Source organism: Roseibacterium elongatum DSM 19469, from assembly GCF_000590925.1.
GTDB classification, from domain to species: Bacteria; Pseudomonadota; Alphaproteobacteria; order Rhodobacterales; family Rhodobacteraceae; genus Roseibacterium; species Roseibacterium elongatum.
The window spans coordinates 678,994-720,000 of sequence record NZ_CP004372.1 but is presented as its reverse complement, the minus strand read 5'-3'; the positions used below and the strand labels follow the sequence as shown (position 1 = coordinate 720,000).

Here is a 41,007-nt window from a genome sequence, read left to right as displayed (position 1 = left end):
CTTTACTACAGCTTCACACTGGCATCAGGCACAACATGTGCAGGATAGGTGGTAGGCTTCGAAGCAGGGACGCCAGTCTCTGTGGAGCCTCCCTTGAGATACCACCCTTGTTCTGCTTGATGTCTAACCGCGGTCCGTTATCCGGATCCGGGACCCTGTGTGGCGGGTAGTTTGACTGGGGCGGTCGCCTCCTAAAGCGTAACGGAGGCGCGCGAAGGTTGGCTCAGAGCGGTCGGAAATCGCTCGTTGAGTGCAATGGCAGAAGCCAGCCTGACTGCGAGACTGACAAGTCGAGCAGAGTCGAAAGACGGCCATAGTGATCCGGTGGTCCCGAGTGGAAGGGCCATCGCTCAACGGATAAAAGGTACGCCGGGGATAACAGGCTGATGGTGCCCAAGAGTCCATATCGACGGCACCGTTTGGCACCTCGATGTCGGCTCATCTCATCCTGGGGCTGGAGCAGGTCCCAAGGGTACGGCTGTTCGCCGTTTAAAGAGGTACGTGAGCTGGGTTTAGAACGTCGTGAGACAGTTCGGTCCCTATCTGCCGTGGGTGTAGGATACTTGAGAGGAGTTGCCCCTAGTACGAGAGGACCGGGGTGAACGATCCACTGGTGGACCAGTTGTCATGCCAATGGCAGTGCTGGGTAGCTATGATCGGAAAGGATAACCGCTGAAGGCATCTAAGCGGGAAGCCCCCCTCAAAACAAGGTATCCCTGAGGACCGAGGTAGACCACCTCGTCGATAGGCCGGAGATGTAAGCGCAGCAATGCGTTCAGTTGACCGGTACTAATTGTCCAATAGGCTTGATTTGATCCAGTAGAAGCCAGGCTTCGTACTAGGACCAAAAAAGCATCACCAAACGTGTACTAGACTTGGATGGTTCGTTATCGCCTCACGCGCTCAAGTAGCGCGCTGGCGCGGTAGCGCACCAATCATGTGTTTCTTCCTCGGTTTGGTGGTCATAGCGTAAGCAAAACACCCGGCTCCATTCCGAACCCGGCCGTTAAGTGCTACTGCGCCAATGGTACTGCGTCTCAAGACGTGGGAGAGTAGGTCACCGCCAAACCTAGAAAGAAACACACACACGTATCTCTCAAACGATACCCAAAACCTTGGTCTTCCAAACTTGGACACGCCAAGGACCCGGCGCGGGGTGGAGCAGCCCGGTAGCTCGTCAGGCTCATAACCTGAAGGTCGTAGGTTCAAATCCTACCCCCGCAACCAAATTTCCTGTTTCGTATCAGGATATTAAGAAGCCGCCCGATGGGCGGCTTTCTTCGTTTCTGAGGGCGTGGGGGCAGTCTGGGGGCACCTCTTCCCAAACTCAGTCCCCGAACCCCCACAAGTCTCAACACCAGGCAGAGCGTGATGTTCTCAGATCGCAAGATCCTCGAGAGACTTGCCACACTCGAGCGCTGCCGTAACCCAGGCCGGACGGCGTCCACGGCCGCTCCAGGTGACTTCAGGGTTCTCAGGATGTCGGTATCTGGGCGCAGAGGGCGCAGAGGCCTTCCTGCGGCTTCCTGAGCTCTCTCCGAGCAGCTCAGCGAGCTCGAAACCATGTGACCTGAGACCCGACTTCCGTCCAACCTGCACGCGTTTCCAAACGCTCACACGCCGCCCTCCCGGGCGGCGTTTGCGTTTCCAACACCTGTGGAAGCACAGTGGAAGCAAGAGGGGCCGAAGTCCTTCATAGCGCTTCGAAAATCGGTGCCTGCGATGACCTTTGCTTCCAGTGCCGTTCGATGGGAATCATCGCATCGATAGCGGCCGGGTGTGAACAGGCACGCAACATTGACCCCCAAGCGCAGTGATTGGCGCCAACGGAATGCGCCGAGCGAAGTGGCCTGCTCGATCCGGTGACGGGTGCGGACGCCATCAGGCCTCAACTCAGCTTTTTCTTGACTCGGTCTGGAAGAGCCGAACAATCAGGTCCTGATCCAGCAGATTAGCATGAGAACGGTCGCTTTCGCCCACGGGAGGATTCCATGCAAAAGGTGAACCCAAAACTGGTCGCGTCGGCAGTCGCTATGGTTTTTGCGGCGTCCGCCTCGGCGCCCGCAGGCCCTTATGTTGTGCCGAAATCGGACCTGTCGGTCTGGCACGAAGCTGACCGAAACGGCCTCAACAGCGCTTGGCCGCAAGGGCATCTGTTGGCGGAGCCCTTTCGTCAGGGTGACGTGTCGGACCCGATCCTCGTTCAGCAGCTCGACCTCCTCGAACTGTCCGATCTGCAGACGAATCTGAATGCGCTGGGGTATGACGTGGGCGACCCCAACGGCCGACTGACGGGCCGGACCCAGCAGGCGATTTCGGATTTCCAGAGCGATATGGGTCTTCTGGTCACCGGGCTCCCCGACAGCATCACGATCGCCGCTGTCGATGCCGCCTTGGCCTCAAGGGGCGCGCAGCAACCTGTGGCGGGGGCGAGCGATGCCCTTGCGGCCCCGAGCTTTGACTGCGCGCGCGCGACGACGCCCACGGAAAATGCGATCTGCAACGATCCCGCGCTCGCTGCCCTCGATGTTGCGCTGGCCGAGTCGTATCGCCACGCACTTGCCGCGATCGCTGCCGACCAGCGGGATATTGTGCGGCAGTTGCAGCGCGAATGGCTCAATCTCCGAAACGGATGCGCCAGCGATGCCGGCTGTCTCGCGATGATGATGCGGGAGAGGATTGCGATCCTCGACGGGGTGTCAGGGCGAACGACGTCGGTCACGGCAGGCGAGGCAGGCAGCGCGGCCGCGCCCGGGACGACAGCCCCTGCACCCGGTCATACGGACGTCGCCGGCGGAGCCACGGGGCAGATCGCCGAGCCTCAGGTGGTCCCGTCTGGGGGCGCTGCCGTTCCGCTCGACCTCCCCGGTCTTGTGCGGGCCGACAGTCTGCCTGTCATCGCCCTTCAGATGAGCGGTTTTCGCGTCAGTGGTCTGCCCCGCGACTACCAAAACGTGCAGGTCGACGTCCTGCGTCGTTTGGTTCATGGATCGCTGATCGCCGAGGGCAACTTGGACCGCCTGACGCTGGACCCGGGTACGGCACTGTCGCCCGAAGAGACTGTTGCCATCGCCCGCGAGGTCCTGGGCGTTTTGCCGGATGAGATGGAGCGTTTTTTCACGATACTGTCGCGAGAAACGGACACCCGCCGTCGTGCCGTACTGGCCGGATCATTGTGGCAATACACCGGCGATCTGGACGAGTTTCAGATGCAGCGCCTTACCCTGGCGATCAATGAGCGCGCTGCGCAAAGGACGCGCGAGAGGGCGATCGCCGGGCCCGTCGATGTTCTCATGGTCTGCGCACCGCTTGGGGCTTATGACTTCGACACCGGGGGGTTCCCCATCGAGGCGCGGTTTTTTCAAGGCGATTGCGGCGAGGTGCCACTCAGCAACATGCTCGGGCAAGAGCGGGCGCGCCTCGTGTCCCAGCTCGGGCGCGTTCCAGCCTCGTTTGACCTTCCGCTTGAAGCGGCAGAAGCGTTTCGCACCGCCCTGGGTGATCGACAGCCGTATATCGCATTTCCCGCCCGTCTGACCGCAAACCTGACCGAGGACGCCCGCGCCCCGATCCTGATCTCAGCGGAGCGAATGGGCCCTTACCGCGTGGTGGCGGGGGGCGATTTCGGACGAACCCTCCATGTGCTGGACGACGCCGCACTTCCCCGGACCGCCGCAGAAGCGCTGGATGCGTCACTCGCTGATTTGTCGCGGCCTTGGACGCTGGAAACCCGCGCCGAGCAAGAGCGCATCCTGTCCGCTGCCCAGCCCGTTGCGTTCGGGGCGCTGTCAGCCTTGCCGTTGGGGGCCGCGGCCGATCCGCTCGCCTTCACCTTGCGAACCGATGTTCCGGCGCGGCGCGATGTGTCGGACCTGTCGGGGCTGAGTGGGATCGGCACAGCGTCGATGCAGCGTCTCGCCGCTGCGCTGGGGCAACCGACGGGGCATGTGGGCATGGTGCGGCTGGGCTCGCCCGATCCCTCTCGAAACGCTGTGTCCCACGCCATTATCGTTCTGCCGCGTCCCGCATCGAACTACGCGCTGTCTGACGGTTTCCCGGACAGTGTCGAAGATGGTACCGCCCGCCGCCATGTGCTGGAGCTTTCGGTGACCGAGGTTTTTCGCACCGACGTGCCAACCGGGACTGGCCTGGGATTGGCGGGGCAAGCGTTGATCCTTGTCGCTGAGCCCGCGCGCATCGCAATTACGCAAATCGTGCCGCGCTTTTCGACCGATGCCGTGCCGCCCGTGGAACCCGTCCTGTGGGAGGCCGCTTTCGAGGGCGCGTCAGGCGCGGCCACAGACGTGGCGCGGATGGCAGCTGTTGATCTTGCCCGTCCGTCAGATCTCGTTCATGCGGCTGCTGCTGCCGCCGGTATTCCGACGGAGGAAGCGATCTTCCATGTGCTGGGCGAACACTTTGCCGACGGCGATGTGTTTGCACGTCAAGACGCCGCTGCAGCACTCGGCGCCGAAGCGGAGGCACGTGCCCAGCCTGGCGAGCGGCTGGTTTTCGCGACCGAGTTACAGCTCAATTCTTTCGACCCCGGACGCGGCGGCTGGCAATGGTCATGGGGCGGCGTGCAGTTCCCGGAAGGTCTGAGCGCGACCGAGGCAGCGATCTATATCAACCCGACCTACCCTCTCGCCCCAGATGGCAACCGGATGGACAGGATCCCTATGGACGCCGATACCGCGCGCGCCCTGAGCGCAGAGCCGGGCCATCCCACATACCTCGCTCGGATACATATCGAGATGGACCCCGTCGCAATCGAGTTCAGCCGGATTGTTCCTGATCGTGTCACCGCGATAAACTTCCCTTATCGCGTCCACGAGATTGAGCTTCTGCGACCCGGGGCAAACCCGGGCATAGACAACCCGGAGGCTCGTATGGCGCGCATCGTCCTGGAGGCGCCCATGCCTGAGGAGGCACCGCAGCCCGGGACGTCTGGCGCCTTGCCAGAGGCGCCATCCTCCGGCCTCCGACTCCTTGGCCTCGGTCTTGGAGACTTGATGTCCGAGGCCGAGACCGTTCTCCGCGAACGCATGGGATCTGGCGAGATCTACTATCGCTCGCGCGAAGCGCAGGCGTCGATGGGACAGGTGCGGCAGGACCTGATGGACTGGGCACCCTACTATGCCGCGACCCTTTTCGTGTCACAGGACGAACGCGAGATGGTCGCCCTCTACCACGAGCCACCGCATATGGGCGAAGTCGTTTCGGCAATTTCACGCAGCCGGTTCTTCGGTGCGGGAGAGGGCCCGCTTCTCTCCGAAATAGGCCCACAGCTTGTTCAGGCCTTTGGAGAGCCCGCAGACCGGGTTGGCGATACGCTGATTGTCTGGAACGAGGGCGCGGGGACGCAGATCGAAGAGAACGGCATCATGGTCACCGACGCCGCGCAAGCAGCCTGCCTGAGATCGCTGACGGCGTCGGCAAGGCAGTCCGAGACCTTCTTTGCGCTCGAACAGAGCACGCGCGCCAACAACTGGACCCCGCCGGAATGGACCGTCTGGGTGGATGAGGCGGGAGAGCGATGGCTGCCCCCCATCGCCAACCCGGTCGACCTGTCGCAACTGATGGCAAGTGGCTTTTCGGAGTGCCGGGGCACACATCTATTCGTCTGGGTGGAGGGCGGCTCGGACGGGCGGTTGACGACATTGCGCTTCGCCTTGGTGAACCCGGTTTACACGGCAGAACTTGCCGAGCGCAACCGAATGAACCTGCAAGACGCTGAACCTGCCGGCGCCGGAGGCGGATTGCTCGACCTGTGATGCGTGCTTACGGGCAACGATTCCGTAGGCGACTCATGCGACCAACTCGAACGTTCATTGGGTCTCGGGCGATGCAGCGGCTGGCTTGATCCGGGGCCGTTCCGTCGACGGTCCGTGATGTTTTCGGTTTACGCGAGACGATGGAGGCGCCGGAAACATCGATATCACGGACGGCTACGGCACGCTCGCGATCAAGGGCGTCCATTTCTGCGTCAAACGCCCTGATGCCAAGCCCAGGCCGAAGACCTGCCACATCACGATCTCGCCCGGGCCACTTGACGGCGTCGGTGGCCCATTGCCGACGTGTTTGGGGTCATGGTCAACCGTGCCATCGCACTCAACAAGAACCCCGGCGCATTCGTTTTCCCGGCGGACGCGCTGAGGCTTCTCGGTGCGCCTTGAGGTTTGCTTGGCACGGGCCGCAAGGCATGGCATGCCGGTTGACAGGATTGGCGCAGCTCGCCATCATTCGTTATCGCGCGTAAAAGTTAGGAGCGATCCTGTGCGCCAGGAAAGAGTGAGAACCATGGAGGAACTCGCCTCGGTAAGCGGTATATCGCGGCCGACACTCTCGAAGTTCTTCAACGATCCTCGGTCCGTCCGAAAAACAACCCGGGCAAGGATCGAAGAGGCTTTGGAGCGGTACGACTACACGCCCAACGTCTACGCGATCAATCAGAACCGGCAGCTGACGCGAAATATTGGGATCGTGGTGCCATTTCTGGCAGACCCGTTCTTCGCCGAGGTGGCGCGCAACCTTGAGCTTTTGTGCAGTGGCGCGGGGTTCAACCCGATCCTTCTCAGCTCACATGGCGACCCCGATCGCGAGATCGCCAATCTGGAAAGCCTTCGCGGCATACGACCTGCAGGTGTCCTGCTGGCGCCACTTGGACGGCGGTCACATCGGGACGATCTCGAAGCGTTCTGCACCGAGGTGACGACCGTCCTGTTTGACTGCGACGTCGAAGGTGTCGGCGATGCCATGTTCGGCACGGATCATATGCAAAGCACTGGTTTGATGGTTGAATATCTGTGTCGAACGGGAGAGGCGCCGGCACTGTTCGAGATGGCGAACGCCCCGAACCCGAATGCCAACAAGCGCAGATCGGCCTATGAGCAGACCATGCGACGCCTGGGGCATGAGCCCCTGGTTCTGTCGGTTGACGGCACCGGCTGGGCCTTTGAGGAAATCGCGCATCGCCAGGCGGGCCGCCTTATCGCGGCGCGAAGCCTGCCGACCAACACCGTGTTCTGTAGCAATGATCGCCTCGCGATCGGGTTTCTGTCCGCCGCCTATGAAAAAGGGTTGCGGGTGGGTGTCGGCGACGGCTGCGCCATCCGCGTCGCGGGGCATGACGACCATCCGTTCTCGCGCTTCACCTGCCCGTCCCTCACAACCGTGTCGCAGGATTACGACAAGATTGCTGGAAACAGCCTCGATCGCTTGCTGGACATGATCGCGTCGGGGGAGCGGCCAGGAACGAAGGCCTCGACGCTGTTTGAGGCGTCTCTTGTTCTGCGGCGATCAGCCTAAAAATTGTCGCGCGTAAAAATTTAGATTGACGCGAATCTAGGCAGCGGCTAGTCCTCCTGCATCACATCCAAGCTCAGGGAGGATATCGGATGTCACTCAAGCGCGTTCTCGGCGCCACCACGGCGCTTACGCTCTGCACCGCAGCTGCCTTTGCCCAGGACACCACGATCACCATCGCCACAGTGAACAACGGCGACATGATCCGCATGCAGGGCTATACCGACCAGTTCACGGCCGAGACCGGCATCGCGGTCGAATGGGTGACCCTGGAAGAGAACGTGCTGCGCCAGCGCGTCACGACCGACATCACCACCAATGGCGGCCAGTTCGACATCATGACGATCGGCATGTACGAGGCGCCGATCTGGGGTGCCAATGGCTGGCTTGTTCCGCTCGACGGCCTGTCCGAGGACTACAATGTCGACGACATTCTGCCCGCCATGCGCGCGGGCCTCAGCCATGACGGCACGCTTTTTGCGGCCCCGTTCTACGGCGAGTCGTCGATGATTATGTACCGCACGGACCTGATGGAGGCCGCAGGTCTCGAAATGCCCGACGCCCCGACCTGGGAATTCATCCGCGAGGCCGCAGCCGCCATGGATGACCCCGAAAACGGCGTCAACGGCATCTGCCTGCGCGGCAAGCCCGGCTGGGGTGAAGGCGGCGCCTTCATCAACGTGACGGCCAACTCGTTCGGCGCACGGGTCGTGGACGAAAACTGGCAGGCACAGCTCGACAGCGAAGAATGGGCCAACGCGCTCAACTTCTACGTCAACCTGATGAACGATTACGGCCCCGACGGCTACGCCACCAACGGGTTCAACGAGAACCTCTCGCTGTTCCAGCAGGGCCTTTGCGGCATGTGGATCGATGCCACGGTTGCGGCGTCCTTCGTCACCAACCCCGACGACTCGGAAGTGGCCGACTCGGTCGGTTTCGCGCTTGCCCCGAACGCCGAGGGCGTGGATCGCCGCTCGAACTGGCTTTGGGCCTGGGCACTGGCCATCCCCGCCGGGACGCAGCAGTCCGACGCGGCGCTGCAGTTCATCGAGTGGGCCACCTCGGCCGACTACATCGAACTGGTCGCCGAGAACGAAGGCTGGGCCAACGTGCCTCCGGGTGCGCGCACCTCGCTTTATGAGAACCCGAACTATGCCGAGGTTCCGTTCGCGCAGATGACGCTCGACTCGATCCTCGCGGCCGACCCGAACAACCCGACGGTTGATCCGGTCCCCTACACGGGCATCCAGTTCATGGCGATCCCGGAATGGGCGGGTTTCTGGACCGAAGTGAGCCAGGAATTCTCGAATGCCTATGCCGGTCAGCAGACCGTCGAAGAGGCGCTGGCGCGCGCCCAGGACATCGTCAACGAAGCCATGGAAGCGGCTGGTTACCAGTAAGCTTCAGGCAACCCTCGGAAGGCGGCGCCAGCCGCCGCCTTCCGACCCCCCTGTTTCTGCTACAATCTACGAGACACGGTTCACCGGGCCTGCGCGCCTGAACGAAGAGGATTTGCATCATGGCAACCCAGTCTTCCCGAGCAGCGGCAAGGATCATGATGGCGCCGGCGGTCTTCCTACTCCTCGTCTGGATGCTCGTTCCGCTCTGCATGACGCTGTGGTTCTCGGTTCGCGACTATCGCCCTCTGCGCGGCGGCGACCTGGGCTATGTTGGCCTTGAGAACTTCGCTCGCTTCGTCTCGTCCTCATCGTTTTGGCCCGCCATCTTCACGACGCTTCTGATCGTCGGTGGTGTGCTTTTGGTTTCGATTGTCTTCGGCGTCTTGCTGGCGATGCTTCTGGATCAGCCGATGTGGGGGCAGGGCATTGTCCGGATCCTCGTGATCGCCCCGTTCTTTGTCATGCCCACCGTCTCGGCCCTGGTGTGGAAGAACATGTTCATGGATCCCACAAACGGCGTCTTCGCCCATATATGGAGGGCCTTTGGCGCGGATCCTGTCGTCTGGTTGACCGACGTTCCGATCCTGTCATTGGTCCTGATCATCTCGTGGCAGTGGCTGCCGTTCGCCACGCTGATCCTTCTGACAGCATTCCAGTCGCTCGACAGCGAACAACTGGAGGCCGCCGAGATGGACGGCGCAAGCCCGCTGGCGCGTTTTTTCTTCATCGCGCTGCCGCATCTGAGCCGCGCCATCACCATCGTGATCCTGATCCAGACGATCTTCCTTCTGGCGGTGTTCGCCGAGATTTTCGTCACCACCGGCGGCGCCTTCGGGACCCGGACGCTGACCTACCTGATCTACCAGCGGGTGCTGGAAAGCCAGAATGTCGGCCTGGGGTCGGCGGGCGGTGTCTACGCCATCATCCTCGCCAACATCGTTGCGCTGTTCCTGATGCGTATCGTCGGCAAGAACCTGGATCGCTGAGGAGGCACTGACCATGGCACGCGCCGTTTCGACACAACGCAAGGCCCTCAACACCGCGATCGCGTGGATCATCGGACTGCTGATCTTCTTCCCGATCCTCTGGACGATCCTGACCAGCTTCAAGACCGAGGCCGAGGCCATCGCCAACCCACCGGTCATCCTGTTCTTCGACTGGACGCTGGAAAACTACGGCGTGGTGCAGGAGCGTTCGAACTACATGCGGTTCCTGTGGAATTCGGTCATCATCGCGGGCGGCTCGACCCTGCTCGGCATCCTCATCGCCGTTCCGGCCGCCTGGTCCATGGCCTTCGTGCCGTCCAGACGGACCAAGGACATCCTGCTGTGGATGCTGTCGACCAAGATGCTGCCGGCGGTGGGCGTACTCTACCCGATCTACCTGCTCTGCATTCAGCTTGGCGTCCTCGACAACCGCGTGGCGCTGGTCGTCATCCTGATGCTGATCAACCTGCCGATCATCGTCTGGATGCTCTATACCTACTTCCGTGAAATCCCCGGCGAGATCCTCGAGGCCGCGCGGATGGACGGGGCCGGCCTGAAGGAAGAGCTTCTCTATGTCCTGACGCCGATGGCCATTCCCGGCATTGCGTCGACCATCTTGCTGAACTTCATCCTCGCATGGAACGAAGCGTTCTGGACGCTGAACCTGACCTCAGTCGACGCGGCGCCGCTGACGGCCTTCATCGCGAGCTATTCCTCACCCGAGGGTCTGTTCTTTGCCAAACTGAGCGCTGCCTCGACCATGGCCATCGCGCCGATCCTGATCCTTGGCTGGTTCAGCCAGAAACAACTCGTCCGGGGCCTGACCTTCGGCGCCGTGAAATAGGAGTGGCCAGAAATGGGACGTATCACGCTTGAAAACGTGCAGAAGAAGTTCGGCGAGGTCGAAGTCATCCCGCCGCTGAACCTCGAAATCAACGATGGCGAATTCGTCGTCTTCGTCGGCCCCTCGGGTTGCGGCAAGTCCACCCTCCTGCGCCTAATCGCGGGGCTGGAGGATGTGTCCTCAGGACAGATCAACATCGACGGCACCGACGCGACGAATGTGCCGCCCGCCAAGCGCAGCCTGGCCATGGTGTTTCAGTCCTACGCGCTCTACCCGCATATGACGGTGCGCAAGAACATCGCCTTTCCGATGCGCATGGCCGGTGTCGATCAAGCCGAGCAAAACCGCCGCATCGAAAATGCCGCCGCAGCGCTGAACCTGACCGACTATCTGGATCGTCGCCCCGGCCAGTTGTCAGGCGGTCAGCGTCAGAGGGTCGCGATTGGCCGCGCCATCGTGCGGGAACCGGCGGCGTTTCTTTTCGACGAACCGCTGTCGAACCTGGATGCGGCCCTTCGTGTCGGCATGCGCATGGAAATCGGCGAACTGCACAAGAAGCTTGCAACAACGATGATCTACGTGACGCATGATCAGGTCGAAGCCATGACAATGGCCGACAAGATCGTGGTTTTGCGCGCAGGTCACATCGAGCAGGTCGGATCGCCGCTCGAGCTTTACCGCGCACCGCGCAATACCTTCGTCGCGGGCTTTATCGGCTCTCCCAAGATGAACCTCATAGAAGGGGCTGCTGCGACGGAACATGGCGCAACGTCCATCGGGATCCGACCAGAGCATCTCGATGTCTCCACCACCGAGGGCAAATGGAAGGGGACCGTCGGCGTGGCCGAACATCTCGGGTCCGACACGTTCATCCACGTTCACGGCGTCGAAGGTTGCGACCCGATGACTGTCCGCGTGGGCGGCGAAATGGATGTCCGCCATGGCGACACCGTCTATCTGACGCCACAGGAGCAGAACCTGCACCGCTTCGATGCGCAGGGGCTGCGTATTGCATGACACGCCTGGCCGGCAAATCCGCCCTGATCACGGGCGCGGCCCGCGGCATCGGTCTGGCTTTTGCCCGTGCCTATGCCGCCGAGGGCGCGCGCGTCGCGCTTGCCGATATCGATATTGCGCGCGCCCGTGATGCGGCCGCTGCGATCGGCGATGCCGCCCGCGCGGTCGAACTCGATGTCACGAAGCAGGCAAGCATCGATGCAGCCTTGGCCGAGACCGTCACCGCCTTCGGGCAGATCGACATCCTCATCAACAACGCCGCTGTCTTCACCGCCGCGCCCATCACCGAGATCACACGCAAGGACTATGACCGCACCTTCGAGATCAACGTCTCAGGCACGCTCTTCATGATGCAGGCCGTGGCCCGTCACATGATCGAAGCAGGCGTGAAAGGCCGCATCATCAACATGGCAAGCCAGGCCGGGCGGCGCGGCGAGCCATTGGTCGCGGTCTACTGCGCGACCAAGGCCGCTGTGATCTCGCTCACGCAATCGGCTGGGCTGAACCTGATCCACCACGGAATCAATGTGAATGCCATTTCACCCGGCGTGGTCGACGGGGAGCATTGGGATGGTGTCGATGCGTTTTTCGCCAAGTACGAGAACAAGGCCCCCGGCCAGAAGAAGGCCGAGGTCGGCGCTGGTGTGCCATTCGGACGGATGGGCACACCGGAGGATCTGACCGGCATGGCCGTGTTCCTCGCCAGCGACGAGGCCCGCTACATCGTCGCACAAACCTACAACGTGGACGGCGGACAATGGATGAGCTGATGACAAAGACCCCTGTCCGACTGAGTTCCGAAAGCCTTCAAGACCTCCCGCAGGAGGTGTCGAAACCGGCCTATGCAAGGGAAGAGCTGACCCCTGGCATCGTCCATATCGGCGTCGGTAATTTTCACCGCGCCCATCAGGCCTGGTATCTGCACCGCCTGATGAATGGCGGCCTGGCGCGGGACTGGGCCATCATTGGCGCCGGCGTGCGACCGGGCGATGCGGTCATGCGCGAGAAGCTTCTGTCGCAGGACTGTCTGACGACGCTGATCGAGCTCCACCCTGATGCGACAAGCGCGGAGGTTTGCGGTGCGATGATCGGTTTCCTGCCGGTGGAGCCCGACAATGCGTCCTTGATCGCGCAAATGGCCGAGCCCGCGATCCGCATCGTGTCGCTGACCGTGACCGAGGGCGGTTATTTCGTGAACCCGGCCACGGGCGCGTTCGACCCCGCCCATCCGGATATCGCCCATGATGCGGAAAATCCGGCGCGCCCGTGCACCGCGTTCGGCGCGATTGTCGCGGCCCTGCGGATCAGGCGCGATACGGGTGCGGGCCCGTTCACGGTGCAAAGCTGCGACAACCTCTCCGGCAACGGCCACATCACGCGTGACACGGTGCTTGGCCTGGCAAGGCTCTCCGATCCGGCTTTGGCCGATTGGATCGCAGCGCACTGCACTTTTCCGAACTCCATGGTGGACTGCATCGTCCCTGCGACAGGTGCCGCAGAAATAGCCGCCGCCCGCGCCTTCGGGATCGAGGATGCCGCCCCCGTCACCCATGAGAACTATCGCCAATGGGTGATCGAGGACGCGTTCTGCGCCGGCCGCCCCGACTGGGATCGGGTCGGCGCGACGTTCACTGACGACGTTCATGATTATGAGACGATGAAGATCCGCATCCTAAATGCAGGCCATCAGGTTCTCGCCAATGCCGGAGAGCTTCTGGGGTTGGCGACCATCGCCGATTGCATGGCCGATGCCAGTGTCTCCGCCTTCTGGCGAAAGGTGGAGATGGAGGAGATCGTGCCGCATGTTGCCGCCGTACCCGGCATGACACCCGAGGCGTATGTCGACCTGATCGAAAGCCGGTTTTCCAATCCCGCAATCCGCGACACGACGCGCCGCGTGGCCTTCGACGGATCGTCCCGCCATGCAGGCTTCGTCCTGCCGATCATCCGGGATGGTCTGGCGGCTGGGTCCCCCATCTGCGGACTGGCACTGGTAGAGGCGCTATGGGCGCGCATGTGCCAGGGTACGCGCGAGGACGGATCGCGCATCGAGCCGAACGATCCCGCGTGGGACCGGCTAAAGCCCCGCGCAGAGGCCGCGCGCAACAGTCCGGGTGCGTGGCTAGACCAGGCGGAGATCTACGGAGACCTAGGAACGGAGGGCCGGTTTGCATCCGGGTTCGAGGCGTGGTCATCGCTGATTTGGGATAAGGGAACCCGAACTGCTCTCGAGACCTATGTCGCGACGGGTCGGCCGCTGTGATATCCTCTTTGCGATTGGTGGGTGTGGAGCGCGCCTAAGTGTATCTCGGACTGGATCTCGGGACATCGTCCGTCAAGGCATGCGTCATCGACGACGCCGGTGATGTTGCCGCCACCGCTTCCTCGCCTTTGTCGATGTCCCACCCCTTTTCCGGGGCCAGCGAGCAGACATGCGATGATTGGTGGGCTGCGATTTCCGCCGCCATCCGATCCATCGACGGGCATACGCGGGCCATGTTGCGTGCCATCGGCCTGTCCGGGCAGATGCACGGCGCGGTCCTTCTGGACGCAGAGAAAACCCCGATCCGCCCCGCGATCCTGTGGAATGACGGGCGTGCAGAGGCCGAATGCGCCGACATGGCCCGGCTGGAGCCCGAGATTGGGCATCTGTCCGGCGCCCCGCCGATGCCGGGCTTCACGGCGCCCAAACTCCTGTGGCTCTCGCGCTTCGAGCCGCGGACCCATGCGCGCATCGCCCATGTTCTCCTCCCGAAAGACTATGTCGGTTTCCGGCTCCACGGCGGTCTTGTGACCGACCCGTCCGATGCGGCCGGCACGGGCTGGTTCGATGAAGGCGCGCGATGCTGGTCGTCCCGCCTCTGCGAGATCAGCGCAAGCGACCTGGCCTGGCTGCCCGAGGTGCGACACGGGTCGGATGTCGCCGGCACCCTGATGCCGGAGGTTGCGCGCGAGTTGGGTCTGCCCGCGGGTATTCCCGTCGCGACCGGTGCAGGCGACGCGGCCGCCGGTGCGGTGGGCATCGGCGCAATCCACGACGGGGACGGGTTCATTTCGCTGGGGACGTCGGGCCAGCTTTTCGTCACCACGAACAGCTACCGGCCCGACCCCGAGAATTGCCTTCATGCCTATGCCCATTGCCTGCCCAAACGCTGGTTCCAGATGGCGGCGATGCTGAATGGCGCACGTCCGCTTGCCTGGTTCTCGACCCTCGTCGGGCGGACGGTCGAAGAGCTTCTCGCAGAGGCGGAAGTCGCTGCGCCGGGCCCGCTCTTCCTGCCCTATTTGACGGGTGAACGAACGCCCCACGGGGATGCATCCATCCGCGCGGGGTTCGCCTTCCTCGACGAGAGCACGACACAAGGCAGCCTCATGCGATCCGTGGTCGAGGCGGTGGCTTTCACCTTTGTCGATGCGGTCGATGCCTTCTCGGCCACCGGAACACGGCCCGACGCGCTCATGGCAATCGGGGGCGGGACGCGCAGCGACTTTCTCATGCAGATGATCGCCGATGCCACGGGCTGCCGTCTTGTCCGGACAAGGGGGGCAGAGGTCGGTCCCGCCTTTGGCGCCGCACGACTGGCGCAACTCTCGTTGCGGGAGGTGACCGAAGAGGTCCTGACGACGCCCCCAGTTGACCGAGCGTTCCGGCCCAACCGGGCCTCCGGGCTTTTCCACAGCGAACGGCTTGCTGCCTTCCGTGCGCTCTATCCAGCCTTGAAGGGCATTGACAGGTCCAGGCAGTGAAAGACCACGTGGACACGAGCCCCGGCGCCCCCATTTTTCGGTCAGCCGTGGAATGAGGCCTGAGATCCCAGTGGCGAGGGAGAGTGAACAAATGAAACTCGTAGTGGACCTGCAATCGGGAACTCGATAGCCGCTGGTCGAAACCAGGCGTCAACTACCAAGTCTATCCACTGTCCTTTGCTGGTGGCGAACACGTTTTTCAAGGCGGATGGCAGCAGTCGTGCGCCAATACAATCCAGCTGTGCTTACATCTGTCCGCAGCGTCTGTTCGGCACCCGTCGCGGTCCTTGCCTCCAGCGCACCAGGCCCAAGGCTCAAGCAAGAAAACTCTATTTGGGTCTCACCAGCGATGTAGACTCATTCGACACCTACATGTCGAATGTGGGGCATAGTTGCTGAGCTTCGATCACAATTTGAGGTCTCCGTGGATCAGAAGAGCCTTTTCGTAAGACCCGGCGGGTTGCGCCCGGATGCTCGGCTGTTTCGGGTGTTTCTTTGGCCGGGCGACCGGAACCTCGACAGCAACGGCGACAGCGATCCCGACAATCCCGCCGACCGCAGATGGACCAAGCTATACATGCGGGACCGGGAGGGGACCGAGGCGGCGTTCGAAATCTGGCCCGTAGCGCAGGATCCGCTGGTGCTGCAGGTTCTGGGTTCGCCACCGGAGATGGCGGCACGGGCCGCCATTTTCCTGGCCCTGGAAACCGGCGGGCACTGGTCGGCAGACCTTGCCGATGTCGGCCGCGATCCGATGGAACTGAAGGACCTGGTCGGCCCGGATTTCGACTTGACCGAGGCGCTCGATCGGGCCAACCGAAGCGTGTGGCGCAAGGCAACCCGCGAAAATCCCTATCCGAACCTCAAGGCATGATCTGCCACGGACGATTCATTGATCGCTACGGGTCGCGCAGGCCGGCGGCACACGGCCCGAGCACACACAGGTGACGCCGGGCGGGCAGTCACAGGGCTCGGCCTCGGCGAAGACACAACCCTCGCGCGTTTCGCAGGCCATTTGCGCCAGAAATACCCCGCCGGCGGTCCCGTAGCCACGAGCAGGCCCCCGATCGGCCGCCGTCTCATTGCGCGCGCAGCCGGGCCAGTTCCGGCGTGTCCGGCAGGCCCCGATGCAAGGGCACCAGAAGCCGCTCGGTATGGGTTGCGACGAGGCTGAACCACAGGTCGTGGGTCGGCTCGCCGCCCGCGTCAAAGGCAGGGCGGTTGGGCAGCACCATGCCGTAGCGCGCCAGGAAGGCATCGGCCGCGGCACGGGTCCGCGCGCCCATCTGGCCATCTGCCGGCCCCGGATCGAAGCCCAGGTCGATCAGGCGCGCCTGGATGCCGTGTACACGTTCCTCCATCAGGATGGGGCGGCGCGGGGTGCGGCTGCGAACCAGCAACCTGTCCAGCACCGGCCGGTCTTCGGCGGCAACAGCCTGCGCGACGTCGATCCGAACGGCTTCGGGCAAGGCGGTGCCCGGCGCCACGACTTCGGAGGTGATGCGCACCTCTTCCCCCTCGCGGTTGACATAGACACGGCGCTCCTGCCGTGCCGGGATCGACTGGCGCGCAATCAGGTGTTCGTCACCGCCCAGCAATAGCTGGTAGTGCCCCTCGGGCAGGGCGATAGCCGGGGCGCCGACGCGGGTTTCGGCAATCACCTGGCCGAGGTCGTCGCGTACTTCGATCTCCGGCACCAGCGCGGCGCGCAGGGCGGCCTGCAGACCGGCCTGCCCCTCCGCCGGGTAGAACGCCCCGCCCGTCACCTCGGCGACGCGGGCGAGGCCCGCCTGCACCTCGGGGTCGCCGATGTCGAAGCCGACGATGTTCACGCGAATGTCGATCCCCCGCGCCATCAGGTCGTTCGCCACACGCTCGGGGTTGAAAGGCGCGTCGACCTCGGCATCGCAGGTCTCCTCGCCATCGGTAATCAGGATGACCAGCCCGCGGTCGCCTGGCCCCAAATCCTGCGGCACCATTGCCAGGGACCGCCCGATTGGCGTTTGCCCGCGCGGGCTGGCCGCCAATACCGCGTCGATGGCGCGGTCGACACTGCCCGGCGCCACGGGCACGGCCAGCACGCTGTCCCGGCAACTCGCCGTGGCGGGCTGGTCGGGCAGGTTGGCCCCGTAGATGCGCAGCCCCAGCGGTGTGCTGTCGGGGATCTCGGAGAGGATGTCGAACATCAGGCTGCGGGCCACGTCGATCCTGCGCCGGCCCTGGTCGGTCGCCGCCCGCATCGAGCCGGAGGCATCGAGAATGAACAGAAGCTCGCCCAGTGCGTCGGCGCTGACGAACTCCTCGCCGTTTTCCAGAACCGCAAGGGCGCCGTCATCGCCCGTCGACCAGGAAACGGCGTAGTCGGCCGGTGCGCGGATTGCCGCGGCGATGTCTTGCCAGACCCGGGGCAGGTCCTCGGCGGCGGGGCTGTCGAAATAGGCACCGCCGCTGCCTCGCGCGATGGCCTCCAGCATGTGGTCCAACCGGGCGGACACGTTCGGGGTGTAAGATCGCATCGCGTCGCCCAGGCCGATCGCGTAAATCGGGATGCGCTCCGTCTCGATCGTATCCCAGAATGCCGGATAGGGCGCGCCCGAAACGTCCTCGCCATCGGTCAGAAGGATAATGGCCCGGTTCCCGCCCGCGTCCTCGAGCGTCTCGATGCCCGCGCGCACGGCATCGTAGACCGAGGTGCCCTGCGGATGGCTCTGGTCGATCCCCTCCCGCATCGCACGATCCAGCGCGGCGGCATCGGTCGTCAGCGGCAAAAGGGGCCGGATGATCCCCGAGAAACTGGTGAGCGAGATCTGCTCCTCAGGTGCCTTCGAGGTCACGAACAGCCGCGCCGCCTCGATCGCGGTGAAGATTGCATCGCCCATCGATCCGGAATCGTCGATCACCAGCGCGATCGACGGGGCCGGCTGTGACAGGCGCACATGGTAGGTCCCGGATGGCAGCCGCCAGGTAAAGGTGCGCGCAGTTTCGGCCGTCAGCGGATCTTGGCCGAACAGGACGTCCCCGTCCGGCCCGATCAGGTCGAGCCGTGCCCGGATCCAGGGCCGGCCTTCCAGCCGGAAATTCACCGTGCGATCCGGCCCCGCCGGCACGCTGAAGGCGAAATGGTCCAGATCGCCCAGCGACCCCGCGCCGCCCTCGATCACCGCGCCCATCGGCAGCGGCGTGGCATCAGCAAGCCCGTCGTTCGGTTCCACCTCGCCGGGCAGGCCGCTGCCCGAGCCGCCGTCAGCGGCAATGCTCGACCCTTCGCGCGACGAAAACAGGTCGGCGGCGGTGCCAGTGACGCGCAAACGGTCCAGCTGAAAGGTGGCGCTTCCGGGGTCCGAGATGGTGAGGGTCAGCCATCGGATCGGCACCGTTTCGTCAAAGCGGAGACCTGTGCGCCCGCGGTCCGGGCCGGTGCGTTCGGCCGTCATCAGGCCCAGGTCTTGCATGCCAGTAAGCGGCCCCGGCGCCGTGGAGGCCGCGACCCGCACCCGCGGCGCCCAGTCCGCCTCGGGCCCGATCTGCCAGTCCAACGCTATGTCGGTGACGCGCATCGTGCGGAAGTCATCGAAGGCCACCGTGATGTCCTGTGGGAACCGGTTGGTGGCCGGCATCCAGCTGCCCGTGGCGGACAGGATATTGGCCGCATCCCGGGAACCGGCTTGCGACGTAAAGCGCGCGATGCGCCCGCCGTTGTCGACGGCGGCCAGATCGGTGGCAACATCCGACAGGACAGAAGGGGCAGCCGCAGACTCGAAGATCTGGATCTCGGACAGGCGGACCCCGGGGCGCCACGAGGTGCCGATCGTGATCCGCACCGCCCGCGCCGGCGCCGGCGTCGCGAGCGCGAAAAGCTCCAGCGCCTCGGGGCGGTCCTCCATCGTGAGCATTCCGAGGTCGGTCCACGGCCCCTCCGCCCCGATGTCAGAAAGCTCGATCCGCACTGTCGCCGGCACCCAGTTGAGTGTCGACCGGGTCCGGCTGTCGAGCGCGATATGGCTCACCGTCGCGGCCCGGGTCCCGGCCAGCGACACCACAAAGGCGACTACGCCCTCCGCGTCGCGTTCCGCATTGACGAAGAAGTCGTAGGAGTCGAGGCGTTCATCCAGAAGGTAGCCGAGGTTCTGCACCGCCCTGCCACGTTCCAGCGCGATGCTCGCCCCCTGCCGGGCCAGCGACACCAGCGCCCCGGTCGTCGCCGCTTCGGCCTCCGGGCCCGTCAGACACGCGAACTGCGGTCCATCCGTGCGTGTCGGATCCTGCGGGGCCGGCAGCGCGGGATCGGTCTGTCTGGCAGGGGGCGGGTCCACGGTCGGCGCAGGCACATCCGCGCCAAGCGGCGCCTCCACCGCGCCGAGAGCCGTCGTAACCCGCAGAACCAGCGCGCCGTGGGTCTGGGGCAACTCGAATTCCAGCGCCAGGGTCCCCGCCATGCCCGCAGGCAGCAGAAGGCTCTCGGGTGATGCGGCGCCGTTCCACGTCACCACCTCGGGCAGATAGGGAAATACCCCGTCCTCGAGGATCTCGATCCGGCCTGGTAGCCCGGACAGGTCAAGCGGTGCCGCACCGGAATTGCGGATGGTCAGCTCGGCCCGGACGGCCTGCCACCCTGCGGTCACCGTCCGCGCCTCCGTCATCGGTTCGTATGCTGTCTGCGCCAGTTCGACCGGCTGTGCCCCTACGACGGCGGCAAAGCCGCCACCGGCCAACAGGGCCGAGACGAAAACAATTCGTCGCCATGCTCTCATTCCCTTTGTGCCGGGTGCGGCGCCCCCGGGTCGAAGTCGCGGATGGCCGCATCGAGATCGCGGATCGACGGATCTCGGCCGGCGCCATAGGCGCCTGGGTTGTCCAGGATCTCGCCCCCGCGTGCGTAGGGACGCGAGATCACCGGCGGCGGAACATCGGGCACGGGGCGGGGGGGCACGACGACCCTGTCACCAATGGCTTCCTCGAGGATCTCGGAAAACGCCTCGCGCGAGGTGAAGCCGGGGCGCGGCCCGTCCACGGCGCGGCGCACCATCCATTCGATCAGCCTCAGATCGCCGTAAGCCAGGTCGTCATGCAGGTTTCCAACCGTGTTCCAAAAGCCGGTTTCCGCATCGCCCGGCGGCGCGCCTGCCGTATTGCCGGATACGGCTGTACCGGCCTCCAGCCGCTCTTGCCACTCCTCGGGGTCGACGAAAAACTCCCCCCCCCCGGTTTCATAAGGCGACACCCAGTTTTCCGGATTGCCAGTCGACAGGAACTCGGAGATCTGAACCAGTGGATTGTCCTGCTCGAGCCCGATGTAATAGGCGATCCCGGTCACGGTGTGGGACGTCGGCACGGTCAGGATCATCATCGTGATGATGACGTACTCGGCTTGCCCCTCGCCGCCGTCCGTCGTCATGCCAAGGCTCGACCCGCTGTGCGGATCGATCCGGACCCAGGCGGCCGGCGCGGCGGGTTGCGCATCGGAGACGAGCACCCAATCGCCGCCTGCCAGTGTCTCGTGCAGGGCCAGCGACAGGTCATCGCCGCCCGACACCTGCCCCGGTTCCGTCAACAGACGGTACCCCCCGGTCGCCAGAAGACCGGCGATCGCATCGGCCTCTCCCTGTCCATCTTCCACCGGATCGCAGGCACGGTTGCACAGCCGCTCCGCCCTGTGCAGCGCGGCGCGGCTTTCTCGCGCCGTCAGAACCATGCCCAGCCGCAGCTGCGCCAAACGCTCAGCCTCCGGGTCGCTCTGCCCGGGGCCGAGCGGCACGCGCGGCACATGCACAAGGTCCACGAGGCAGCGATACCGTCCGGGTAGAACGGGCCCGTCCAGTCCCTCGGTGCGCAGCGTCATGACATGCGCGCTTTGCTGCACGAGCGGCCGGTGCAGACCCGCCGACAGGCTCTGCGCCAGCGCCTCGTGATCGAGCGCGAGCGCGAAAAGCGTCTCGGGGTAGAAGTGGAGCGCGCCAAGCTCTGCGAAGGTCGCGGTTCCGGTCCCGGCCCGCAGCGCGGCCGCCCGACCGAGATACGGGAGCATCGCTTCAATCTCGTCGGCGCGCCGGCGCGCCAGATCCGCCTCGCTCAACGGACCACCGGTGATGAGGATGTCGGTGTCCGCAAGGAACGCGAGCCGGTTGCGGCGGTCGACATCCTCGGGCAAGGCGGCCCGCGTGGCGCTGCCCGTGGCTCGAAGGGCCGGCCCAAGGTGATCCACGATCCATCTTGTATGGCGCGCGGGCGCCATTCCGGGCGCAAGGATCGTGTAATCGATCCGGACCCCACTGATTGCGGTCCCCGGCTGCGCGGCCGGCGCCAGATCGGGCGTCGTCAGGATCTCCGACAGCCGGTCGAACCCGGTGTTCAGCGCCTCTGCCGTCTGCCCCGCTGTCCGCGCCCGCCAGTCTCGCGAAACCGGGTCGCCGGCAATAGAGAACGGTGTGCCAAGCTCGGCATCCCCCGACGACAGCGCCAGCGCGGGCATGTAGTTCCGGCCCTGGTCGAACAGCACGTGCTCCAGTTCCGCTGCCACCTCGTCAAACTGCGTGCCGTCCCATTGCCGCGCCGCACCCTCCAGCGGGTCCAGCGGGGCGATGCGGATCGACAGCGCCGGCATGCCCGCATCTGACAGCGCCGGAACGTTGACGAAAAAGCCGCCGACAGCATGCTCCGTCAGCCCGGTCGCGGTGGCTTGCTCGATCGTCAGGCGGATCTCGACCCGGTGCAGCAGGCGTTCGGGCATCGCATCGTGGACCTCCTCCGCAAAGGTCCATACCGGGTCAGCGTCGCCCTCCGTGCGCGTGAGGTCCAAATCGCGCCAGCTGCCATCGGCGGCGCGAACCTGCACCCAGACATGGTCCCGCATGGCGACAAGTGCCGCCGCGTCGGATGCCGCAGCGTCCGGCCACGGTGCGCCGCGCAAGGCGTCGGCCAGTTCCGCTGCCTCCTGCTCCCCGGCCAGCAGGGTCACGACCTCTTCGGCATAGCTGCGCGGCAAGACCAGCGCCCCGTCGGACGGTGCAACCCCTGGCCACGTCACGCGGGCCATCAGATCCGCCGCCTGTGCATCGGAAAGCCGCGCCGTGGCGAAGCGCACGTCATGGCCCGCCGCCGCCAACATGGCGGCCAGCAGCGCGGAAAGGTCCGCAGCCGATCCGCCGCCCGACTGCAGCGTCCCCGTGACGCCGCGCAATTGTCCCGCATAGGGCAGCAGCGCGAAGGATTGCTGCAGGAAGCTGAAGATCGGGTCTATATCTCCGCCGAATTGGTCGGCAACCAGCCCCGCGGTGACAGGCTCCCCGGCGAGGGCCCTGATCTGCTCGATCGCACGGCCGATCTCCGCTTCCTCTGCGGTGACGGCGCTGTCGGACACAGGTGCCGTGACCCGTCGGGCGCGGAACGCCTCCTCCGCGGCACCGTCGAACCGCAGGGTCCCCACCAGTTCCGCACATCCGTCCGCTGATACGGCAAGCGTTGCCGACCCTTGCAGCGTGCCAGCACCCTCTCGCCGCAGGGCCGCGTCGAGTTGAAAGTCGTCGACGTCGCCTGTCCCTTCCAGGCGCAACAGGCCGCGCGGCCCGGTCGCCGCCGCAATCACCACGCCGGCCCCGGGCTGTGCCTGCCTATCCTCGGAAACCGGGTTTATCAGCTCGACCAGGCCGGCTGCCGCGCCTGCCTCCGGATCGCGCCCACGGAGATGCTGGATATCCATCACCCCATGGGTCGTGCGCCACTGTCCTGTAAGGTCGCAGGTTCCTTCAGATGGAGCGACCTGACCAGCCGCGGAGGACACGAAAACCGCGAAAGCGCACACAAACGAACCAAGTCGAACAATTCGCGAGCCACCGCTGACGGACGATCTTTCGGTTTGGTCCCTTGACTTGGTGCGTTCTGCGTCCATCCCAAATTGTAGCAGATCGGTGAGTTTGCTCAAAGTCGCATCACGCATAGGTTGCAAAGCGGACCACAGCGCCGCGACCACCGATTGGCTTTTCGACACCAACCCATCGACCTGTCGCAGCTTCGCGACGGTCTCATCGGGCTTATCTGCTTCTGGGCATTTCTTGATCCTTCATGTGGCTCGAAAGCCAATTCGAGAGAGGACCAGTCTTCATTGGGCAGGCCACGGCACCAGCTTGTCGAGCATGTCGAGGCAGGCCTGCAATTGGTCCAGCGCGATGAATTCGTCGGCCTTGTGCGCCTGTTCGATCGAACCTGGGCCGCAGACCACCGCCTGCATCCCGAGGGACTGGAACAGCCCTGCCTCGGTTCCGAAGGCCACGGTTTCGGCCCTGTTCGCGCCGGTCAATTCCAGCAGGATATCGCGCGCCCGGTTTTCCGGGGCGGGCTCGAGGCCGGCGACCTCACCGACCACGCGTGTCGCGATGTCGGCCGCCGGGTGGACGGCCCGCATGGCAGGCAACAACGCGTCGGCGGCAAAGGTGGCAAGCTCCTGCTTGACGAAGGCTTCGTCGGAGGCTTGGACCGGGCGCATTTCCCAATCCAGTTCGGCATGGTTGGCGATGACGTTATGGGCCACGCCGCCGGTGATGCGGCCCAGGTTGATCGTGGTCCAGGGCGGCTCGAAATGGCCGGGTTGGGGCGCCGCGCCTTCAACGCCTCGCGCAGATGCAACAGATGCGCGGCGTAGCGGGTGGCGAATTCGATGGCGTTGACACCGTGATCGGGGGCGGAGCCGTGCCCCTCCAAGCCGGAAAACACGGTGGTGTATTCGCAGCAGCCCTTGTGCCCCTCGATGACGCGCATCTCTGTCGGTTCGCCTATGATGGCGAGTTTCGGCAACACTTCGCGCCCCCTCAGATGGTCGACCAGCTGCCGCGCCCCGATGCAACCGACTTCTTCATCATAGGTGAAGGCGAAAAACAGGGGCACCTGCAGGGCCGCCACATCCACATGGCCGGCATGGACGAGACAGGCGGCGATGAACCCCTTCATGTCGCATGTGCCACGCCCATAGAGCCGACCGTTGGCTTCGTGCAACGCGAACGGGTCCGTGGACCACGCCTGATCGGTGACCGGCACAACATCCGTGTGCCCCGACAGCAGCAGGCCGCCCGGCACGTCGGGGCCAAGTCGCGCAAACAGGCTGGCCTTGTGGCCGCCGGGATCGTTGACCAGTTCGACATGCGCGCCCAGGGCCGAAAGACGCTCGGCCAGGTAGACGATCATCTCGACATTGGGATCGGCCGAGACCGTGGGAAAGGCGATCAGGTCGCGGAGGATTGCCCGCGTTTCATCGAGGCGGCTCATGGGCGGGCCCCATGCATTACGCGGCCATCGCGGTATCGAGTGCGCGCGACAGCTTGTCCGTCAATTCTTCGATCTGATCCTCGGTGATGATGAAGGGCGGCGCCAACAGCACATGATCGCCGAGGCGCCCATCGACGGTGCCACCGGCCGGGTAGCAGATCAGCCCTTCGGCCATGGCGGCCTTTTTCACCTTGGCATGCAACTTGCGGTTGGGGTCGAAGCTGGACTTGGTCGTGCGATCCTCGACCAGTTCGATGGCGCGAAACAGGCCGCGGCCCCGGATATCGCCCACATGCGGGTGCTGGCCGAACCGGCTCCGCAACGCATGCACCAGCGTGTCACCGCGATCCTGCACCTGTGCGAGCAAACCGTCATCGACGATCCGCTCCAGAACTGCGTGGCCGGCGGCGGCGGCCAGCGGATGCCCGTGATAGGTGTGCCCGTGCTGAAAACTGCCCGACCCCTGCGTAATGGCGTCATAGATCGTGGCGCTGCACAGCATGGCCCCGATCGAGGCATAGCCGGCCCCCAACCCTTTGGCGATTGTGACGATATCGGGCGCGATCCCATCCTGTTCGCAGGCGAACAGGCTGCCGGTGCGGCCCATCCCGCACATGACCTCGTCGAGGATCAGAAGAACCCCGTAGCGGTCGCAGATCTCGCGGACATGCTTGAAATAGGCCCCCTCGGACGGGACGGCCCCGGCCGTGGCCCCGACCACGGGTTCGGCCATGAAGGCCAGCACGCTGTCCGGGCCGAGGCGCAGGATTTCATCTTCGAGCGCCTGTGCCGCGCGGCGGCCATAGTCCTCGAGGCTCTCGCCATCGTGGCGGAAATGATACTCGAAGCACGGGTCGATATGGTGCGTCTCGATCAGCAGCGGCGCGTATTTCTCGCGCCGCCACGCGTTGCCGCCGGCGGCCAGCGCGCCCAGGGTGTTGCCATGGTAGCTTTGCCGCCGGGCGATCAGCTTGTGCCGCTGGGGCTGGCCGATCTCGAGGGTGTATTGCCGCGCAAGCTTGATCGCGGCCTCGACCGCCTCGGACCCGCCGGACAGCAAATAGACCCGGTCGATCCCGTCGGGGGCGTGCGCGATCAGCTTGTCGGCCAGGGCCTCGGCGGCATCCGAGGTGAAAAACCCGGTATGGGCAAAGGCGATCTGATCCAGTTGGCGGTGCACGGCGGCGCGCACGCTCTCGTCGGAATGGCCTAGGCACGAGACGGCGGCACCGCCCGAGCCGTCCAGATAGGTCCGCCCGTTGGCATCTATGATGTAGCAGCCGTCACCGCGCGCAGCAGTCGGCAACGGGCCGGCCCCGCGCCCGAAAACATGGTTGGCCATGGCGTCAATCCCCCCGCACGACGAAGACGGATTGCGGCGCGTGGCGCACCACGCGCGCCGCGTTCGGCCCGATCAGGTAGTCGCTGAGTTCGGGTCGATGCGAGGCCAGAACGATGGCGTCGACCCCAAGGCGGTTCGCGGCCGAAATGATCTCGTCATAGACACGGCCCAGCAGGACATGGGGATGCACCTCGACATCCTCGGGGACGTGCTTTTTGACCCAGTCCTTCAACTCGTCGCCGACATGGGCAAGCGCCTTGTCCTCGTAGCCCTTTTCGAAAAAGCTGCCGACGACGGACATGCCGAAATCGGGCACGACGGTCACCACATGCAGAACGCCGTTCTCCGGCCCCGCCAGGCGCAGCGCGGCCGGGAGGGCCTTTTTCCAGGAATGATCGGCCGACAGGTCGATGGGTAACAGGATGGTTTTGAACATGCGGGCCCCTCCTTCAGAAGGCCGGTTTGGTCTGCCGACGACGCTGTAGCAGGATCACGAGACCCAGAAGCAGAAGGGCAGGGATGTAGAAGATCTGTTCTGGCAGTCGATCGCGCGGCATCTGCACCGTGGCCAGGGCAACGGGCTCGTCCGCGTAGAAATCGAAATCGGCCAGCGCCTCGGCCGCTTCGGTGCCGAACATCGGCTCGTCCAGGCGCATCACCTCGCCATCGGGGAACAGCAACAGGCCGGTCGCATCCAGCCGCTCGGCCGCCGTGGCCCCGACCACGTCGATGGGAAGGGTCAGGTCGGTGATTTCGCCCGTGTCGAAATCGGGGCCGCTGACCTCGATGCGCAGGCGTGCGCCCTCGGGCGCGTCGGCCAGTGCCTCTTCGAATTGCATTGGCGGCACCTCGCGGAAGGGGCTTTGCACCATGTCGAGGAATACGTTCGGCACAAAAAGGGTGAAGGCCACCAACAGCAAGGCGGCGCTTTCATAGATCCGCGAGCGCGCCAGGAAATACCCCTGCGTCGCCGCCGCGAAGAGCAGCATGGCAAAGGTTGCGATGACAAAGACCGAGATCGCCTGCAAAATGCCCGCGGTCGTGCCCAGGTCCACGCCATAAAGGATCAGCGTGGGGTTGAAGATGAACAGGAAGGGCAGGGCCACCGTGCGCAGGCTGTAGAAGAACGCGGTAAAGCCCGTTCGGATCGGATCCCCCCCGGACACGGCGGCGGCGGCGAAGCTGGCCAAGCCCACGGGCGGTGTGACATCGGCCATGATCCCGAAATAGAACACGAACAGATGCGCCGCGATCAGCGGCACGATCAGCCCCTCCTGCGCGCCCAGCGAGACCACGACCGAGGCCATCAGCGACGACACCACGATGTAGTTCGCCGTGGTCGGCAGGCCCATACCCAGGATCAGCGAGAACAGCCCGATCAACACCAGCATCACAAACAGGATGCCGCCCGAAAGCTGTTCCACCAGCCCGGCAAGTTCGGTGCCGATCGGCGTCTTGGTGACGGTTGCGACGATGATGCCGGCGGCCGCCGTGGCAACGCCGATGCCGATCATGTTGCGCGCACCGGCGATCAGGCCGTCGAGCAGGTCGGTGAAGCCGCCCTTCAACTCGGCGATCAATTGCGCGCCTTGGCCCCGGAAGATCGCCTTCATCGGGCGTTGCGTGACGATGATCAGCAGCATCAGAGACGTGGCATAGAAGGCCGATTTCGCCGGGCTTTGACGTTCGACCATCAGGAACCAGACCAGCACCACGATGGGCAGGATGTAATGCAGGCCGGTGGCATAGACCTCCTTGACGGTGGGCAGCTTGATCTCGGGGTCGTTGGGGTCGTCCACCTCGAGGTCGGGGCGGCGCGCGGCGACCCAGACCAGCAGGGCATAGACGCCCAGCAAGACCGCCATCATCACCGGGCTGGCCAGGGCCGGGGCCACGGCGCGCAACGCGCCGACGCCGTAGATCAGCGCGGTAAAGGCCACACCGGCCACGGCAAAGCCGATGAAGAATTTCAGCAGCATGCCGATAAAGCTCTTGGCCTCGCCAAGTGCGGGCATGTCTTTCTTCAGCGCTTCGAGATGCACGATATAGACCAGTGCGATGTAGGAAATCACCGCCGGGATGAAGGCGTGCTTGATGACTTCGACATAGGAAATGCCGATGAACTCGACCATCAGAAAGGCCGCGGCCCCCATGACGGGCGGCATGATCTGGCCATTGACGGAACTGGCCACCTCGACCGATCCGGCCTGTTCGTTTGTAAAGCCCACCCGCTTCATCAGCGGGATGGTGAAGGTGCCGGTCGTCACGACATTGGCAATGGACGAGCCCGAGATCAGGCCGGTCATGGCCGAGCCGACAACCGCCGCCTTGGCCGGGCCGCCGCGCAGGTGGCCGAGGCCCGCGAAGGCGAGCTTGATGAAGTAATTGCCCGCGCCCGCCTTATCCAGCAACGAGCCGAACAGCACGAACAGGAAGACGAAGGCCGTGGAAACCCCCAGCGGAATGCCGAACACCCCGGCCGTGTCCAGCCATTGCGCATTGATCAACGCGGTAAAGCTCAGCCCCTCATGCTCGATCAACTCAGGGATCAGCCAGCCCGTGCCCATATAGGCATAGAGCAGGAAGACCGACCCGACGATCGTCAGGGCCGGGCCAAGCGCGCGGCGGCTGGCCTCGAGCAGGACAAGCAGGCCGATGGCGCCGATGATGACCTGCGTTTGCGTGGGCAGGCCCGATCGCGCGGTCAGGGCCAGCGTGTCCGAGAACAGAAAAACGTAAAAGGCCGCGCCGCCACCGATGGCGGCAAGGACCCAATCAAACAAAGGAATGCGGTGTCGCGGCGAGGATTTGAACGCCGGATAGGCAAGGAAGGCGAGCACGATGGCAAAGGTCAGGTGGATCGGCCGCGTCTGCGAGGAATTGAGCGCGGGAATGTATTCGGCAAACCAAAGTTGCGGCTGTGCGATCCAAAGCTGAAAGAGCGACCACGCCAGCGCCAGACCCGCAATCAGCAGGGCGATGCCCCGGTTGTCGGGGTCGCGCGCGCCACTGTCGCTCGAGGCGACCAGATCCTGCAGCTCTTCGTCGCTGAATTGCCGGCCACCAGCGCCTTGCTGTTCGTTGTCGTTCACCATCCGCGTTCCCCAATGGTCAGGAGTGGCCGTCCAGCCCCAATCAAACAAAAGCCCGGAGCCGAGGGTCACGGCTCCGGGCGATCACGTCAGGCAAATCGGCCCTTGATCATTCGATCAGGCCGGCTTCGCGGTAGTAGCGCTCGGCGCCCGGATGCAGCGGGGCTGACAGGCCGTCATTGGCCATTTCCGCCGGGTCGAGGTTGGCGAAGGCCGGGTGCAGGCCGCGGAACTGGTCGATGTTCTCGAAGATGGCCGACACGACTTCATACACGACCTCCTCGGGCACGTCGGCCGAGGTCACGAAGGTCGCGCCGACACCAAAGGTGGTCGTGTCCTCGTCATTGCCGCGATACATGCCGCCGGGGATCGTGGCGGTCCGATAGAACGAGTTCTCGGACACGAGCGAATCCACGGCCTCGCCGGTCACGTCCACCAGTACGCTGTCGCAGGCGGTGGTGGCCTCCTGGATCGAGCCCGAGGGGTGCCCCACGGTGTAGATCATCGCGTCGATGTTGTTGTCGCACAGCGCCTGGCTCTGCTCGGCGGCCTGCAGTTCCGAGGCGACGGCGAAATCATCCATCGTCCAGCCCATCTCGGCCATCAGCACTTCCATGGTGCCGCGCTGGCCCGAACCCGGGTTGCCCACGTTCACGCGCATGCCTTGCAGGTCCTCGAAGCTCTCGATGCCGGCGTCGGCGCGTGCCACGACCGTAAAGGGCTCGGGGTGGACCGAGAACACCGCGCGCAGCTCTTCGAACGGGCCCTGCTCTTCAAAGCGCGAGGTGCCGTTGAAGGCATGATATTGCCAGTCGGACTGGGCCACGCCGAATTCCAGTTCACCGCCACGGATGGCGTTGATGTTGAACACCGAGCCGGCGGTCGATTCGACGCCGCAGCGGATGCCGTGATCGGCGCGGCCGCGGTTCACCAGGCGGCAGATCGCCCCGCCGGTGGGGTAATAGACACCCGTCACGCCGCCCGTGCCGATCGTGATAAAGGTTTGGTCTTGTGCGCTTGCACCGCCTGCAGCCACCGCACCGGCGATTGCGACGACGCCGCCAAGGACGTGCTTTTTCATTGATAACTCTCCCTGTGATTGGCCCGAGCTTGTCGGTCGGGCTGCGCCTTACCTGAAACAAATGGTTGCGCAAGGTCAAGATCTGCAATCAATTGTTTCAAGTGCGATCATCTGGCTCGGCAGAAATGGGGGGAGCGTGGAGAACGACAATGACGCCGGGCTGAAATCCATCGACACCTTGCGCCGTGCCCTGGCAGACATCGCCACCACCGCGTCCCCTCGGGTGGCCGAACTGGCGCGCTGGGCGCAACAGCACCCCGAGGAAATGGCGTTTCATTCGGTCAGGGGGCTGGCGCAACTGGCCGACGTCAACCCCAACTCGGTGTTTCGCCTGGCGCGCGCCTTGGGGTTCGACGGATATGATGCCTGTCGCCTTGCGTTTCAGCAGGCGTTGCGTGGTGGCGAGGAAACCTATGCCGATCGGGCGGCCCGCCTGCGCCATACCGAGAAGGGCGCGCTCTTCGATGCGCTGCAAGGGGCGGCAATTGCCAATCTCAACGCCCTGTTCGATACCGACATGTCGAACAAGCTGGATACAGCGGCCACGATGTTGCTGTCGGCACGCCAGATCCATTGCATCGGGGTGCGCAGTTGCTACTCGATCGCGCATTACTTTGCCTATACCGGGCGCATGGCCTTTCCCACCTTTGCCCCGGTCCCCTCGGCGCCGGGCGCCATTGCCGATGCGCTCACGGCCACGGGGCCAAGTGACGTTGTCGTGCCGATTTCCTACGCGCTCTATTCGGCCGAGGCGATCGAGGCGCATCGGATCGCAACGGCGCGGGGCGCGCGTATTCTGGCGGTCACCGACATGTATTCATCGCCACTTGCACAAGGGGCCGAGATCGTTCTGACCCCGCAGATGCATGGCCCCCAGGTCTTGCCCAGCCTGCTGGCCTATTTCGCCCTGGCCGAGGCGTTGGTGGCGCGCATGGTGTCGGGTTCGCCCGAGGCGCGCGGCCGGATCGCCGAATTCGAAACGCGCCTGACACAGCACGGAATCTACAAGACCTGACGCCAGACAGCGGCCCCGTTGCGGGGGAGCGGGGCCCTTGGCTTTGGGCGCGCGCCACGTCTAAACATCGTCGCAGTCCCCGGATGCCGGCGTCACGGCCCCAGAATAGCCAAGCGAGGATGCATGCCCCCCAAAGCCCTGTTGCAGGCCATGTTCGCAAAAGCGGTCGAAGTGGCCGATCCGATGCAATCCCTGGCCCGCGTTCTGCCGCCCAGGCCCGACGGCGTGTCGGGTCGTGGGGGCGGGCAAGGCCAGCGCCCGCATGGCCGAGGCCGTCGAGGCGGAGTGGGGGCCGTGTGCGGGGTTGGTCATCACACGCTACGGGTATGCGCGCCCTTGTGCGGGGATCGAGATCGTCGAGGCAGCCCACCCCGTTCCCGACGCGGCCGGGGCTGCCGCGACGGCGCGCATGCTGGATCTGCTGAGGGATCTGTCCGAGGACGATTTCGTGCTGGCCCTGATCTCTGGCGGGGCGTCGGCCCTGCTGACGGCGCCGGCCGGTGAGATCACTCTGGCGGAAAAGCAGGCGGTCAACGCGGCGCTGCTGGCCTCGGGGGCGCCGATTGGGCAGATGAACCTGCTGCGCAAACATCTCAGCCGGGTCAAGGGGGGGCAACTGGCAGCGGCGGCATACCCCGCGCGCATGTTGGCGCTGATGATCTCGGACGTGCCCGGTGACGACGCGGCGATGATCGGATCGGGGCCGACGGTGGGCGATGCCAGCACCGCCGCGGAGGCACGTGCGATCCTCGAGCGCTGGGGGATCGCGGCCGCGCCCAGCGTCCACGCCGTGCTTGCGACACAGACCGGCGTGATCGCGCCGGGGGATCCGCGCCTGTCGCGCGTCGAGAACGTGATCTATGCCGCGCCGTCCCAATCCCTTGCCGCAGCCGCCGAAATCGGTCGCGCCGCAGGCTACACGGTCGAGATCCTCGGCGACGCGCTGGAGGGCGAGGCGCGCGACGTGGCCAAGGGTCATGCAAGGATGGCCCTTGCCGGGCAGTGCCCCCGCCTGCTCCTGTCCGGGGGCGAGTTGACGGTCACGCGTCGGGGCGACGGCATCGGGGGGCCGAATGCGGAATATGCGCTGGCGCTGGCGGTCGCCCTTGAGGGGGCGGCGGGCATTCATGCCATCGCCTGCGACACCGATGGCGTGGACGGCGCCGCCGAGGTTGCGGGGGCCTTGATCGGACCCGATACGCTGATCCGGGCGCGCTCGGCCGGTCTGGACCCCGCCACCGCGCTGGCCCGCAACGATGCGCACAGCTTTTTTGCCGGTCTCGGGGATCAGGTCGTGCCTGGGCCGACCCTGACCAATGTGAACGATTTCCGGGCCATCCTGATCGAGGGCTAGGCGATCGGGCACTGGCCCCCCTTGGCGTTTCAAGGCAGAGTGCCAGCCAGAGCAGACCGATACAGGCGCAGGGCCCACCCGCCATGACTTCGCAAACCCTTTCGATCCTTTTCGTTGCCGATGGACAGCGGTTGGAATGGCAAAGCTGGCTGCTGGCCAGTTCGCTGGCCATGGCGCATGAGGGGCATCAGACCGTGCGCCTGTATGCCTATGCGTCGGACAGCTATCTGCCCGAGGTCAGCGCCGCCACCCGCGACCTCTATGCAGCCTGCAGCGTCGATCTGCGTGCCTTGCCGCCCACGCCTGGGTGGCGGGGCGACTATCCGCACGGCAACAAACTGCTGGCCGCCAGCGACCACCGCGCAGGCGGCCGCGCCATCTTTCTCGACACCGATATCGTATGCGCCAAACCCTTGACCGCGATGGCCGATCTGCCCGCCGACACCGTTGCCGCCGCGCCCGAGGGCCTGCCCACATGGGGCCGCGAGGACGACCGCTGGGAACGCGCCTATGCCCATTACGGGCTGCCGGTTCCGACAGAACGCGTGCGCCTTTTGCGCGGGCGGAAAAAGGAATTCGTGCCCTATTTCAACGCCGGTTTCGTCTGTTTCTCCGAAGACCCTCAGGGTGCGGAGGGCAAACGGTTTGCCGATCACTGGTTGGAAACGGCACTGGATTTCGACCACAATTGCAGCATCGGCGGAAAGCGCCCATGGCTTGACCAGATCACCCTTCCGCTGACGATGGCCCGGTTTGGCTACAAGGCCGAAGTGCTGGGCGAGACGTGGAACTACTCGCTCACGCGGCGCAAGGATTACAGCCAGACGCCCGATGCGGAAATCCTGCACTACCATCGCGCGGCGTTCCTGGAACAGGCCCCGCAATGGCCCGCCATCCTGTCCGATTTCTGGGGGCGTATGCCAGAACGGCATCATGACACCGCGCGCAGCTGTCTGGAAGAGATGGGCCTGACGCTGTGAGATCTTGTCCCCCGCTGCGGCCTGTGCTGATTTCATCGGGGGAGGAAGGTTCACATGAATATCGCGATTTGGCTTGAACGGACCGCACAAGTCGCGGGCGACAGCCACGCCCTGATGCTGGGCGACAAGATCGTCGCGGATTACGCGACCTTTCACGGCAAGGCGGCGGCCCTTGCCCATGCCCTGCGGGAGCGGGGCATTGGGCCAGGCGACCGCGTCGGCATCTTTGCCAAGAACTGCCCGGACTACCTGATTTGCTTTTATGGCATCTGGCTCGCGGGGGCCGTCGCCGTGCCGATCAATGCCAAGCTTCACCCCAAGGAAGCGGCGTGGATCCTGGCCGATGGTGGGGCCAAGGCCTGTTTCGTCACCGACGATCTGGGCGCTGGGCTCGAGGCACAGACCGCCTGCCCCCTGATCGATGTCGCCAGCGCGCGATTTGCAGAGATGACGACAGGGCCCGCCGCCGACCTCACCCCGCGCGATGACAGCGACCTCGCCTGGCTGTTCTATACCTCGGGCACCACCGGCAAGCCCAAGGGGGTGCGCATCACGCATGGGATGCTGGCCGCGACCTCGCTGTGCTATCCCATCGACGTGGACCCTGTGACCGCGGAAGACGCAGCGCTCTATGCCGCGCCCATGAGCCACGGCGCGGGCATATATGCGCCGATCCACGTGCGGATGGGGGCACGGCACATCGTGCCGCCGTCCGGTGGCTATGACGCGGGCGAGGTGCTGGCCCTGTCCGCCGCCCATGGGCCGACCTCAATGTTCATGGCGCCGACCATGGTGCGCCGCCTCACCGATGCCGCCAAGGCGCTCAGCCTGCGGGGCGATGGGATCCGCACCATCGTTTACGGCGGCGGGCCGATGTACAGCGCCGATATCGAGGAGGCGGTCGATTGGTTCGGCCCGAAATTCGTGCAGATCTACGGGCAGGGTGAATGCCCGATGGCGATCAGCGCCCTGTCCCGTGCCGATGTGGCCGATCGTGCGCATCCCCGCTGGCGCGCGCGGCTGGCGTCTGTCGGGCGGGCGCAATCGCGGGTCGAGATCGCCATCGGCGATGGGCGCGGCACCCGTCTGCCAGCCGGTCAGATTGGCGAGATCATGGTGCGCGGCGCGCCGGTCATGCCGGGGTATTGGCAGAACCCCGAGGCCACCGAAAAAACCCTGCGCGACGGATGGCTGATGACCGGCGACATGGGCCAGTTGGATGCGGACGGCTATCTGACGCTGGCCGACCGCTCGAAGGATGTGATCATCTCGGGCGGCACCAATATCTACCCGCGCGAGGTCGAAGAGGTGCTGCTGACCCACCCCTCGGTGCACGAGGTGTCGGTCGTCGGCCGCAAATCCGAAGAATGGGGCGAGGATGTCGTGGCCTTCGTCGTCGCCGCGCCGGGGGTGACGGTCGACGATGCAACGCTCGATGCGCATTGCTTCGACAACATGGCGCGGTTCAAGCGGCCCAAGGCCTACTTCGCCCTGCCCGAGCTACCCAAGAACAACTACGGCAAGGTCCTCAAGACCGCGCTGCGCACACGTCTGGAGGAGGACGCGACATGACCGATCTGACCGGCAAAACGGCCCTTGTGACGGGGTCCGTTCAGGGCATTGGCCTCGCCATTGCCGAAGCGCTGGCCGAGGCTGGCGCCCGCATCGCGGTGCATGGCATCGCCGGTGATGCCCAGATCGAGGAAGTCTGTCACCATCTGCGCGACAAGGGATCGCCGCAGGCCGAGTTCTTCCCCGGCGATTTGCGCGACCCCGAGCGGATCGATGCGTTGATGGCGGCCGTCGCGGCCTGGGGCGGGGCGGATATTTTGGTGAACAATGCCGGTGTTCAGCATACCGCCCCGATCGCCGAGATGCCGCGCGACCGGTGGGATACGATCCTGCAGATCAACCTGTCCGCGGCCTTTTCAACGATGCAAAAGGCGCTGCCGCACATGGCCGAGCGCGGATATGGGCGCGTGATCAACATTGCCTCGGTTCATGGGCTGGTCGCGTCAAAGGACAAGTCGCCCTATGTCGCCGCCAAGTTCGGGCTTGTCGGGCTGAGCCGGGTTGCCGCACTGGAATACGCGGCGGCGGGCGACAAGACGAAGGGCGGCGTGACCGTCAATTGCATTTGCCCTGGCTGGACGGAAACCGCGATCATCGAGCCTCAGATCCAGGCGCGGGCCGGGCTGCATGGCGGCGACCGCGATCTGGGGATTGCCGATCTGCTGGCCGAGAAACAGCCCTCGCAACGCACATCCGATCCGTCCGAGATCGGGGCATTGGCCCTGTGGCTGTGTGCCCCCATCGCCCATAACGTCACCGGCACGGCCATTCCGATCGATGGCGGCTGGACGGCGCAATAGCCGCCAAAGACAACAAGGCGGGGCAAATCGGCCCCGCCTGCCTTGTTGATGCGCGATGGGCACTCTACATCGCAGGGCATGAAACGCTTCATCCCTTTCGTGAAATCCGATCCGGTCGTGGCCGTGATCCGGCTGAACGGCGCGATCATGGCGTCGCCGCGCGGCGGCCTGTCCGACGCTGCCGTCGCCACGGCCATCGAGCGTGCCTTTCGCAAGGGAAAGCCCGCCGCCGTTGCCTTGTCGATCAACTCGCCCGGTGGCAGCCCGGTGCAATCCTCGTTGATTGCCGCGCGCATCCGGCGGCTGGCCGACGAGAAAGAAGTGCCCGTTCATGCCTTTGTAGAGGATGTGGCGGCCTCGGGCGGGTATTGGCTGGCCTGCGCGGCCGATCGTATCTGGGCGGATCACAGTTCGATCCTCGGGTCGATCGGCGTCATTTCCGCCAGTTTCGGGTTTCACGAGGCCCTGCAGAAAGTCGGGATCGAACGCCGCGTTCACACGGCGGGCGAAGACAAGTCGATCCTTGATCCCTTCCGCCCAGAACGCGCCGAGGATGTCGAGCGGCTGAAAGACTTGCAATCCGACATTCACGATGCCTTCAAGGCACATGTCGCGTCGCGGCGGGGTGACCGCCTGAGCACGGACAAGGATCTGTTCACCGGCGCCTTCTGGACCGGCGCGAAAGCGGTCGATTTGGGCCTTGCCGATGGCATCGGGCATCTGGTGCCCAAGATGAAGGAATTGCACGGCGACAAGACCCGCTTTGCCGTCTATGGCCCCAAGCGCAGCCTTTGGCAGCGCTTTGGCGCGCAAATCGCACAGGATTTCGGGCGCGGCATCGAAGAACAGGCCCTTTGGGCACGCTACGGTCTGTCATGATGGTCAAGATCGTCACGCTTTTCCTGATTTTCATGGCGGTTCTGGCCATGTTCGGGCGTCTGCGCCTGCCGGGCCTGCCCGGGCTGAAACGTGGAAAAGGCCTGCCGAAACCGCGCGTCTGTCCCGATTGTGGACGCTACAATCTGCGTGGCGGCGATTGCCCGCACTGCAAGGAAAGGCGGGACTGACGGCATGGTGATCGAGTTCGCGCTGGCGGGGCTTGGCCTCGTCATCCTGCTGCTTGCCGGTGACGTTCTCGTCAAGGGGGCGGTGAACCTGAGCCTGCGTCTGGGGATACCGGCGCTGATTGTCAGCCTGACCGTCGTGGCTTTCGGCACATCCGCGCCCGAGCTGCTGATCAGCATCAAGTCCGTTCTCGACGGCGTGCCGGGACTGGCACTGGGCAATGTCGTCGGATCGAACACCGCGAATATCCTTCTGGTCCTTGGTATCCCGGCGCTGATTTCGGGCCTGCACGCCGGCAGCGATACCCAACGCACCTACATGGTGATGATCTTTTCCAGCGTGGTGTTCATCGGCCTTGCCTTTGCCGGGCCGATCACCTGGTGGCATTCGCTTGTCTTGCTCAGCATCCTTGCCCTTGTGCTGCTTGACGCGGTTCGCGCCGCGCGGGCGCACCGGCGCGAGGTCAATGGTGCCAGCGATGAAGACCCTGACGACATGCCCGATATCGAGGACCTGGAGGAAGCCGACCCCGATATGCCGTGGTGGCAGATTGCCCTCTACGTTCTGCTGGGGCTGATCGGGTTGCCGCTGGGTGCCGATCTTCTGGTCGACAGTTCGATCGCCATTGCCACGGCCTATGGCGTCTCGGATACGGTCATCGGCCTGACGCTGGTTGCGGTGGGCACCTCGCTGCCGGAACTGGCCACGACGGTCATGGCCGCGATCCGGCGGCATGCGGATGTGGCGCTCGGCAATGTCATCGGCTCGAACATGTTCAATCTGCTGGCCATTATCGGCGTTGCCGCGCTTGTCGGGCCGATCCCGGTCGATCCCGCATTCCTCGGCTTCGACCTGTGGGTGATGTTGGCCGCGTCGCTGGTTCTGGCGCCCTTCGTGTTCCTCGGACTGCAGATGGGGCGCCTCGTCGGTCTGGGTTTCTCTGCCCTCTACGTGACCTATATCCTCTATCTCCTGAGTTGAGCAGAAAGAGGGTCTCATGACGGCACTGGTAACGGGCGCGGGCAAGCGTCTGGGCAAGGCCATGGCGCTGGAACTGGCGCAGGCGGGCCATGATGTTGCGGTCCATTACAATTCCAGCCCCGACGGCGCCGAGGAAACCGCCGCCGAGATCCGCGCCATCGGGCGGAAGGCCGTGACCGTTCAGGCCGATCTGCTGGATGAGGCGGCGGTGCAGGCCCTTCTGCCAGAGGCCGCCAAGGCCCTGGGCCAGCCGATCACCGTTCTGATCAACAACGCCTCGGTCTTCGACTACGACAATATCGAAACCGCCACTCGCGATAGCTGGGACAGGCACCTGGAATCGAACCTGCGCGCGCCCTTCGTCCTGACGCAGGCGCTGGCCGCCCAGATGCCCCCGGCGCAGGCCGACGAAAACGGCGAGCCGCAGGCGCAGGGCCTGGTCATCAACATGATCGACCAACGGGTCCGCAAGCTCACGCCCGAATTCATGACCTACACCATCGCCAAGATGGGATTGTGGGCCTTTACCAAGACGGCAGCGCAGGCGCTGGCCCCGCATATCCGGGTGAACGCGATCGGCCCCGGCCCCACGATGCAGGGTGCGCGGCAGTCGGCCGAACACTTTGCCAAGCAACGCGCGGCCACCGTTCTGCACCGTGGCGCCGACCCGCAAGGGATCTGCGCGGCGCTGCGCTATTTCCTGGCGGCGCGGGCCGTGACGGGGCAGTTGATCTGTGTCGATGGGGGGCAACATCTGGCTTGGGAAACGCCTGACGTGCTGGGGGTGGAATAGTCGTTTCATTTGAGACGATCATTTCTTTCCACTGTGGCCTGTTTGGTGACGTTAGGGTAACGAATGTGTGACGCGACGATGAAACGCACGGCCGTTCGAAAATATATCGTTTAAAAACAAGGCGCTAAAATACCGCCTAAAAACTGGGCAAAGCGCAGAAGCTGGCCAAAAATAAAGAGAAAATCTGTATCCCCATGATTTATCCGAAAGCTTATCCACAGGGATGGGGGATATTCGAACTCTTGCATCCGGGGGCGGCCCGGTGCAGCCGCGAAAGGAATCGGCTAAAGCCCTGAAGCATGTCGGAAATGGTCGAAAACCAACCGCAAAGCGGCCACGAGGTCATCCAGACCTATGTGCGCAAGCTCGACAATTCGCCGGGTGTCTATCGGATGCTCGATGCGCAATCGCGCGTGCTTTATGTCGGCAAGGCGCGGGCTCTGAAGCGGCGCGTGTCGAATTACGCCAAGCCATCGGGTCACAGCCCGCGCATTGCGCGGATGATCCGCGAAACCGCCTCGATGATGTTCCTGACGACGCGCACGGAAACCGAAGCGCTGCTGCTGGAACAGAACCTGATCAAGCAGCTCAAGCCGCGCTACAACGTGCTGCTGCGCGACGACAAGAGCTTTCCCAACATCCTGGTGGCCAAGGATCACCCCTTTCCCCAGATCAAGAAGCATCGTGGCGCGAAAAAGCAGAAAGGCAGCTATTTCGGCCCCTTTGCCAGTGCCGGGGCGGTGAACCGCACGCTGAACCAGCTGCAAAAGGTGTTCTTGCTGCGCAACTGCACCGATGCCGTCTTTGACAGTCGGACACGACCCTGCCTGTTGTATCAGATCAAGCGGTGCAGCGGCCCCTGCGTCGGCCATATCTCCGAGGCCGACTATGCGGCGTCGGTGCGCGATGCCGAACGCTTTCTCAAGGGCGACTCGAAGGATCTGCAGCAGCGCCTTGCGGCGGACATGCAGGCTGCCTCGGCCGCGATGGAATTCGAACGTGCCGCAGCGCTGCGCGACCGCATCCGCGCGCTGACTGCCGTGCAATCGGCCCAGGGCATTAACCCGCGCGGCGTGACCGGGCCGACGTGATCGCCCTGCATATGGGAGGGGGGGCAGGCCTGTGTGCAGGTCTTTTTCATCCGGGCCAACCAGAACTGGGGCAACCGCGATTTCTATCCGCGTGTCGGCCCCGATATCGAGGAACCCGAAGTGCTCGAGGCGTTCTTGGGCCAGTTCTACGACCAGAAGGAACCGCCGCGCCAAGTACTTTTGTCGCATCAGGTCGAGAACGCCGACCTGATGGCCGACGCCCTGTCGCAAAAGCGCGGCCGCAAGGTCGAGATCCTCGTGCCCCAGCGGGGCGAAAAGGCCGAGTTGATCGACGGCGCCCTGCGCAATGCGCGCGAAAGCCTTGGGCGCCGCATGGCCGAGGGGCAGGCGCAGGCCAAGCTGCTCGATGGCCTTGGCGATGCGTTCGACCTCGATGGGCGGCCATCTCGGATCGAGGTCTATGACAACTCGCACATCCAGGGTGCGCATGCCGTCGGCGCGATGATCGTGGCCGGGCCCGAGGGGTTCGTGAAATCGCAATACCGCAAGTTCAACATTCGTGGCGACAGCCTGACGCCGGGCGACGATTTCGGCATGATGAAAGAGGTTCTGACCCGCCGCTTTCAGCGTCTGCTCAAGGAAGCCCCCGACCGCGAGACAGACGCATGGCCGGACCTGTTGCTGATCGACGGCGGGGCCGGGCAGGTCAGCGCGGTGGCCGAGATCATGGAGGAGTTGGGGATCGACGATGTGCCCTTCATCGGTGTGGCCAAGGGCATCGACCGCGACCAGGGCAAGGAAGAGTTCTACCGTCCCGGTAAACCCGCCTTTGCGCTGAAACGCAACGATCCGGTCCTCTATTTCATTCAGCGCATGCGGGACGAGGCGCACCGGTTCGCCATCGGCGCCCACAGGCAGAAACGCGCCAAGGCGGTGTCGGCCACGCCGCTGGACGAGGTGCCCGGCGTCGGCGCGACCCGTAAACGCGCGCTGTTGAACCATTTCGGCAGCGCCAAGGCGGTGGCGCGCGCCAACCTTGCCGACCTCAAGGCGGTCGAGGGAATCTCGGGCCAGTTGGCCGAGACGATCTACGCCTTCTTCCATGAGGGCGGCTGACGCGGTAAGGCTTCGCTCATGCAATGGACCGTGCCGAATATCCTGACCGTGTTCCGCCTGATCGCTGCGCCGATGGTGGGGCTAATCTTTCTGTTTCTGCCGCGCCCCGCGGCGGATTGGGTGGCGATGATCCTCTTCGTGGTCGCCTCGCTGACCGATTATGTCGACGGTTGGATGGCCCGATCGTGGAACCAGGTGTCGAAGTTC

The 41,007-nt window shown here is 64.5% G+C and carries 27 protein-coding genes, 1 tRNA gene, 2 rRNA genes and 3 pseudogenes (2 of these 33 cut by a window edge); 24 read left to right on the top strand and 9 right to left on the bottom strand.

Going from position 1 to position 41,007, the window contains the following annotated elements:
• The 3 genes from ROSELON_RS03465 to ROSELON_RS03455 form a co-directional block, all read left to right on the top strand.
• Positions 1–814, top strand: a 23S ribosomal RNA gene (locus tag ROSELON_RS03465); it begins 2,055 nt to the left of the window's first position.
• A gap of 140 nt (positions 815–954) precedes the next feature.
• Positions 955–1,069 (top strand): 5S ribosomal RNA (gene rrf, locus ROSELON_RS03460).
• Between the two features lie 81 nt (positions 1,070–1,150).
• Positions 1,151–1,227, top strand: a tRNA-Met gene (locus ROSELON_RS03455).
• Positions 1,228–1,377: 150 nt separating this feature from the next.
• Here ROSELON_RS03455 and ROSELON_RS17740 read toward each other — a convergent pair.
• Entirely contained in the window at positions 1,378–1,599 is a 222-nt protein-coding gene (locus ROSELON_RS17740) for an H-NS histone family protein (protein WP_245605443.1), read from the bottom strand.
• A gap of 392 nt (positions 1,600–1,991) precedes the next feature.
• Between ROSELON_RS17740 and ROSELON_RS17340 the strand changes: the two genes are divergently transcribed.
• The 10 genes from ROSELON_RS17340 (at position 1,992) to ROSELON_RS03405 (ending at position 16,176) form a co-directional block, all read left to right on the top strand.
• A complete protein-coding gene (locus ROSELON_RS17340) occupies positions 1,992–5,774 on the top strand; it encodes a peptidoglycan-binding protein (RefSeq protein WP_025311047.1) in 3,783 nt (1,260 codons plus the stop codon).
• 502 nt (positions 5,775–6,276) lie between these two features.
• A complete protein-coding gene (locus ROSELON_RS03445; protein WP_025311046.1) occupies positions 6,277–7,308 on the top strand; it encodes a LacI family DNA-binding transcriptional regulator in 1,032 nt (343 codons plus the stop codon).
• An 89-nt stretch (positions 7,309–7,397) separates the two neighbouring features.
• Positions 7,398–8,708, top strand: a complete 1,311-nt coding sequence (locus tag ROSELON_RS03440) for an ABC transporter substrate-binding protein (protein ID WP_025311045.1) — start codon at positions 7,398–7,400, stop codon at positions 8,706–8,708.
• 119 nt (positions 8,709–8,827) lie between these two features.
• Positions 8,828–9,694 (top strand): carbohydrate ABC transporter permease, encoded by an 867-nt coding sequence (locus ROSELON_RS03435; protein ID WP_025311044.1) that lies wholly within the window; start codon positions 8,828–8,830, stop codon positions 9,692–9,694.
• 13 nt (positions 9,695–9,707) lie between these two features.
• Positions 9,708–10,538 carry a carbohydrate ABC transporter permease gene (locus ROSELON_RS03430; RefSeq protein ID WP_025311043.1) on the top strand — a complete coding sequence of 277 codons (831 nt, stop codon included), beginning with the start codon at positions 9,708–9,710 and terminating at the stop codon, positions 10,536–10,538.
• 12 nt (positions 10,539–10,550) lie between these two features.
• On the top strand, positions 10,551–11,555 hold the full coding sequence (locus ROSELON_RS03425) for an ABC transporter ATP-binding protein (protein ID WP_025311042.1): 1,005 nt from the start codon (positions 10,551–10,553) through the stop codon (positions 11,553–11,555).
• A complete protein-coding gene (locus ROSELON_RS03420) occupies positions 11,552–12,325 on the top strand; it encodes an L-iditol 2-dehydrogenase (RefSeq protein WP_025311041.1) in 774 nt (257 codons plus the stop codon). Before ROSELON_RS03425 ends, ROSELON_RS03420 begins: the two co-directional genes overlap by 4 nt.
• Positions 12,325–13,818: a mannitol dehydrogenase family protein gene (locus ROSELON_RS03415; RefSeq protein ID WP_038650855.1), complete on the top strand. Its 1,494-nt coding sequence runs from the start codon at positions 12,325–12,327 to the stop codon at positions 13,816–13,818. Before ROSELON_RS03420 ends, ROSELON_RS03415 begins: the two co-directional genes overlap by 1 nt.
• 38 nt (positions 13,819–13,856) lie before the next feature.
• Positions 13,857–15,302: a xylulokinase gene (xylB, locus tag ROSELON_RS03410; protein ID WP_025311040.1), complete on the top strand. Its 1,446-nt coding sequence runs from the start codon at positions 13,857–13,859 to the stop codon at positions 15,300–15,302.
• A gap of 424 nt (positions 15,303–15,726) precedes the next feature.
• Positions 15,727–16,176 carry a hypothetical protein gene (locus ROSELON_RS03405; RefSeq protein WP_198020785.1) on the top strand — a complete coding sequence of 150 codons (450 nt, stop codon included), beginning with the start codon at positions 15,727–15,729 and terminating at the stop codon, positions 16,174–16,176.
• Between the two features lie 205 nt (positions 16,177–16,381).
• Here the strand turns inward: ROSELON_RS03405 and ROSELON_RS03400 are convergent, their stop codons facing one another.
• From ROSELON_RS03400 to ROSELON_RS03370, 8 genes and pseudogenes are all read right to left on the bottom strand, one after another.
• Positions 16,382–20,053, bottom strand: a complete 3,672-nt coding sequence (locus tag ROSELON_RS03400; protein WP_084613630.1) for a VWA domain-containing protein — start codon at positions 20,051–20,053, stop codon at positions 16,382–16,384.
• Positions 20,050–22,998, bottom strand: coding sequence for a hypothetical protein (locus ROSELON_RS03395; protein ID WP_025311037.1), 2,949 nt, complete (start codon positions 22,996–22,998; stop codon positions 20,050–20,052). The genes ROSELON_RS03400 and ROSELON_RS03395 overlap by 4 nt, the downstream gene beginning before the upstream one ends.
• A 399-nt stretch (positions 22,999–23,397) precedes the next feature.
• Positions 23,398–23,700 (bottom strand): M20/M25/M40 family metallo-hydrolase, encoded by a 303-nt coding sequence (locus ROSELON_RS19025; protein WP_342665331.1) that lies wholly within the window; start codon positions 23,698–23,700, stop codon positions 23,398–23,400.
• Positions 23,701–23,769: 69 nt separating this feature from the next.
• A pseudogene (locus tag ROSELON_RS19020) lies at positions 23,770–24,476 on the bottom strand (M20/M25/M40 family metallo-hydrolase); the annotation flags it as partial.
• Positions 24,477–24,573: 97 nt separating this feature from the next.
• The gene (locus ROSELON_RS03385; RefSeq protein WP_025311036.1) at positions 24,574–25,899 is read right to left on the bottom strand and encodes an aspartate aminotransferase family protein; all 1,326 of its coding nucleotides are present in this window, start codon (positions 25,897–25,899) and stop codon (positions 24,574–24,576) included.
• A gap of 4 nt (positions 25,900–25,903) precedes the next feature.
• The gene (locus ROSELON_RS03380; protein WP_025311035.1) at positions 25,904–26,335 is read right to left on the bottom strand and encodes a universal stress protein; all 432 of its coding nucleotides are present in this window, start codon (positions 26,333–26,335) and stop codon (positions 25,904–25,906) included.
• 13 nt (positions 26,336–26,348) lie between these two features.
• Complete coding sequence (locus tag ROSELON_RS03375; protein ID WP_025311034.1) at positions 26,349–28,994, bottom strand: TRAP transporter permease; 2,646 nt, start codon at positions 28,992–28,994, stop codon at positions 26,349–26,351.
• 106 nt (positions 28,995–29,100) lie between these two features.
• On the bottom strand, positions 29,101–30,072 hold the full coding sequence (locus ROSELON_RS03370; RefSeq protein WP_025311033.1) for a TAXI family TRAP transporter solute-binding subunit: 972 nt from the start codon (positions 30,070–30,072) through the stop codon (positions 29,101–29,103).
• A 136-nt stretch (positions 30,073–30,208) separates the two neighbouring features.
• Here ROSELON_RS03370 and ROSELON_RS03365 point away from each other — a divergent pair, with 136 nt between their 5' ends.
• The 11 genes and pseudogenes from ROSELON_RS03365 to pgsA form a co-directional block, all read left to right on the top strand.
• The gene (locus tag ROSELON_RS03365; protein ID WP_051508350.1) at positions 30,209–31,087 is read left to right on the top strand and encodes a MurR/RpiR family transcriptional regulator; all 879 of its coding nucleotides are present in this window, start codon (positions 30,209–30,211) and stop codon (positions 31,085–31,087) included.
• Between the two features lie 123 nt (positions 31,088–31,210).
• Positions 31,211–32,441 (top strand): annotated as a pseudogene (locus ROSELON_RS03360) (glycerate kinase type-2 family protein).
• A gap of 83 nt (positions 32,442–32,524) precedes the next feature.
• Positions 32,525–33,421, top strand: a complete 897-nt coding sequence (locus ROSELON_RS03355) for a glycosyltransferase (protein ID WP_025311031.1) — start codon at positions 32,525–32,527, stop codon at positions 33,419–33,421.
• 54 nt (positions 33,422–33,475) lie between these two features.
• On the top strand, positions 33,476–34,993 hold the full coding sequence (locus ROSELON_RS03350) for a class I adenylate-forming enzyme family protein (protein ID WP_025311030.1): 1,518 nt from the start codon (positions 33,476–33,478) through the stop codon (positions 34,991–34,993).
• Positions 34,990–35,793 carry a 3-hydroxybutyrate dehydrogenase gene (locus ROSELON_RS03345; protein WP_025311029.1) on the top strand — a complete coding sequence of 268 codons (804 nt, stop codon included), beginning with the start codon at positions 34,990–34,992 and terminating at the stop codon, positions 35,791–35,793. The genes ROSELON_RS03350 and ROSELON_RS03345 overlap by 4 nt, the downstream gene beginning before the upstream one ends.
• Positions 35,794–35,871: 78 nt before the next feature.
• Positions 35,872–36,672: a S49 family peptidase gene (locus ROSELON_RS03340; protein WP_025311028.1), complete on the top strand. Its 801-nt coding sequence runs from the start codon at positions 35,872–35,874 to the stop codon at positions 36,670–36,672.
• A complete protein-coding gene (locus ROSELON_RS03335) occupies positions 36,669–36,860 on the top strand; it encodes a hypothetical protein (protein ID WP_025311027.1) in 192 nt (63 codons plus the stop codon). Before ROSELON_RS03340 ends, ROSELON_RS03335 begins: the two co-directional genes overlap by 4 nt.
• 4 nt (positions 36,861–36,864) lie before the next feature.
• Complete coding sequence (locus tag ROSELON_RS03330) at positions 36,865–37,839, top strand: calcium/sodium antiporter (RefSeq protein WP_038650117.1); 975 nt, start codon at positions 36,865–36,867, stop codon at positions 37,837–37,839.
• 16 nt (positions 37,840–37,855) lie between these two features.
• A complete protein-coding gene (locus ROSELON_RS03325) occupies positions 37,856–38,632 on the top strand; it encodes an SDR family oxidoreductase (protein ID WP_025311025.1) in 777 nt (258 codons plus the stop codon).
• A 299-nt stretch (positions 38,633–38,931) separates the two neighbouring features.
• Positions 38,932–40,800, top strand: a pseudogene (gene uvrC, locus ROSELON_RS03320) (excinuclease ABC subunit UvrC).
• Positions 40,801–40,818: 18 nt separating this feature from the next.
• Positions 40,819–41,007: the 5' end (the start) of a CDP-diacylglycerol--glycerol-3-phosphate 3-phosphatidyltransferase gene (pgsA, locus tag ROSELON_RS03315; protein WP_025311024.1), read on the top strand. 474 nt of this gene lie beyond the right edge of the window; only the first 189 of its 663 coding nucleotides appear in the window; its start codon is at positions 40,819–40,821; the stop codon falls past the right edge of the window.

Excerpts from the sequence above, each read along its gene's own strand:
- ROSELON_RS03355 (WP_025311031.1), top strand. The coding sequence starts at position 32,525 with ATGACTTCGCAAACCCTTTCGATCCTTTTCGTTGCCGATGGACAGCGG.
- ROSELON_RS03335 (WP_025311027.1), top strand. The coding sequence starts at position 36,669 with ATGATGGTCAAGATCGTCACGCTTTTCCTGATTTTCATGGCGGTTCTG.
- ROSELON_RS03325 (WP_025311025.1), top strand. The coding sequence starts at position 37,856 with ATGACGGCACTGGTAACGGGCGCGGGCAAGCGTCTGGGCAAGGCCATG.
- ROSELON_RS03385 (WP_025311036.1), bottom strand. The coding sequence starts at position 25,899 with ATGGCCAACCATGTTTTCGGGCGCGGGGCCGGCCCGTTGCCGACTGCT.
- ROSELON_RS03375 (WP_025311034.1), bottom strand. The coding sequence starts at position 28,994 with ATGGTGAACGACAACGAACAGCAAGGCGCTGGTGGCCGGCAATTCAGC.
- ROSELON_RS03395 (WP_025311037.1), bottom strand. The coding sequence starts at position 22,998 with ATGGATATCCAGCATCTCCGTGGGCGCGATCCGGAGGCAGGCGCGGCA.
- ROSELON_RS03425 (WP_025311042.1), top strand. The coding sequence starts at position 10,551 with ATGGGACGTATCACGCTTGAAAACGTGCAGAAGAAGTTCGGCGAGGTC.
- ROSELON_RS03440 (WP_025311045.1), top strand. The coding sequence starts at position 7,398 with ATGTCACTCAAGCGCGTTCTCGGCGCCACCACGGCGCTTACGCTCTGC.
- ROSELON_RS03435 (WP_025311044.1), top strand. The coding sequence starts at position 8,828 with ATGGCAACCCAGTCTTCCCGAGCAGCGGCAAGGATCATGATGGCGCCG.
- ROSELON_RS03340 (WP_025311028.1), top strand. The coding sequence starts at position 35,872 with ATGAAACGCTTCATCCCTTTCGTGAAATCCGATCCGGTCGTGGCCGTG.
- ROSELON_RS03350 (WP_025311030.1), top strand. The coding sequence starts at position 33,476 with ATGAATATCGCGATTTGGCTTGAACGGACCGCACAAGTCGCGGGCGAC.
- ROSELON_RS03345 (WP_025311029.1), top strand. The coding sequence starts at position 34,990 with ATGACCGATCTGACCGGCAAAACGGCCCTTGTGACGGGGTCCGTTCAG.
- ROSELON_RS19025 (WP_342665331.1), bottom strand. The coding sequence starts at position 23,700 with ATGCGGGCCGTCCACCCGGCGGCCGACATCGCGACACGCGTGGTCGGT.
- ROSELON_RS17340 (WP_025311047.1), top strand. The coding sequence starts at position 1,992 with ATGCAAAAGGTGAACCCAAAACTGGTCGCGTCGGCAGTCGCTATGGTT.
- ROSELON_RS03415 (WP_038650855.1), top strand. The coding sequence starts at position 12,325 with ATGACAAAGACCCCTGTCCGACTGAGTTCCGAAAGCCTTCAAGACCTC.
- ROSELON_RS03430 (WP_025311043.1), top strand. The coding sequence starts at position 9,708 with ATGGCACGCGCCGTTTCGACACAACGCAAGGCCCTCAACACCGCGATC.
- ROSELON_RS03370 (WP_025311033.1), bottom strand. The coding sequence starts at position 30,072 with ATGAAAAAGCACGTCCTTGGCGGCGTCGTCGCAATCGCCGGTGCGGTG.
- ROSELON_RS03380 (WP_025311035.1), bottom strand. The coding sequence starts at position 26,335 with ATGTTCAAAACCATCCTGTTACCCATCGACCTGTCGGCCGATCATTCC.
- ROSELON_RS03400 (WP_084613630.1), bottom strand. The coding sequence starts at position 20,053 with ATGAGAGCATGGCGACGAATTGTTTTCGTCTCGGCCCTGTTGGCCGGT.
- ROSELON_RS03330 (WP_038650117.1), top strand. The coding sequence starts at position 36,865 with ATGGTGATCGAGTTCGCGCTGGCGGGGCTTGGCCTCGTCATCCTGCTG.
- ROSELON_RS03420 (WP_025311041.1), top strand. The coding sequence starts at position 11,552 with ATGACACGCCTGGCCGGCAAATCCGCCCTGATCACGGGCGCGGCCCGC.